Consider the following 56,071-nt stretch of genomic DNA (forward strand, 5'->3'; position numbering starts at 1 on the left):
GTCTGGACCTTCTCCGCCGCGGCCTGCACCACCGCACCCGGCAGCAGCGCATAGTCGACCTTCGCCGCCAGTCCTATCGCTTCGCCAAGGTCGTCCAGCTCCGAAACTTCCATACACGAAACATACCGAGAGGGTATGACACTCAACATCCGTACAAGGTCAACTCCACGTCGCTTCCGCCCGGCATCGAACCCGTCAGCTCACCAGGTCATCCATTGGCCGCCGTTGGCGTCGAGGCTGGTGCCGGTGCAGGCGGCGGAGAGGTCGGACGCGAAGAACACGACGGTGCCGCAGATCTGGGCGGAGTCGGGGATGAACCGGAGCGCGATCTGGTCGGCGATCAGGTCGTACTGCTCCTCGTAGGTGATGCCGGCGGTCTCGGCCATCCCGGTCAGATAGGCCCGCACCGAGGCGCCGAAGATGTAGCCGGGGCAGACGGCGTTGACCCGGATGCCGTCGGGGCCGACCTCGTTGGCGAGCGTGCGGGTGACCGACGTGAGGGCGGACTTGGCGGCCGCGTAGGCGCCGAAGTTCGGACGGTTGTTGCGGATGGACATGGTGGCGATGTTCACGATCGACCCGCCGCCCTGGGCTCGCATGGTGGGCAGCGCCGCCTTGCTGGTGCGCAGGGCGACGGTGCAGTTCATCTGGAGGCTCTCGTTCCAGGTGTCCATCGACGTCTGCTCGAGCGTCTCGAACGGTGGCTGCTTGAACGCGTTGTTGACGAGCACGTCCAGTCGGCCGTACTCGGCGACGGTCGCGGCGACCAGGGCATCGACGGCATCGTCGTCGGTTGCGTCGGTCGGCACGCACAGCGCCCGGCGACCGAGCGCCCGCACTTCCTGGGCGACGTCCTCGAGACGGTCCGCGGAACGGGCGGCCAACACGATGTCGGCGCCCTGTTCGGCCAGCCGCAGCGCAGCGTCTCGCCCCATTCCGGGGCCCACGCCCACCACCACACACGCCCGGTCCTGTAGCAGCATCGTCCCTGTCATCTCTGTCGCCCGCGTCGACGACCAGCAGACCGTGTGGTCCGGCGCCGGTCAATTCGGTGGGGTTTGGTCGATCGACGCGATGGGAATACCCCGCGACGACAAAGCGACCGGGAGGTCATCAATGAGTGAGCACGAGAAAGAACCCGATGTCGTCGAACGCGAGATCCACCACACCGAGACACGTCGGGCCGGCGGCGTCGTCGCCGGTTTCATTCTGGCGGTCGTGCTGATCGCCGCGGCCGCCGTCGCGTATCTCGTGATCTCCGACGACGACGCCGACGGCGAGATCGACGTCGACGTTCCGAGCGTCGACGTGGACATCGACGAATAGCAAGGTCTCGCGGCCGGGCCGACCGCCCCCCGGCCTGGCCGCGAATGTTCGCTCCGGGCACGGCATGAACCCAATGTCAAGTTCACTTTCCGGAAAGTGACCTTGACATAACGACAAGCGTCCTTTACCTTCGGGATCATGAGCGATTCCAACGAAACGACCCCTGAGCTCGAGATCCGGGGCCACCGGCTCAGCGCGGAGGACAAGCGCCAGCGCGACAGCTACCTCCGAGAGTTCATACCCGCGATCGCCGTGTTCGGCATCCTGCTGGCGGTGGTGAGCAACACCGTCGACGAGAACACCTCGGGCGCTCGCCTGTGGATACTCCTGCCGGTGGTCCCGATGATCGGCGTCGCCGTGGCCCTCTTCCGGGCCGTCCAGCGGGCCGACGAGTACGGACGCATCGTGATGCTCGAATGCATGGCCCTCGGTTTCGGGGTGGCGATGATCGCGGCATTCGCGCTCGGCTTCCTCGGCATGGTCGGGGTGGCCTGGACCTTCAGTGGTTGGGTCGTGTTCGGCGTAGGAATGACCACGTGGAGCGTGGCCCTCATCGCGCGCGGGATCGGTTGATGGAGAATCGACTGAAGGAACGCCGGGCGGCCGCCGGATGGAGTCAGGCCCACCTGGCCGACCTCCTCGGGGTGAGCCGACAGACGGTCAATGCCCTCGAGAAGGGGCGCTACGACCCCAGCCTGCCACTGGCCTTCCGGCTCGCCCGGGTCTTCTCCACCACGATCGAGGACCTGTTCAACCCGAGTGCCGAAGACCTCGGTACGGCGGCCGAGTCGTCGGCCGCCCCGGCTGAGCAGCGTCCTCGCCATGAGATCGACGGGGATGAAGGCAGCGCGTGAGCGGGTCCACGGCTGGCCCGACTCCGCGTCGTACCCGCTCGGGAGCTGCACACTCTCAGGTACGGCGGCGATCATCCCTGCAGCCTCGGCGGTGAGTAGGCAGCGGTTGACATGGTCGGCGTGGCCGAGCACCCCGGCCCGGCCGGCTTCCATGCCGGCGGCCGCGAGGAGCCGCAGCCCCTTGGCCAGCACCCCTTCGGTGCTGAGGTAGACGACGGAACCATCGGCGGCCGCATCGGGCTCGATCGAGATCACCCCGGGCACGTGCATGTCGGCGAGGACGTGCGCCACCTCCCATTGAGCGATGATCGGCACCGGTCGGTGGGCGACGAACGCAGCGGCGATGCGTGCGAGTTCCTCGTTGGTCGGGCCGGGCGCCAGAGATGCCATGGCGGGGATCTCGCCCTCCGCCGTCTCGACGCCTGACCGCAATCGGTAGCCGTAGGCGAGGATCCACAGCGACTCGACGATGTCGTCGGCGATCCGGGTCGGGCGATAGGAGAGAAGGGGAGCGGTGGCGACGCCCTCCCCCCGGATGAGCGACTCGACGATGTCGTCGGGGAGATCGGCGACCACCGCGCCAGCGAGCCGAGGGTCGCGGAGCTCCAGTGCGAGTCGTTCCTCGATCTCCACGATTCCCTTCCGTGGTCGGAGGCTAGGTCGGCGGTGCCACGCAGGGCGCACCACCGCAGACGTCGATGACTTCACCGGTGCGCAGGAAGTGGTCGATCTGCTCGATGGCGGGCAGGTGGCGGCGAGGGTCCTCGTGGGGGTCGTCGCCGTCGCGGGGCGGCGTGTTCGTGATCGGCGAAACCGGCGAACCGGTGTCCCAGAGCACCAGGGCCGAGCCGGCGAACGGATACGAGTCGATGCGGGGGATGTTCCAGAACGGTTCGACGTCGGTCGAGCGACCCGGGGCCACCGCAGGCCACACCACCGACGCGCCCATCGTGCGGGCCATCACGTCCATGGCGACGTTGGCGACCTGGTGGTCGCCGAGGGCACCGTGCAGGAGCGCCCGCTTCTCGTTCTGGCCGCGGAGCGGCTCCTCGAAGTAGGTGGCGTAGCCGTTGCCCTCGCTGCGGTCCCACAGCATCTGCATGAGGTCGAGCAGCAGCGCCTGGTCGGCCTTGTCGGGGTAGGCCGGGTTGAGCACCAGTTGGAACGCGTCGAAGTCGACGCTGCGGTTGAGCAGGGTGCTGTAGTTCATGCCCGGCACGCCGAAGACGCCGATGTCCCAGTCGGTCGAGACCGCGGTGGACACCGGGCCCATGATCCCGCCCTGGCTGATGCCGTAGTAACCGAGTTCGGAGGTGTCGAGACGCGGCGCGCCGTCGTCGTCCTGGAACGCAGGGTGCGACGCGAAGCCGTCGGCGTGGCGCATGAGACGGCCGAGGAAGAGGGTGTTGAGATGGCCCTGGAGCAGGCGGTCGGCCAGGGTCGGGAACAGGCTGGCATCGCCGAGCACCCTGACGGCGTGGGGGACGTCCTCCGCGGCCATGCCGATGAGGTCGGTGCCGCACACGACGTGGTTGTGGTTCTCGGCGAGCAGGCGCGGCCCGGTCGAGGTGGTCTGACTCCTCGTGCCGAGCAGACCATGGCCGTAGACCAGGCCTCGTCCCGGATCGGCCGCGGTGGCGATCTCGGGGATCATGCAGCGATACACGGACGAAAAGGTGCCGTTGACGGTCGGCCGTCCACGCCGGTCGAGGTTGAGGCCGTTGCCGGGTGAACCGTCGCCGGTGAGGTACAGCGGCACCTCGTAGGTGCCCTCGATCAGTCGGTACGTCGAGCCGTTCGGCACCTCGTCGCGATCGACCGTGAACGTCGGTGACGCCCGGCGGAGGGAGCGGAACGCGTCGTCGCGCATGCGCACCAGAGGGTCGGTGAGGTCCCTCGTGGAGATGACCGTGAACTCCCAGGCGAGCACGAGGTCGTCGCGTTCGACCCCGGCCCGTTCGAGCTCGCCGAACATGCGGTCCATGTCGCGGCGCCGGTCCTCGACCTCGGCAACGTCGCTCTCCAGATTGTCGCGGTAGGCCCGGAAGGCGTCGGTCGGCTCGATCGGGTTGCCGTCGTCGTCGACCAGATCGCGCAGGGCCACGATGATCCGGTGCCCGTTCTCGTAGTTCTCGGCCGGGCGGACGTAGAGGACCTGGCGATCGGGGTCGGTGGCGTTGGCGTCGAGTTCGGCCCAGTGCGGCCAGCGCTCGCCGGTGGTGGCGTCGAGGACCACGCTGCCGGAGTCCGCATCGAGCGAGCGGGCGATGTCGGTGATGGGCGCAAGGCCCGAACCGTCGGGATCGACGCCCGGGATGAGGGCGAGGGCGGCAGCACCGGGGCTGAACCCGTCGTTGGCATTGATCCGGGAGGCGTCGACCGAGGCCTCCGAACCGTTGACCGGGAGCGCGATGTCGGGGATCTCGACGTGGTGGATCCGGCCGGATGATCCCCGCTGGTCGGCGAAGTGGTTGCTCGGGAAGGGCAACGCACACCCGTTGCCGATGAACTCACACGCCGGATCCTGGTCCAGGGTGAGGTCGATCGTGCCGTCGAATCGTCCCTTCCCGTCGTGATCGTGGCGTCCGCCCCGGTGCGGATGGCAGGCCGCCGCCACCAGTCCCACGGCCATCAACAGCACCACGATCCGTCGCATGAGTCCCCCTCGTCCCCGTGCTTGTTGTAGTGCAGGCGGCGACGGGAGTAAATCGTTCGAAGCCGCTCAGGCGTTGGCGGCGATGACGCGACCGGGAAGGTCGCCGGTGAACTGCCCGTCGAGTTGGACCGGCACGCCGCCCACGATCGTGGCCCGGTAGCCACCGTCGGGGCGGCGCAGGCGGGCGCCGTCGTTGGGAAGGTCGTGGACGAATCCGTCGGCGTCGTAGTGGATCTCGTCGAGCGCGAACACGACGAGATCGGCGATCTTGCCCTCGGCGATCACGCCGCGGTCGGTGAAGCCGAACACCTCGGCCTGACGACCGGTCAGCTCGTGGACCGCCGCTTCGAGGGTGAAGTCGCCGCGCTCACGGACATGGCGGGTGAGCAACAAGGTGGTGTCGCCCGAGGCGCACAGCATCTGCATGTGGGCGCCGGCGTCGGACGAGCTGACGAGCACGGCCGGGTCGGTCAGGGTGCGGCTCATGCCCTCGACATCGGTGTTGGCCACGCCAGTGGCGACGATGCCCGGGCGGCAGTCGTTGGCGAGCACGAAGTCGGCCAGTACGTCGGACGGGTGGCCGCCCTTGGCGGCAACGAGTTCGGCCAGGTTGCTGCCGAGCCACTGCTGGTTCGCGTCGCCGACCACCTCGACGAAGCGGGCCTTCTCCGGCGCATTGACGGGGAACATGGAGCGGGTCGTGCGGTCCCACTCTGCCCTCGCGGCGTCTCGCCACTCGGGGTCGTGCAGGATCGCCGCCTTCTCGTCGGCCGGTGCGGCGATGACCTTGTGCCAGCCCTCGGGCATCGACATGAACATCATCGACGAGTCCCAGTTGAGGCGGAAGTCGACCGTGCGTGGAGAGAGCTGGGGATAGGTGTGGCAACCCTCGGCCGCCAGCATGCGGGTGACGTCGAGCCACTTCAGGGTGGTGTCCCCGGAGTGGACGAAGCCGGTCCACGTCATCGGGATGCCGCGAGCGCCGCAGCGGCGGGCGAGATCGATGAAGGCTGTCTCGGCGTCCTCGCCGAGCAGGTTGGGGATGAACTCGACGAGGCCGTGCCCGTGGCGCTCGATCACGTCGAGGAGGGCGTCGAGTTCGGCGCCGTCGGCGAAGCGGGATGGGACGGGGCGGCCCTGCGCATCGACGTCGAACTGCGAGGTGGACAGGCCCCACGCTCCGGCGGTCATGGCGTCGTCGAGGAGCGCGGCCATGGCGGCGATGTCGTCGTCGGTGGCCGGCTCCCACGCCCGGTCGCCCATTACGGCGAGGCGCAGCGGGCTGTGGCCGACGAGGGCGGCGAGGTTGATGCCGGTGCCGGTGGTGTTGACGGTGTCGCGATAGCCGGAGTAGTCCTCCCAGGTCCACGGCACGGCGTCGTCGAAGAGGTGACGGGGCACGTCCTCGATGTAGGCGAAGAGGTCGGAGATCTCCGCTCGGGAGCTCTCGGTGACGGGGTAGAGCGACAGGCTGCAGTTGCCCACGAGCATTGTCGTCACGCCGTGCAGGGGGTCCGGGTCGAGCCGCGGGTCCCAGAACACCTGCGGGTCGGTGTGGGCGTGCGAGTCGATGAACCCCGGGGCCACGATCGCGCCGGCAGCGTCGATCACGGTCTCGCCGGTCGGTTGAAGGTCGGGACCGACCTCGACGATGCGGCCGTCCTTCGTGCGAACATCGCCACGAACGGCCGGCGCGCCGGTGCCGTCGATGACCATCCCGCCGCGGATCAGAAGTCCCTTGTCGGTCATTGCGAGTCTCCAGCCGTCGAGGATCAGCTCGGGGGAGACGGTAGTGGTGGCCGACGGGCCGGTCCGCATCCTCGGTCGCGTGGACTGAATCAGAGCTCGACCGGTGTGCCGAGATCGAAGTGCCATTCCCAGAGCTTCCCCACCCGCATCAGCGCGACGGCGTCGGGTTCGGGTGCCTCAGCGGCATCCGGGTCGATGGTGATGTCGACGAGGACCCGGCCCCGTTCGGGGGTGGTGACCTCGACCCGGCTGCGACGATCGACGCCGAACGCGGTGCCGACGAAACCGGCTGGTTCGCCGGCCGCGCAGAGGCCGATCCATCCGGGGTGGCCGGGATCATCGAGGCCGGGGTGCTCGGACGTCAGCTCGACCCGGACCGTGTCGCCGTCGATGGTGATGTCGCGCCGGTAGCCGTGGGGGATGGCGCCGGTGACGGCGAGCACCGCGGCCATTGTTTCTGTAGGCCGTGGCTCGGTCGGGCGGGTCTCGGTCGGGTGGACGCCGGTCACGAGCGGGGCGAGCCGCTCGGCCGAGATGGCGGCGCTGGCCAACCACGACTGCACGATCATCGTGTGGGCCACGTCGGCGCCCCAGCGTTCGGCCATCGTGAGCTGTGCCGCGGCGGTGAGGAGTTGCGCCTGCACGATGAACTCGCGGGTGACTGCGGCAAGCGTCGACGAGTCGAGATCGGGGAGCTTGGCCGTGGGCACGAAGGCACCCGAGTAGTCCTCCATGCCGTCGCCGACCGGGGCGCGACGCTCGTTGGGCACCGTGCTGCCGGCCAACGCCTTCACCTCTTCGGTGATGGGGAACGTGGTGATCGGCTCGTTGGCCGGATCGATCTTCAGCGTCCAGTGGCAGTGGGGATGGCGGTCGACCGGAGTGCGCGGGGGCCGGTGGATGGGTCGGATGCGGGCCCGGGGGTTGGTGGCCAGCGCGGTGGCGTCGAACGTGGGGTCCTCGATGGTGTGACACATGCCGAAGACACGTTCGTCGCCGTGCTCCTCGGCGTCGATGAGCGCACCACAGTGGTTCAGCCAGAACTCGGCGTCGTGCTCGTCGTGCACGCGGTAGGCGACGTCCATGTACTGATGGACGAAGCCGTTGTCGAACTGCAGCGCCTTCATGATCGCGTCGACGCCGTCGCCCTCGATCCCGAGGAGTGACCGGAGCCGATGCGTGTAGACGGGGCTGGCCCCCATCCACAGGTCGATGGCGACCTCGTTCATCGAGTCGAACTCGCCGGTGTGCAGCACGACCTGGGGCAGCATCCCGCGGTTGGCGATCATGCCGAGGAGCATCAGCTCGTGGGCCACCGCCAGAAGCGTCTCCCGGTCGAGTTCGTCGAGCGTCGTCGAAGCGGTGGTCATGACGTCCCCCTTGTCGTCCGTCTCCAGTGGCGACGGCTGTGGTCGCGCGTTGTGTCGGACGACCACACGATGATCTGTCCCGAATGTTACGAGGCCGGGCCAGCGGACGCTATGGTGATCACCGCAACTTATCGCCGGTGTCGTCGTGACGCCGGCCGGCAAGTGTGGCGCCGACGTCGAACACCTCAGGGGGTGATCCGGAAGAAGCCACCGGCCGGCCGACGGAGACGCCCATGTGCCGCCAGGGGTTTCCGACTCCAGTTTCGCGCGGCCCTCGAACGAACCGGCGTTGCTCGACCTGAACCGCAACCCCGGACATCCACCGACATGCAGGCCACTGGACAACGCAGCAGCCCCACTGGACAACGCACGGATCGCAGCGATGGCACCCCACCGCTCACCATCCGACCGGCCACCGCCGACGACGGCGCCGCCATGTGGGATCTCGCCCAAGGCGCCGTGGATGACAACTCCCCGTACTCCTACCTTCTCATCGGCGAGTACTTCGGTGACACGTGCGTCATCGCCGAGCGCGAGGGCGACGTGCTGGGGTTCGTCACCGGATTCCGCCGCCCGGACGAACCCCGCACCCAGTTCGTGTGGCAGATCGTCGTCGGCGAGGCAGGACGCGGCGAGGGCCTGGGCTCCAAAATGCTCGAGGCCCTGGTCGACGGCCCCGGCCCCGGCACGCCGGCCGACTGCCTCGAGGCAACCGTGACGCCCGACAACGCGGCGTCGCAGGCGCTGTTCCGGTCCTTCGCCCGGCGCCGATCGGCCGAGTGCGTCGAGACGGTGCTGTTTCGGCGTGAACAGTTCCCCGTGGACGCCGGCGAACACGAACCAGAGGTGCTGTTCCGAATCGGGCCGTGGCCCGACCGCAGCGACTGACCGCAGCGAGGCTCTCGCCCGAACCGGTCCGGTCGCTCCCATCGGCGCGCCCCACCGGAGCAACGCACGACTTCCCCCACCCCCCCCATCCCTCGAACAATGAACTCACCCAAGGAGAACCCCATGGAATCGATCGAACAGCACGAGTCGCAGGTGCGGTCCTACTGCCGCGGCTGGCCCACGACCTTCGTCTCCGGCCGCGGCGCGACCCTGACCGCCGCCGACGGGCGCGAGTACGTCGACTTCTTCGCCGGCGCCGGCGCGCTGAACTACGGCCACAACGACCCGACCATGCGTGACGCGCTGATCGACTATCTGACCAGCGGTGGCGTGATCCACGGGTTGGACATGGCCACCGCGGCCAAGGAACGTTTTCTCGACACGTTCCACGATCTGATCCTGGCGCCCCGGAACCTCGACTATGTGGTGCAGTTCCCCGGCCCGACCGGCACCAACGCGGTCGAGGCGGCTCTGAAACTCGCCAGAAAGGTGAAGGGTCGTGACGGTATCGCGAGCTTCACCAACGGGTTCCACGGCATGACCCTCGGTGCACTGGCGGTGACCGGCAACGCGATGAAGCGCGAGGGTGCCGGCGTGCCGCTGACCAATACCGTCAACCTGCCGTTCGAGGGGTTCCACGGCAGCGACGTCGACACGATCGAGCTGATCGCCCGGGTCCTCGATCAGGACGGCAGCGGCGTCGATCTTCCGGCCGCCGTGATCGTGGAGACCGTGCAGGCGGAGGGCGGCATCCACGTGGCGTCGATGGAGTGGCTGCGGCGACTCCGCGAGGTCTGCGACGAACTCGACATGCTGCTCATCGTCGACGACATCCAGGCGGGTTGTGGGCGCACCGGCTCGTTCTTCTCGTTCGAAGAGGCGGGCATCGAGCCCGACATCGTGTGCCTGTCGAAGTCCATCAGCGGCTTCGGGCTGCCGATGGCGCTCACCCTGTTCCGCCGCGAGCACGACATCTGGATTCCCGGCGAGCACAACGGGACGTTCCGCGGCAACAACGCGGCCTTCGTCACGGGCACTGTCGCCCTCGAGAAGTACTGGGGTGACTCGGTGCTCTCCCGCGAGACTCAGCGCAAGTCCGCCGCCGTGCGCGAACGTCTCTCGATGCTGGCCGAGGCACACCCCGGCGTCTTCGGCGAGGTGCGAGGACGAGGACTCATCCAGGGAATCGACAGCCTCTCCGGAGAAACGGCCGACCTGGTGACCACTCGTGCATTCGAGCTCGGCCTGCTGCTCGAGACGGCAGGGCCGGACGGTGAGATCACCAAGCTTCTCCCGTCACTGACGATCGAGGACGACCTCCTCGACCGCGGTCTCACCCTGCTCGAACAGGCCGTTGAGGACGTGGTCGATCGCGAGGGCGCCCGTCTCCTCGAAGTCGCGGAGGCCAACTGATGAAGATCCGCCACCTCCACGAGATCGACGACACCGAGGCCGACGTCCGCGCCGACACCTGGCGCTCACGCCGGCTGTTGTTGGCCCGCGACGGCATGGGCTTCTCCGTGCACGACACGGTGCTCTACGCCGGCACCACCACCGAGATGCACTACGCCAACCACCTCGAAGCCGTGTACTGCATCGAAGGGCACGCGGAGATCGAGGACCTCGCCACCGGTGAGCGCCACGAGATTCGTCCCGGCACGCTCTACGCGCTCGACGACCACGATCGCCACGTGCTCCGGGCCATCGAGGACTTCCGGTGTGTGTGCGTGTTCAACCCGCCCGTCACCGGGCGCGAGGTCCACGACGAGAACGGCGTCTATCCGCTGCTCACCGACGGCCCGGCCGACGGGCACCGTGAGGTGCCCGCGTGAACACGTCACCGAGACGAACCGCGGACGACCGCTATCCATCCCGCATCGGCGGCTCCGCCGAAATCTCCGAACGCACGGCCCCACTCGTGTGGGGCGACGACGGACCGCTGTCGGGCCACGAGCTCCGCCGCTACGAGCGCGACGGCTTCCTCATGTTCTCCGGCCTCCTGCCGGAATCGACGGTCGCCGAGTGCCTGGAAGCGGTTTCGGAGCTCGAGCGCGGTGCCTACTCGAACTCGAGCGCCGAGGTGGCCGAACCCGGCGACGACGCGGCGCTCCGCTCGCTGTTCCAGCTGGACCGACACCCGGCCTTCGCCGCGCTCATGGCCCGCCCCGAGCTGGCCGACGTCGCTCGTCAGCTGCTGGGTTCCGACGTGACGATCCACCAGAGCCGCCTCAATCTCAAGCGGGCGTTCGAGGGTCGCGGCTTCCCGTGGCATTCGGATTTCGAGACCTGGCACGTCGAGGACGGCATGCCCGAACCCCGGGCCGTCAGCTGCTCGGTCGCCCTGACGCCGAACCACGCCCACAACGGCCCGTTGCACCTCATCGCCGGTTCGCATCGCTGGTTCGTGTCGTGCCCGGGCCGCACCCCGAGCGACCATCATCTCGAGTCGCTCCGCCGTCAGGAGTACGGCGTGCCCGACGAGAAGACGCTCACCGAGCTCGGTCGACGCGGGTCGCTCGACACGTTCACCGGCCCGGCCGGCAGTGTCGTTTTCTTCGAGTGCAACGTGATGCACGGCTCGGGCGACAACATCTCGCCCGAACCGCGCACCAACGCGTTCTTCGTCTACAACAGCGTCGAGAACGCCCTCGAGGCGCCGTACGGCGCCGAGAAGCCCCGGCCCGAACATCTGGCCGCACGGTCCGCCGAGCCGGTGGGTCGATCCGCAGGGAGCTGGCCGTCATGACGACAGGACTCAACGACACCATCGTCTGCAAGTTCGGCGGCAGTTCCGTGGCCGACGCCGATCAGATCGTGAAGGTGCGCGACATCGTGGCGGCCGACGAGCGCCGCCGCCACATCGTGGTGTCGGCGCCGGGGCGACGCCACGCCCACGAGGAGAAGGTGACCGATCATCTCCTCAACATCGCCACCCACGGCGCGCACTTCGCCGAGCGTCGTCCGCCGATCGCCGTCGAGGACAGCACGAAAGCCGTCAATACCCGGTTCGGCGAGATCCTCGTGGGCCTCGACCTGCCGTCGGAGCCGATGCTCCAGGAGTTGGACCGAGATCTCGCCACCGACCTCGAGGGTGCGGCGCGCGTGGCTTTCCTCGCGTCTCGCGGCGAGCACTACTCGGCTCGCATCGTGGCGGCGTTCCTCACCGCCAGCGAGATGCCCGCGTCGGCGCGCCTGCCCGAGGACTTCGGCCTGCTGGTCGACGGGCCGATGCTCCAGGCCCGCGTCCACCCCGACACGTCGGAACGGATCGCGGCGCTCGACGTCACCGACGAGCTCGCGGTGATCCCGGGCTACTACGGCGTGCAGGAGGACGGCACCGTCGCTGTGTTCTCCCGCGGCGGGTCCGATCTCACCGGGGGAGAGGTGGCCGCCGCGGTGAACGCCGGCAGCTACGAGAACTGGACCGATGTGAGCGGCGTCTTCGAAGCCGATCCCCGCGTCCTCCCCGAGGCACGGGCCATTCCCCGACTGACCTTCAAGGAGATCCGTCTCCTCGCTTCCAAGGGGTTCAACGTCTTCCACTTCGACGCGATGGTCAACTGTCGCCGGCGGGGGGTGCCGATCCACATCCGCAACACCAACGACCCCGAGGCGGCGGGTACCCGCATCCTCAACGAGCGGGTGCCCGAAGAGGGCGTGGTGGGGATCGCCCGCCTCGACGACGTGGGCTACATCTACCTCGAGAAGGACGATCTCAGCATGGAGGTGGGATTCACCGCCTCGCTGCTGCGCATCTTCCAGGACTTCGGCATCAACACCCACCACTATCCGACCGACCGCGACGACATCGCCGTGCTGGTCGACCAGACGGACCTGAAGGGCAGCATCAACGACCTACGTCGGGCCATCGACGAGACGCTGCAACCCGACGCGATGGAGGTGGTCTACAACCTCTCGATCCTCACGCCGGTGGGTCTGGGGCTGAAGCACAACTCGTCCCCCGTGGCCGACGCCCTCCAGTCGCTGTCGGAACGCAACATCGCCCTGGAGATGTTCCACCAGAGCCCGTCGCAGCTGTGCTTCCACCTCGGTGTCTCGGGAGCGGCAGCCGACGTCGCGTACCGCGCCCTCTACGAAGCGCTGATCGGCGGCGACTGAGCGAGGCACGAGGACTGGGGCGGAAAGCTCCAGCCTCTCAGGAGCGGCACAGCCGGTGATTGACGGTGAGTAGCTCAGCGAGTTCCGTCCAGTCCTGGTCCTGCTCGATCGTGAAGCCGACGATGCCCGGTCTCCACTGCGGAAGCTGGAACGGGTCTCCGACATCCGCGAGCACAAGGCGTTCATCGGACTCGACCTCGGTCGACCATCGCAGCGGGAGGTTGCGGCCGATCGGTCATGGGTCGCGATGCGCCGGCGCGATCGTGCTCATTCCACAACCGTTCCGGGCAGGCATCTGCCTGTCAAGGTTCTCAGTACGCACGACGGACTGCTCGATCGCGAGGTGGGCCTGGGTCGACGCATCCGAGTCCGTCGCTCGTTGTCACAGGGTCCGGGTAGCTTCTTGCTCGGACTGATCGGCGAGAAGGTAGTGCGATGACGGATGCGATCCGGGCGACGGGCCTGGTGAAACGATACGGCGACGTGACGGCGCTGGCGGGGCTCGATCTGGCCGTGCCGGAGGGGACCGTGCTGGCCCTGCTCGGGCCGAACGGCGCGGGCAAGACCACCGCAGTGTCGATCCTCTCCACACTGCTCATTCCCGACGAGGGACAGGCCACCATCGCCGGGGCCGACCTGATCTCGGCGCCGGTCACCGTGCGTCGGCGGATCGGTTTGTCGGGCCAGTACGCGGCGGTCGACGAGGTGCTGACCGGCTTCGAGAACCTCGACATGATCGGTCGTCTCTACCGCATGGGGAAGTCCGCCTCGAAGACCCGGGCCCGCGAGTTGCTCGAACGTTTCGATCTGGTCGAGGCCGGCGACCGTCCGGTGAAGACCTACTCCGGCGGCATGCGCCGTCGCCTCGATCTCGCCGGCGCGCTGGTCGCCGAGCCGCCGGTGCTGTTCCTCGACGAGCCCACAACCGGGCTCGATCCCCGGAGCCGCATCGAGCTGTGGGCGATCATCCGTGAACTGGTCGAACGGGGTTCCACGCTGCTGCTCACCACGCAATACATGGAGGAGGCCGATCAGCTCGCCGACGACATCGTGGTGATCGACCACGGGCGGGCGATCGCCCAGGGCACGAGTGACGAGCTCAAGACCCAGATCGGTGGCGAGCGCATCGAAGTGATCGTCGCCGATGCGGCCGATGTCGAAGCCGCTCGCGGCGTGTTGGCGGAGGTAGCGGTCGGCGACGTCGAGGTGACGGAGTCGGCCCGTCGACTTCTCGCACCGGTGACCGCCGGCGCGGCCTCGCTCACCCGCACGCTGCGCGGTCTCGACGACGCCGGGATCGCCGTCAGCGACATCGGGCTTCGTCGGCCCACGCTGGACGACGTGTTCCTCACGCTCACCGGCCACGCCGCCGGAGATGGGGCAGCCGAAGGAGAGGGGGAGTCATGAGCGCAATCCGCTGGATACTCGCCGACACCGCCGTCATCGCGAAGCGCAACGTCATCAAGATCGCCCGGGTGCCCGAGGTGATGGTGTTCGTCGTGCTCTCGCCGATCATGTTCGTGTTGCTGTTCGGCTACGTCTTCGGCAACTCGATCGTCATCGAGGGCACGAACTACCGCGAGTTTCTGATCGCCGGCATCTTCGCCCAGACGGTCATGTTCGGTGCCACGTTCACCGGCGCCGGGATCGCGGAGGACATGCAGAAGGGCATCATCGACCGGTTCCGGTCGCTGCCCATGTCGCGTTCCGCAGTGCTGGCCGGTCGCACGATCAGCGACGTGATCTACAACCTGGTGTCGCTCGTGATCATGGCCCTCACCGGGCTGCTGGTCGGCTGGCGCATCAGGGGGTCGATCCTCGACGCCGTCCTCGGCATCCTGCTTCTGCTGCTGTTCGCCTACGCGGTGTCGTGGATCATGGCCTACGTGGGGCTGGTGGTGCCCAGCGTCGAGGTGGTCAACAACGCCTCGTTCATGTTCATCTTCCCGCTCAGCTTCATCGCCAACACCTTCGTACCGTCCGACGACCTGCCGGGGCCGCTCAAGGCATTCGCCGAATGGAACCCGGTCTCGACCGTCACCCAGGCATCACGAGAACTGTTCGGCAACATCCCCGAGGGCGTACCCGAACCCGAGGCCTGGCCGCTCGAGAACCCGGTCGTCTACACGCTGATCTGGGTCGTGCTCATCATCGCAATCTTCGCGCCGCTGTCGGTCGGTCGCTACAAGAAGGCCAACCGGGGCTGACCACAGCCGGGCTATGAGACGATCGCGACGCCACCCAGCTTGTGGTTGGCGAAGCCTTCGACCCTTTCCACGAACTGCGGCGAGCGCCGCAGTCGGGAGGCGATCTCGGCAGTGTCCACGCCGTCGGCGCGGGCCTTCAGCACGTGGCGCTCGATGGGTCGGAGCGTCCCGTCGTCGGAGTCGAAGGACGACGCATCGCGGTCGATCTTCGTCAGGTCGATGATTCGCTGCACTGCGCCGGGGCTGCGGCGAAGTCGCCAGGCGATCTCGTCGGTCGTCATGCCCTGCCGGGTGCGCTTGAGGATCGTGCGTTCGAGGGGGCGGAGATCGTCGAGACTCACAGGTCGGGCCTTTCGGGAGCGGATATCCCGCGTGACCTACCCTGCGGCGCCGAGCGGCAAACACCGTCACATGCACTGCAGTCGCGGTCCGCGGCGTTTAGCGGCGCCCGCCGCCGGGTAGCCCTCCATCAGGAGCACGCAATCGACTCGAAAGGATGATTTCAGTGTTGTTCCGCTTTGACCCCTTCGATCAGCTCGACCGCTTCGGACGCCCCCAGTCGATGCTGGCGATGGACGCCACCCGCACCGACGACGAGGTGAACGTCTACTTCGATCTCCCCGGCGTGATGCCGGAAGACCTCGACATCACCGTCGAGAAGAACGCCGTCACCATCGAGGCGAGCCGCCGCTGGTTCGACGCAGACGCGAAGACCGTGGCGAGCGAACGCCCGCAGGGCACCTTCAAGCGTGAGCTGCAACTCGGCGAGCACCTCGACAGCGATGCCCTCAAGGCCAAGCTCGAGAACGGTGTGCTCACCCTGTCCGTGCCGATCAAGGAAGGCACCAAGCCCCGCTCGATCAGCGTGTCCACACGCGACGGCGAGGCGAAGGAACTCTCCACCAGTTCCGCCAGTTCGGGCTGATCGCCACCACTATCAGCCCCGCTTGGCCGGGCGGACCTCCGGGTCCGCCCGGTTCGGCGTTTTCGGGTCGGTGGCCGGCGTCCGGGTGAGATCGCCGACCAGTCGTTCGATCGACGCCGAGAGCGTCGAGAGGTCACCGGCCTGCCATTCCGACAGGGCGTCGGTGAGATAGCCCAACCGGTAGGCGACGACTGCGTCGTAGACGGCACGGCCGCGCGGCGTGATCGTGACGCTGACGGCCCTCCCGTCGTTTTCGTCGGCGCGCCGCACGACGAGTCCATCGGTTTCGAGTCGGTCGACCTGGCGACTGGCCGTGGCCGCGTCCATCGCACACGCCTCGGCCAACGCAGCCACACCCATCCCGTCGGACGAGGACAGACAGCGCAGCACGGCGTAGCCGGCCCGGGTGACCGCCGCGCCAACGGCCTCCTCCTGACGCGCGTCGAATCGGCGGTTTGCCCCGAGCCGGAACAGCTGCTCGAGAGCACGCTCGACGTCGGCCAGGAGATTAGATGACATAGTCAATAATTGTCAGGGTCATGTATACTCAAACCTAGGGGTTGCGCAACAGGCGTGACAAGAGGGGACACAGCATGGGTGAGGAACAGGGACGTCGGATCGAATACGCGGGGTCGGTGCACGACGAGCGCGAGATCGAGGCCGTCGTCGAGGTGCTGCGGGGTGGACCCACCGCGCTGCGCATCGGCAAGAACGTGCGGGCCATGGAGGCCCGCGTGGCCGAGCTGTTCGGCAAGCGCCGCGGTGTGATGTGCAACTCGGGGAGCTCGGCGCTCTATCTCGCCATCGAGGTGCTCGGCCTCGAGCCCGGCGACGAGATCGTCACGGCTGCGGTCACCTTCTCCACCGACATCGCGCCGATGATCCGCGCCGGCATCGTGCCGGCGTTCGTGGACGTCACCCGGGACACCTTCCAGATCGACGTCGATGGCATCGAGGAGATGATCGGCCCCCGCACCCGGGCGATCCTGGCGCCCAACCTCATCGGCAACGCGCCTGACTGGGACCGCATCCGTGAGATCGCCGATCGCCACGACCTCAAGGTGATCGAAGACTCGTGCGACGCCCTCGGGCTCACCCTGCGGGGCACGCCCACTGGCACCCGGGCCGACATCAGCCTCACGAGCTTCGCCCTGTCGCACATCATCACCGCGGCCGGCACCGGTGGCATGGTCTGCTTCGACGACGATGAGATGGCCGACCAGGCACTGCTGCTCCGCCGGTGGGGGAGGCGCTCCGAGGTGCAGCTCTTCGGCTCTCGCCGCGGGGAAGGCGACCGCTTCTTCAGCGCGATCGAGGACGACCTCGAATACGACAACCTGTTCATCTTCGACGAGGTCGGCTGGAACTTCGAGCCGTCGGAGCTGTCGGCCGCGTTCGGTCTCGTGCAGCTCGACAAGCTCGGCGACAACCTGGCCCGCCGCCAGCGCAGCTTCGAGCTGACCAGCGCCCAGTTCGCCAAGTGGCCCGACATGTTCGAGCTCCCTCGACTCACCGACGGCATCGAGACCGGGTGGCACATGTTCCCGCTGATCATCCGCGAGCACTCCGGTATCCGCCGTGGCGACTTCCAGAAGTGGATGGAACGCCACGGGGTCGACACCCGCATGGTGTGGACCGGCAACGCCGCCCGTCAGCCGGCCTTCCGCGACAAGCCGCTGCGCCAGCCGACCGCAGGGCTACCCAACGCCGACCGGGTCATGGAATGGGGAGTGGTGCTCCCCAATTCCCACTCGCTCGACGACGACGACTGCGCGTACATCGGCGAGTGCGCCGAAGGGTTTCTCGCGGCCGAAGGCCTGCTCGGCTGAGCTATTCGATGAACGGGGCGACAGTGGGTGCGAGCTCGGGCGTCGGGTCGTCGGCGCGCGCACCCGCAGTCCACAGCACGGCCGCGCTGAGCGCGCCGAATCCGACGACCATGGCGAACACAGGGGTGAACTCGCCGAGCGACGGCTGATTGCCGAGGAGGGTGATCGCGATCGCGATCGCGAATGCGTTTCCCGTGTTCTGCATCGTCTGGTTGATTCCCGAGGCGCTCGCGAACCCATGACCGTCGAGCTCCTCCATCGTCAGCGTCGGCGTGGCTCCCCAGAAGAGGCCGGAGCCGACGCCGCTGGTCACGACGACGATCAACCACATCGTCACGTCGGGTTCGTCGCTGATGAGCACGGCGAGTACGAGCATGGCAACCGTCCAGAGCCCGGCACCGAGTGTGGCCACGGGGCGGGGTCCGGCGCGGTCGACGGCCCGTCCGGCGATCGGGCCCATCAGTCCGGTGGTCAGGAAGAAGGGCGCGGCGAGCAGGCCGGCCCGACCGATCTCGTAGCCCCAGACCTCGGTGAGGAAGAAGATCGCCGCGAACTGCATCGTGAAGAAGCTGGCGGCGAACGTCGCCAGGCCGCCGTTGCCGGCGCGGAAGGTGCGCAGCCGGTAGAGCCCGAGATCGATGATGGGCGCCGGGTGACGCATCGACCGACGGAGCAGCGCAGTGATGAGCACGAGGCCGGTCACCGCTGCGGCGATCGTGCGGGAGTCGGCCCACCCCCACTCGTCGGTCTGCACGAGCGCGAGGATCAGTGACCCGACACCGAACATGAGCATCAGGGAGCCCAACGGGTCGGGCAGTCGTTCACGACGCGTACCGAAGCTCTCGGTGAACACGACCGCTCCGAGCACCACCGAGACGAGGCCGACGGGCACGACCGCCAGGAACGCCCAGCGCCACCCGAGGTGTTCGACGATCACGCCGCCGAGCGACGGGCCGAGTGCGGCGGCGAGTCCGCCACCCATGGTGAACACGCCGATGGCGATCCCCCGCTTCTCGAACGGAAACGCCTCGAGCACGAGCGCGATCGACGACGGACCGGCGAGGGCTGCGCCGAGGGCCTGGATGCTCCGTCCGAGGATCAGGATTCCCACGCCGGGCGCCGTGCCGGCGACGATGGATCCGACCGCGAAGATCAGCGTGCCCGTCAGGGTCGTGCGCTTTCTTCCCCATTGGTCGCCGATCGCGGCCCCCAGTACGACGGTCGACGCGCTCACGATCGTGAACGCGTTGATGGCCCACGAGAGCTCGGAGTTCGTTGCGTCGGGGAAGTAGTCGCCGAGGTCGACGAACACCACGAACACCGCCGACAGCGTCATCGTGGTCTGGAAGGCCGCGAGGATCACCACGGCGACCGTTGTCCACGCATGGCGCATCGAAGGCACGCTAACGATGGTCTCGTGTGAGAGGAAATCGGCGCCTACGACGAGCCTGGGCTAGCCGCGCACGTCGTAGCGGATGCGCATCTCCTTGATGCCGTTGATCAGATTCGAATGGAGGCGTCGAGGCGGCGCCTCGAGTTCGACGTTCTCGATCGCTCCGAGGAGCTCGGTGTAGAGCAGTCGCAGCGACATCCGGGCCAGGTTGGCGCCGAGGCAGAAGTGTTCGCCGATGCCGAACGACTGCTGGCGGTTCGGCGTGCGATCGATGTCGAAGGTGTGGGGATTCTCGAACACCGAGGGATCACGGTTGGAACCGGCGTACCACATGATGACCTTGTCGCCCGCGGCGATGGGCTGGTCGCCGATCACCGTGTCGGCCGTGGCGGTGCGGCGGAAGTGATGAATCGGCGGCTCCCAGCGCAGGATCTCCTCCACCGCGCCCGGAATCAGGCTCGGGTCGGCCTGGAGGCGCGCCATTGCCTCCGGGTGCTCGATCAGCGCGAGGAGACCGTGGGAACTCGCCGTGCGCGTGGTTTCGTTGCCCGCCACGATCAGGAACATGAAGAACAGCGTGTATTCGAGGTCGGTCAGCTTGCGGCCATCGACCTCGGCCTCGAGCAGGGTGCTGGTGAGACTGCCCGTCGGGTTGGCGCGCTCGCGGGCCGCCATCTCGTTGGCGTAGGCGAAGATCTCGATGGACTGCTCCGCCGTGACATCCGGGCTCGGCGCCACCTCGGGATCCTGGTCGTCGATCAGGGCGTGGCTGAGTTCGTAGAGGCGGTGGCGGTCGGCCTCGGGCACACCCATGAGTTCGCTGATCGACCACATCGGGATCAACGCGGCGACCTCGCTGACGAAGTCAGCAGTGTTCCTCTTGCGGAGATTGCCCACCACGCGGGCCGTCTCTGCCCGCAGGGACGACTCGAGCCGAGCCATCATCTTGGGCGTGAAGGCCTTCGACACGATGCTGCGGAATGCCTGGTGCTCGGGCGGGTCCATGCCGATGATGATCATGCGCACCTGATCGAGGCCGCCCTCGGGCGGATCGAGTCGCAGCGGGCCGCCGAGGTAGCTCGAGAAGAGTCCGGGCGAGGTGGAGATGTGGCGGACGTCCTCGTGACGTGTGATCGCCCAGAATCCCTTGCCGTCGGATTCCTCGTGCCAGTGGACGGGCGACTCGCTGCGCAGACGGTCGAGCCACTCGTGCGGCGCAGCCTGCTCCCAGACCGACGCGTCGGTGAGGTCGATGTCGCTGAGGTCGGGGGCGCGGAGATCGCTCACTTGGCCGCTCCGGCCGTGGTGAAGTCCGCCTCGACGAGTTTGCCGAACTTCTTCAGCATGCGCCTCACCATGAAGCCCATCATCTTGTCGCCGACCTTGGCCTTGGCTCCGGACTTCTCGGTGGCCTCGTCGCCCCCGGGCTTCCCCGTTTTCGGCTTCAGCGCCATCGTCCACTCGACGCGGCACCGGCCGCCACCGAGATCGGTCACCTGGTAGTCCTCGGCGAACGCGGCGAGCGAGTCCTTCGACATTTCGTTGAAGCGGAACGCCATGCGCACACCGTGCTCGTAGGCGATGAACTCCTCGTAGCCGATGAGGTCGCCGCGCATGTGCACGTTGCGGGTGGATCCGACTTCGAGCGGGAAGCCGGAGGTCCAGTCGACGCGGGTGATGGGCATGGCCCACTTCGTCCACGCTTCGGCATCCAGAAACGCGTCGAAGATCTGATCGGGTGTGGCCGCGACCTCCACGTTCGCTCGGTGGATCGTCGGGGCGGTCTCGAAGAACTCGAGCCCCACTTTCTCGCAACTGAACGTCATTTCTTGCTCCCTCGTGGATCGAGATCGAATTGGGTGGTGAGAACCGGGACGACATACGTGTCGATCATCCTGCGCTCGGCCTCGGGGCTGGGTCCGGGCATCACGAGGAGCGAGATGATCGTGCGCAGCAGCCACTCGCCACGTCGTTCGATCTCGGCTCGCTGCGTCCCGTTCGTCTCGAGCTGGCCGACGAGTCCGACCGACATCGCTCGGAGCAGCTCGGAGTTCTGGCTCACTGCGATGGGCACGGCCATGTTCTCCGGTTCGAACCACACGGCGAGCAGCGGGTCGGTTCGCACCGCCTCGATGCCGCTGAGGATTCGGTCGGTGAGGGACTCGGCGCCATTGTCCTGACGCGCCGAGTCGAGTCGACTGGCGATCCGCAGCGTTGCCCGGTGAACGAAGCTGACCTGTAGCGCTTCCTGATTCGGGAAATAGCGGTAGAGGGTCGCCCGCGAACAGCCCGCCTCGCGGGCCACGTCGACCATCGTCGCCCTGGACACCCCGTGCTCGGCAAACGCCTGGCCGGCGGCATCGAGAATGCGGTCGACGGCGACGTCGCCGTCTGCATGTCGGGGCCAGCGCTTGTGAGACATATAGGTTAGTATGCCTTACATATGACCACCTCGCGCAACGACCTCGTCCTGATCGACAAGCCCCGGCCCCACACCACGGTGATCACGCTGAACCGCCCCGAGCGAATGAACTCGATGGCCTTTCACCTGATGGTCCCGCTGCACGAGGCGTTCGAGGAAGTCGCAGCCGACAATGACACGTGGACGGTCGTGCTCACCGGCGAGGGGCGTGGCTTCTGCTCGGGCGCCGACACCTCCGACGACGGCGGCCCCCCGCCGAACATCGACGGCATGACCCTCACCCGCATCGCCAGCAAGGCGATGTCGGTGCTGGCCGATCTCGTGCCCGCGATGCAGCGCATGCCCCAGCCGGTGATCTGCGCGATCAACGGCGCGGCCATCGGCGGCGGCATGTGTCTCACCCTCGGGGCCGACATCCGTCTGGCCGGCGAATCGGCCTATTTCCGCGCCGCAGGGATCAACAACGGCCTCACCGCCACCGAGCTCGGCCTCAGCTTCCTGCTGCCGCGGGCCATCGGTTCGTCGCGAGCGATGGAGATCATGCTGTCGGGTCGCGACGTCGACGCCCACGAGGCCGCGAACATCGGTCTCGTCTCCCGGGTCGTGCCCGACGAGGACCTGCTCACCGAGGCCCTCGACCTCGCCGACCAGATCAACGGCTGGAGCACCCACGGCACCCAGCTCACCAAGCGGACGATGTGGGCCGGCCTCGAGATGGGCAGTCTGCGGGCGGCGATCGAGATGGAGACCCACACCCAGTTGTACATTCGCCTGACCACGAAGAACTTCGAGGAGGGTGTGCGGGCTCGCAAGGAAGGCCGCGCGCCGGACTTCCAGGACTGAGAGACCCGATGAGCGACGGCAGGAACACCACCGGACCCATGGAGGGTGTGAAGGTGCTCGACATCTCGATCGCCCTCACCGGGCCCTACGCGGCGGCGTTGCTCGCCGATCAAGGGGCCGAGGTCATCAAGGTCGAGCGGCCGGGCATCGGCGACATCGCCCGCTACGTCGGTGTGTCGGTCAACGGAATGAGTTCCCTCTACCTGGTCTGCAATCGGGGCAAGCGGTCGATCGCGGTCGACATGCAGACGCCCGAGGGGGCCGAGATCGTCCGTCGTCTCGCGGCCGACGTCGATGTGGTGATCCAGAACTTCCGGCCCGGGGTGATGGACCGCCTCGGCCTCGGCTACGACGACGTCAGGAAGGACAATCCCGACGTGGTCTACGTCTCGCTCTCCGGCTTCGGCTCCGAGGGTCCCTATCGGGACCGGAGTGCGTACGACACCGTGATTCAGTCCTACGCCGGGCTCGCCGCGAACCAGGCCGACCCCGACGACGGCGTGCCCACGTTCCTCCGTCAGACGGCGGCCGACAAGGTGACCGCGCTCTACGCGACGCAGGCGGTCACCGCGGCGCTGTTCGCCCGCGCCACCGGTCGAGGTGGCCAGCACGTCGAGCTGTCGATGACCGACGCGGTGGTGTCGTTCCTCTGGGCCGACGCGGCGGCCAACGAAGTGCTGCTCGACGCCGACCATTCCCAGCACTCGAGCTTCGTCGCCGGGTTTCGTCCCATGCGGTTCCTCGACGGATGGGGCATCGTCACCCCCACGTCGGATCACGACTTCGCGGGCATGTGCAAGGCGCTCGACGTCGAAGGCTGGGACGATCCCCGCATCGCCACGATCCACGAGCGGACCAAGAACCGGGACGTGCTCGAGCCGGTCATGGACATGGTCTACGCGATGGCCGCCAACCGCACGATGGCGGAAGCCACCGAGCGGTTCGAGGCCGAGCGGGTGCCGTTCTCGATGATCCTGACCCCCGAGGACATCACGAAGGATCCCCACGCCGTCGCGATCGGCCTGTTCGAGGAGGCCGACCATCATGTCGTCGGCCGCACCCGCCTCCCGCGGCACCCCGGCCAGTTCAGCGAGACGCCGGCGCAGGTCACCGGCGACTCGCCGGCGCTCGGCCAACACACCGATGAGATCCTCGCTGAACTCGGCATGGCCGACGAGATCACCGGGCTGCGGGAACGGTCCGTCATCAGCTGACCTTCGTCGATGGCCTAGCTTCGGAGGCGACGCCGACCCGAGGAAGAGCCAGCCGCTGCCATGTTCGCCGAATCCGATCTCACCCCGACGCTTGCTGATGATCTGACGGCGTGGGATTGGGGCCAGGCAGCCATCGTCCTGGTGGCGGCAGTGGTGCTGGCCCGGGTGCTGCGGATCGTCATACGACGGGCCTTCGCCCGCAGCCCGGCCGATGACTTCCTCGGCGATCTGATCGGGCGGATCGCGGCCTACGTGACGGTGGCGGTCGGCATCGTCTACTCCCTCGAAGGACTCGGGGTCGCCATCGCGCCGATCCTCGGCGCCCTGGGCATCGCCGGCATCGCCATTGCGTTCGCGCTCCAGGACATTCTCGAGAACTTCGTGGCCGGCATCATCCTCCAGCTCCGTCGGCCGTTCACCGCGGGCGACGAGATCGAGTCATGTGATCACGAAGGAACCGTGGCCTCGGTCGACGCCCGCACCGTCACCGTACGAACGCCCGACGGCGAGCTGGTGCGACTGCCGAGTGCCGAGGTGATCAAGAATCCGATCATCAATCACACCGCCCTCGGTCGTCGGCGCACGACGGTCGACGTCGGCGTCGCCTACGGCACCGATCTCGACATGGCTGCGCGGGTTGCGGCAGAAGCGGCGGCTGGTGCCGAGGGGGTCCGGTCGTGGCCCGAACCGGATGCGCTCGTCCACACCTTCGGCGAATCGAGCATCGACATCGCCGTGCGGTTCTGGCACGAGCCGACGATCCTCGCCCGTTGGCAGACACGAGACAGTGTGGTCCGCGCGATCGCGCGAGCGTTCGACGACAACCAGATCACGATCCCGTTCCCGCAGCGGGTCCTCCACCCTGCGCCGACCGAGTCGCCGTCGGGCGGCGACTGACCTGCAGGTCAGGACGCGACCTCGTAGGCGATCACCTGTGGGGGACCGGCTTGTCCCACGGGCACGAAGATCCGGTCCCCGACGACCGACATCCACCCGTTGATGCCACCCGGCGTGGCGAGCTCGTACATGATCTCGCCGGTGTCACGTGCCAACGCCAGGATCCGTCCGTCGAGCAGCGCGGTGAGCACGAGATCGTTGACCACCGTGACCCCACCGAGCGGATCACCGGGCACCGAGGTGGCCCAGAGCACGCCGCCGGTGGCGGCGTCGATGGCGACGACCTCGCCCGGACCGGTGCCCAGTTCGCTGCCGAAGTAGGCGGTTGCGTCGGGCACGAGTCGGGTCGGGGCGTTGAGCGTGGCGACGTAGACGATGCCGTCCTGCGACGCCGGCGGGGTGAGCACGCCGCCGTAGGTGCCCGGATACACGGTCGTTTCGCCGGTGAGCTCGTCGAGGTCGTCGTTCTCGTGGCGACCAACCGGGGTCTCCCACAACGGCTCGCCGGTCGGGTCGATGCCGACGACGGTGCCGCCCTTGCCGGTGGCGATCACGATCTCTTTCGCTGCCGAATCCGAGCCCGTGTCGAGGTCGACGAGCATGATGTGCACGAGGTCACGGTCGAAGATGTCGTGCGGGATGACCTGGTGGTACCACTGCAACTCGCCGGTGGCGATGTCGAGCGCGACGGCCGAGTTCGTGTAGAGGTTGGGCCCCGGCCGGCTGGACCCATTGGGGAATTCGGCGGTGCCCGGGAAGGGGGCCGGATTGGCCACGCCCCAGTAGATGAGGCCGCGGGCCACATCGATGGCCGGCGGGTACCAGGCGCCGCCGCCGGAGTTGACGTCGGGATTGCCCCAGAGGTCCTCGCTGTCGACGGTATCGAACGTCCAGACGACCTCGCCGGTGACGGCATCGAGCGCATGGAGCACGCCGCGATCGCCGCCCACGTAGATCCCTCCGATGCTGACGGGGACGGTGCTCACCATCACGAGTCCGTCGTAGACGACCGGCTGGATGTCGATGCCGGTGGTCGGGGTCGCGATGATCTCGCGCACCCAGAGTTCCTCGCCGGTCTCGGCGTCGAGGGCGACGACGCCGCTCGATCCGTAGACCGCGAACACCCGGCCGTCGGCGATCGCCGCGCCGAAGGGGCCGATGTTGAACCCGGTGGCGGTGCTGGTCCAGATGGCCTCACCGGTCTCGGCGTCGACGGCATGGACCGAGCCGCTGCCGGACTGGGTGTAGACGACGCCGTCGGCCACGATGGGCACCGTCGAGAGCGTCCCGCCGAATTCGGCCGACCAGACCATCGAGAGGGTGTCGATGTTGGCGCTGGTGATGGAGGACCCGACGGCGGCCCGGGAGTTGCCGTAGTCGGCGCCGGGCAGCGCCCAGTCCTGCGGTTCGACCTCGACCGGCGTGCCGGTGGTGGACGGCGACGTGGATTCGGCCGCCGGGAGTGTCGTGGAGGCCGGGGCAGTGGTGGCCGTCGACGCAAGATCGGGGAGCGGATCGTCGCCGGCACAACCCGCCGCGAGCAGGACGGCGACGGCCGCCACGAGGGCGTGTCTCACTGATCCGCCGTTCGGTCGCCGGTCCGCAGGGCGTGGAGGTGTTCGGCGACCTTGCCGAGGCCGACCGCCAACGCGGCGACGTCGTCGGTGTCGAGGTGGTCGAAGACCAGTCGGCGGACCGAGTCGAGATGGTTCGGCGCCACCTCGACCAGCAGGTCGTAGCCGGCCTCGGTGAGCACCACGTTGATCGCCCGCCGGTCCTCGGGACAACGCTCGCGGGCCACGAGGCCGCGTTCGCTGAGCCGGTCGAGGCGCTGGGAGAGTCGGGTCCGGCTGGCCAGCATCTCGTTGGCGAGGCTGCCAACACGGAGTCGGCGCGTTTCCTGGTCGGAGAGGAGGTGGAGGACCTCGTAGTCCTCCAGCGTGAGGTCGGCGATGCCGCGGAGGTCACTCGACAGTGCGTCGAAGAGCCCCGATCCGACTTCGATCAGGGCCAACCACGCGGCCTTCTCGGCGTCATCGAGCCAGTGCACGTCGGTGCGGGTGGCGGTTCGTTCCATCGGGCGAATGTAGTTCGTGCCCTGCGCCGGGACCGCCCGGAGGGAGGTGGCGGCCCCGGCGCGCGGCGGTCACGGACGCACGAACTGGGCCTCGATGCTGAGGGCGACCTTGTCGCCGATGGCGACCTTGTCGGCGCCCATGGGCACGTCGAACTCGATGCCGAACACCTTGCGGGACAGCGTGCCGGTGGCCGAGAAACCGGCCCGGTACGACCCGTCCATCGGGTTGTCATCGGTGCCGTTGAACTCGACGTCGAGCGTGACGGGGGCGGTCACCCCGTTGAGCGTGAGGTCGCCGACGACCGTGTAGGTGCCGTCGCCCCCGTCGGTGATGGCGGTGGACGCGTAGGTCATCCGGGGATGGGTGTCGGTGTCGAAGAAGTCGGTGCTGCGCAGGTGGGCGTCGCGGTCGGCGTTGCCGGTGTCGACGCTGGCGAGCTCGATCGTGGCCCGCAGCGAGCTGGTGTCGAGCGAGTCGGCGACCTCGAGGCCGGCGTCGAAGGCGTTGAAGCGGCCCCGCACCTTGCTGAGCCCGAGGTGGCGGACGGTGAACTCGACCGTGCTGTGCACGGCGTCGACCGGCCAGCTGCCGGCGGTGAGGGGGAGGGTGGTGGTCGTGGTCATGTTCGGTTGCTTTCCTGATGTGGTGGCAGGTGTGCCAATTTTGACGTATCTGAGGGCACCAACTCATGTCAAGATTGACATATTCCCGCGACCCGAGAATTCTTGCGCGAGATTCGCGGCGGTAGCGTGCGGCGATGGACGAGCCACAGGGCAAATCGAAGGCGGAGCGCAAGAAGGCCCGCCGTCGCGCTCGCAAGGCCGCCGAGGTCGCCGAGTCGAAGCGCCTCGAGACCCTGGCCACCGAAGGTGTCGATGCGGCGCTCCGCCTTGCGCCCGAGGTCGCCGCGGCGGCCCATGACTCGGCCGACCGGGCCCTGCCCGTTGCGGTCACGACGGTCGATGCCGCGCGCTTCGTCCGCAAACGGATCAACGAAGCGCTTGCCTACGAGGAATGGCACACCGAGGTCGAAGCGTGGGTCTGGGATGCCGACACCTCGGTGCGCGAGGCGCTGACCGAGCACGGTGCCGAGGTCGGCGTGGAGTTGCGGCTCGAACAGGTGCGCACGGTCCGCGACTGATCGCAGTGGCCGTCTCGCCGTGCTTGCCGTCGCCACCACCGCCGATCGCATCGATGCTCTGATCCGACGCCTATGTGATTTCGGGCTGCTCGCGGCCGAACACCGGGCCCCGGGGGAGGCCCGACGGGTCGTCGTCGCAAGACTCGACGACGAGTCCACGTCCGAGAGCGCCGCGGTCGCGCTGCGGGCGGAAGGATGGATGGCGGTCACCCGGCCGGCCGAGGGGCCGGCGCTGGCGGCGTGGCACTCCGCGACCCGGCCGGTGGTGATCGCCGACCGGTTCGGGATCTGTCTCGCGTGGTCCGAGCACGACCGCGCCGGGCTGCCGGCGATGATCGAGCTGGGCCCGGGCGGCTTCGGCAGCGGCCACCATCCGACCACCCGCATGCTCGCCGAGGAGATCGCCGCCCGGACCAGACCCGGTGACCGGGTCCTCGACGTCGGCTGTGGCAGCGGTGTGCTCGCCTTCTGCGCGATCCGGGCCGGCGCCGCGCACGCCGTCGCCCTGGACCTGAAGCCGGAGGCGATCGCAGCCACGCGGGCCAACGCTGCGCTCAACGGCATGGCCGACACGGTCCGGGCCACATCGACGCCGCTCGAGCAGATCGACGACTCGTTCGACCTCGTCGTGGCCAACATCGCCCGGGCCGGCATCGTGGCGTCGGCCCGCGGGCTGGTGTCGTCCGTTTCCTCCGGCGGTGTGCTGATGGTGAGCGGCATCAGCCCGGCACAACGCTCCCTGGTCGCGGGTCACCTCCAGCCGCTCGTGGCGATCGACGACCGCATCGACGGCGACTGGTCCACCCTCACCCTCGCCCACCCCACCCCGGCAACTTGAGGCGAGTTCACTACCTCCGCGGTGGTCAACTCGCCTCAATTTCGTGGGGGTGGGGTGGTGTCGACGACGACCCAGATGAGTTCGTTCTTGTCGTCGGCTCCCGCGATGACACCGGGCGCAAACTCGATGATGCGACCGGTCCAGCGCCGCACCTCTCGCTGGTCGGCGTCCGGATCGATGAGGACGATCACGCCGGTGCCCCGATCGTCATCGCCCAGGCTGCGGACGAGCACGGTCATGCGGCGGGTGCCGTCGCGACCGGTCATCGCCACCAGGGCGGGCGAGCCATCGACCCTTCGCCGCACCGTGGCCGTGCCGAGATCCTCGGCGATCGAACCGATGTAGCCGGTCCGAAGGAACCCGACGGCGTCGGTGGGGAACGGCGGCTCCGGTCCGTCGCAGTCGGGGTCGGCGGCGTCGAACAGGCCGTCGAGATCGTCGTCGCGTTCGTCGCCACAACGGTCGCCGCCGGTCAGGACGACATCGACCGGATCCGATCGGTGGCCGTCCCGGTCGGTCACGGTGAGCCGAACCCGGAAGGTGCCCGGCGCGTCGACGAGCAGACTCGGGGTCCAACCGTCGGCACCGCCGAGCTGCCAGGCCGATCCCCGGGGGGCGGACACCAGCTGCCATTGCGGCGTGAGGCGACCACCATCAGGGTCGCACGACGCCCGACCATCGAGTCGGACCTCGGTGCCGAGGTCGACGCGGGTGGCGGGCGCGTTCGCAACGGCGCCCGGGCGGCCATCGACGGGTGACGGTGACCAGAGAACGCGGTCGGCGCCGCTCGGGTCGATCCGAACGCGGTCGCCCGAGACCTCGGCGGCGCACCCGTGATCGAGGTGACCGGCCCCGAGACCGTCGAGGAAGAGGGAGTGGGCCGGATCGGTGGCGACGATCTCCCAACCGCCGGAGACGCCGGTGGCCAGGGCGACGGCCGAGGCACCGGGTGCCCGCAGCGTCACGTCGCCCGTCTCGACGGTGTCGCCGGTGGCGTAGGCGATGACATCAGGCCCCTCGACGGCGCGGTCGTCGAGCGTGAGGCCGGCGTCGCCCAGCGAGATCTCGACCGCTCGACCGGCCGCGGGGTCGTCGATCGAGACGGTGATGGTACCGTCCGGGCCGGTCTCGGTCTCGATGGTCGGCGCGGTATCGGCCAGGGCCGACGGCACGAGCACCTGGAGCGCCCGCACCGTTCCCGCGGCCGACACGGTGGCGTACTGCGCCTCGTGGGTGGCCTCGGCCCGTCGCTCATCGGGCACCTCGTGCTCCTCGACGCGGCTGGTGATGGTCGGCGCTCCCACCGAGGTGGCCACCGCGCTCGTGAGCCGGGCGTCGTCGTGGGTCCACGTGCCGCCGTTGGCCTCGGCGACGTAGGTACCGCCGCTCGTGGCGCCGCCGTTGCCGTGGAGCACCCAGTCGAGCGTCACCGATTCGTCGCCGTCGGGCACGATCTCGTCGGTGATCAGCAGGTAGCGGTCGTCGACGAACAGGAAGTCGCGGTCCAACTGGATGTCGGTACCCGACGCCGCCGCGCCGTAGCGGGTCGTGACCGAGGCGCCGTCGATGCGGTCGGTGTCGAGCGTGTTGTGCAGTGTCGCGAAGCCGTCCTGCGGTGGTGGACCGGTCGGGTCGTTGCGCCAGTTGATCGAGTTGAGCAGCATCGCCTCCGGTCCGGCGCCGTTGACCAGCACCATGTTGTGATCGCGCGCCTCGAGGACCTGGCCGTGGGTGCCGAACGTGAAGTAGCCCGGATCGAGCACCAGGGTCGAGCCGTGGGCATAGAGCAGGAAGGAACCCGGCTCCATGTGTTCGTGGCTCTGCGGGGCGCGGCCGATGCCGTTGGAATCGCGGCCGAACAGGGATGCGGTGATGCCCTCGGCCTGGGCGATGACCATGGTGGCATCGGTCGACCAGTCCGAGCGGAAGACCGCGTTGCCGCCCTCGTACCAGAACGACGTCGGCGAGCCGGCCGGCGGCTCGGCGACGACCGTGTCGTCGAAGGCCATGAGACTGTCGACGGCGAGGTCGGTCGTGGCCTCCCACACGTGGGCCGGTTCGGCGTTGGCCCAACGCCAGGCGTAACTGCCCTGGTTGGGCAGCGTGGGCAGCGCGCCGAAGTAGTGGGCTTCGTGCGTGTTCGCGTCGTCGATCGGGGCGAGGGTGCCGTCGGGGAGCGTGAGCGCCAGCATCCAGTCCTGCGTGAACCCGAACTGGGCGGTCCGGTGGATCGCCGGAACCACCCGACCGTCGCCGGTCGTCCACGAAGCATCGCCCAGCAGACGGTCCCACATGCCGAAGAACGGTGCCATCGTCTCGGTGGTGAAACGCTCGTAATGGGGACCCTCGGCGTAGGCGCCGTCGCCGGTCACCAGGATGTAGCGCAACGCCTCGTCGACCAGGGTGATGCCGTAGTCCCACCACGCGAGCGGATTGCGACTGCCGTCGGGATCGTCGGCCGGGTCGGGCCCGAACTCGGCGAGCACGACGGCCGCGGTGGCCATTGCTGCGCCGCTCTTCGATCGATGGTTGTTCTGGTGCAGTTCGGCGACGCCCCCGGCGGTCTCCGGCCGGGTGTAGTTCCGGTAGAGCTCACTCGTGACGTCGGTCAGGCGCTCCGCGATGATCTCGTCGTTGCCCTCGAAATCGAACCCGGCGCCGAGCAGGGTGTCGAACGCGCCCGCCCACTGCAGGATCTCGGCTGCGGTGTCGATGTCTCGATCCCAACCCCCGATCGGGGCCGGGACGGCGAAGCGGCTCCGCTGGTAGAGGCCGAGCAGCAGCTCTTCCACGATCTCGCCGGCCGCGAGGCGAGCCTCCGGCGTGGGGAACGGCACGATCTCGCCGTCGACGACGGTGCGGTCGATGGCGTAGGCGAACGCGAGGAACCGCGCCGCCCGGGTCATGTCCTTCTGGGCCTCGCGGCTCGGGTCGCCAGGCGTTCGGGAGAGCCGACGGGCCTCGTGGAGCGCGTGGGCATCCAGGAAGATCGAACGGTAGGGCTCTCGATCGAGTCGGGCCGCGAGCTCGGCCTCCGTCCCAGGGGTGTAGACCGCGCGGGGGCGTTCGGTGTCGAACCCGGGGACGGTTCGCTCTGTCTGCGCTGCGGCCGGTCGGATACGCGACGGGGTGAACCCGATGACCGCGGCCGCACAGGCGGCCGCGAGGAGAACCGTGCACCATCGTCGCCCCATGACGACCACGCTGCCACACGGTCGTGACGAGCGTCGAGAAACCCTTCAGGCAGTGCCGCCCTCAGACAGTGCCGGCGAGGCGGGCGACCACGGGTTCGAGGGCCATCGCCGTTTCGATCCCCTGGACGATGAAGTAGCTGAAGCCCCAGCGTTCCCGTCGTTCCTCGAGCTGGCGGACGATCTGGTCGACCGAGCCGATCAGCAGCAACGGGCTGGCGGCGGCGTCGGCGGGGTCGAGGCCGAACATCGCCGCAGTGGCCTCGATGGCTGCCTGCTGGTCGTCGACGATCTGCGTGGTCATCACGAGCGAGTTGAGCTCTATCCGATCCATGCGATCGCCGGCCGCGTCGGCGACCCAGGCGAGCTTCTCGTCGAATCGCGCCGGCGTGATGTCGGCCACGGCATCGGGGCCGACCGCGCCGGCCCGCAGGTTGGCCGTGATGCCGACGATGTCGGCCTGCTGCGCGGCGATGGTCAGCATGCGCTTGCCGCCACCGCCGATCAGCAGCGGGGGCGGGGACTGGATCGGCTTGGGTCGACCGTCGAGACCGGTGATCGAGTAGTGCTCGCCCTGGAAGTCCACTGGCCCGTCGCCGAACAGTCCGCGGATGATCTCGATCGACTCGAGCATGCGCTCGATCCGTTCGCCCGGGCGGTCATAGGACATGCCGGCGGCGTCGTAGTCGGTGCGCATCCAGCCGGCGCCGATGCCGAACTCCATCCGTCCGCCGCTGAGCACGTCGAGCGTGGCCATGTCCTTGGCCAGCACGACCGGGTGGCGGTAGTCGTTGCCGAACACCAGTGCGCCCACCCGCAGGGTGGTCGTGGCTTCGGCGGCCACAGCCAGGGCGGGACCCACGGCGAGTTGATCCTCGAAGTGGTCGGGCATCACCAGGGTGGAGAAGCCGAGCGACTCGATCCGACGCGCGGTGTCGCTCCAGCTCGTGCCGTCGGTGGCGGTGTTCATCTGAACGCCGAAGCGGAACGGATGGGTCATGGGTTCGCTCCTGATTCCGGGCGGGTGCCGCGTGTGATTCGGGTGCCGGCCATCTCGCCCTCGTCGCGCCATCGTTCCAGATAACCGGCGTAGTGCATCAGACTCCCGGGGTAGACGAGGTTGCGGGCGCCCTCGGCGGTGAAGCTCCCCTCGCTGTTGTAGTAGCCGGGGGTGCAGGTCAGCGAGTACTCGGCGAGGCCCATGGCCACGCCGTAGAGGACGTCGAGCCATTCGTCCTCGGCCTCCGGGGTCGCCTCGATCGAGGTGATGCCCTCCTCCTCGCATGTGGCCACGATCCAGGCCACGTGCTTCGCCGACTCCGAGAGGAAGTGGACGAAGTTGGTACCGAAGCCGGCCTGCACCGTGCTGATGACCAGCAGATTCGGGAAATCGGCCGAAAGCACGCCGTGGAGGGTGTGCGCCCCGTCCGACCATCGCTCGCCCAGGGTGATGCCGTTGCGGCCGACGGGGTCGAAGCCGAGGCGGCGAACGAGGCCGGTGGTCACCTCGAAGCCCGAGGCGAAGATCAGCAGGTCGAGGTCGTAGTCGACGCCGTCGACCACCGGGCCGCCCGGCCCGATCTCGCGGACGCCCAGCCCGTCGGTGTCGACGAGATGGACGTTGGGCTCGTTGAACGCCGCGAGGTAGTCGTCGTGGAAGCACACCCGCTTGCAGTGCTTCCCGTACCAGGGCTTGAGTTTCTCGGCCGTCGCCGGGTCGTCGACGGTCTCGTCGACTCGACGCCGGAGTTGTTCCATCACCTCGAAGTCCGCCTCGTCGAGTTCGCGGCGCTGTTCGGGGCTCTCGGCCTGGATGTTGGTGTTCTCCCAGAGCACCTCGGTCCAACCGTCGCCCACGAGGTCGCGCTCGGGCTTCTCGCCGGTGACGGCGGCGGTGAAGTTGCGCATTCGTTCCGCCTGCCAACCCGGTTCGAGGCCGGCGAACCACTCGGCGTCGGTCGGGCCGTTGTTGCGCACGCCGACCGCCGATGGCGTGCGCTGGAACACGAACACGTCCTTGGCCGTGCGGGCGAGCTGCGGGACCACCTGCACCGCCGTGGCACCCGTACCGATGATGCCCACCGTTTTTTCCTCGAGGTTGTCCATCGGCGTCGTGGCACTACCGCCGGTGTAGTCGTAGTCCCAACGGGCGGTGTGGAACGACCGGCCGGCGAACGTCTCGATGCCCTCGATGCCCGGGAGCTTCGCCTTGTGCAGGATGCCGCCGGCGGTGATGAGGAACTCGGCCGCGATCCGGTCGCCGCGGGTGGTGGTGATCTGCCACCGTGCTGCCTCGTCGTCCCACTCGGCGGTGGCGATCTCGGTCTGGAAGAGCGCGTGGTCGTAGAGCTCGAACTGGCGACCGATGCGCTGGCAGTGTTCGAAGATCTCGGTGGCGCTCGCGTACTTCTCGGTGGGCATGTAGCCCGTCTCCTCGAGGAGGGGCATGTAGGTGTACGACTCGACGTCGCACATGCAGCCCGGGTAGCGGTTCCAGTACCAGGTGCCGCCGAAGTCGCCGGCCTTCTCGATGATGCGGAAATCGCGGATGCCGAGCTTCGTCAATTCGACCGCGGTGAGCATGCCGCCGAACCCGGCGCCGACGATCACCGCCTGGCGTTCCTCGACCACCGACTCGCGGGTGAACCCGGGTTCGACCCACGGGTCGCGGTCGAAATCCTCGAGCTCGCCGGTGAACTCCCTGTACTGCGCGATGCCATCGGTACGGAGCCGTTTCTCGCGTTCTCGTTGGTAGCGGTCTCGGGCGGCAGCGATCTTGTCGGGGTTCATCGCCCGAGAGTCTCGCATTTCGTCAGGCCGGGAACATCAGCGCGCCGCCGCGGGTTGTTCGGTTCCATGGCCTACAACGACGCACCTGAAGGCTGGTGGCGGGAGTTCGTCGGCGCCACTCCGGCCCGCACCGCCAAACTCGCCGTGGTCCGCAAGGACGGCTCACCGCACGTTGCGCCGGTGTGGGTCGACCTCGACGGCGATGACATCGTCTTCATGACCAGCGCCGACACGATCAAGGGCAAGGCGGTGCTGCGGGACCCGCGGGTGGCGTTGTGTTTCGACGACGAAGACCCGCCGTTCTCGTTCGTCACCATCGCCGGCACCGTGTCGCTGTCGACCGATCCCGACGAGCTGCTCCACTGGGGCACCCGCATCGGCGGGCGCTACATGGGCGCCGAGCAGGCCGAGGCCTACGGCAGACGCAACGCGGTGCCGCCGGAGATGGTCGTGCGGGTCCACGTCGACAAGGTGGTGGCGAAGGTCGACGTCGCCGGCTGACGGACCGAGGGGCCCGGAGGTGTGTCACTTCGCTGATCGGGCCCCCAACCATTCGCGCCACGCCAACTCGTCGTGCTCGATCGCGGCCGCACCCGGCTCGCCGTAGAGGTAGCGCCACACGGACACTTCGATCCCGTCACCGCGCCCTTCCGCGGCGATGAACGCGGTGCCGGGCGCCGGAGAGTCGACGACGAGCGAAACGCGGTGCGGTGTCACCTCGACGACCTCGCCGGCCAGTCCGGCGGTGCCCGCGGCCCTTGCCTCGATGCGCTCGCCCACCGCGGGATGGGCGGGGACACCCAGCTCGCTCGTCAGCCGGGCCCACGCCTGGTCGCGGGGTCCGGCCCATGTCGCCATGGGAAGGCTGGCCGTGGCCGACCGCCCGGCGAAGCGCTCGAGATGGAGACGGAGATTGGCCAGGAAGATGGCCCACCCCTCGGTCATCCCGTCGTAGTGGTCGTCCCATTCGCCGCCGACCATGAAGCCCGAGTTCACGAGGCGGACGATGCACGTGCCGCCGTCCCGGGCCTCGATGAGCCACTCGAACGCGAGACCCTCGTCCTGGTCGCCACCGTCGAAGACGACTCGGCGCGGCGGTTCCCAGGCGGCCACCCGACCGGGCGCCTGCATCTCGGGCTCGGGGCCGAACGACGCGACCGCGGCACCGCCCTCGCGCTCCTCCACGACGTGGGGTACGTACCAGGAGGAGATGCCGGGGCCGGTGGCGATCGCTCGCCACACCTCCTCGGGCGTGCCTGGCACCTCGATCTCGATCTCTATCGATCGGCGCTCCTCGGGATCGGTCTCGGTCATCGCGTGGGCTCCTTCTCGGGGGCGGGACGGGGATGGGCGGCGATCACGAGTCGATGCCAGCGGCCGTTGCGGCTCGTCTCGTCGTGGTGTCGGGCACAGACGGCGGCCACCGCTTCGGTGAGTTCCCGCGTGAACGCGGCGCGGTCATCGGCGGTCGCGAAACGAACGTCGGACTCGATCGTCAGTGTCGCGAGGGGCTTGTTCGCCGCATCGGCCGAACGGGCCAGTGCCGCGACGTCGCGGATCAGGCGGCCCGCCACGGCCACGAGGTAGCGGCTCGAGAGCTTGTCGACCCGAGCGGGAGTGGCGGCGTTGTCGCCGAGCACGTCGGGGGACAGTGCGTAGGCAGCCGCGCTCGCGACCATGATCCGTTCGGAGAGGCCCCGGCGGGGACGGGTTTCGATCAGCCGCACGAGTCCGTGGTCCTCGAGCGTCCGCAGGTGGTAGTTGATCTTCTGGCGGGTCTCGCCGAGGGTCGCGGCGACGGTGGACGCCGAGCCCGGCTCGGCCAGCACGGCGAGGATTCGGGCTCGGAGCGGGTCGAGCGCGGCGATGGCCGCGGCCGGCTGGTCGATGACGTCGAGGTCAGGCACGAGGCACAGTGTCGTATTGACAAGAAAGATTGTCAATAAGCCGGGAAGTATCTTGCCGGAAAAAGCGCGAGGGTCGGGGTCGTGAGGATGACCCGAGTGGGCGAGATCGACATGGACGCCGTCGCCGCGGTGATTCAGGAGGCCGATGCGGCCGAGATCGCGCCCCGGTTTCGCACCCTGCACGCTGGTGACATCGAGGAGAAGGCGCCCGGCGAGATCGTGACGGTGGCCGATCGAGCCTGCGAGGCACGGCTCACGGCGCACCTCCGCGAGATCGCCGACCTGCCGGTGGTGGGCGAGGAGGCCGCGTCGGCCGATCCCTCGCTCGCCGCGGTACTCGCCACCGCCGACGCGGCCTGGCTCGTCGACCCCCTCGACGGCACCACGAACTTCGCCGACGGTTCCTTCGACTACGCGGTCATGGTCGCCCTCGTCGAGCAGGGCCGAGCGACGGCGAGCTGGATGTGGCACCCGACCGGCGGGTCCATGTCGATGGCGGCCCGCGGTGCAGGGGCGACACGCAACGGCGTCACGGTCGCGATGTCGATGCCGAGATCCGGCGACGCCATGCGTGGGGTGGTGAAGGGGCGGTTCCTGCCGCCGGCCGTCGCCCAGCGCGTCGCTCACAACCGTGAACGCTTCGCGGGATACGACGCCGGCCCGAACTGCGCCGGTGTCGAATACCCGTCGCTGGTGGCCGGAGAGGTGGACTTCCTTCTCTACTGGCGCACCCTGCCGTGGGATCACGCGCCCGGCGCACTCTTCGTCGAGGAGGCCGGCGGCACCGTGTGCCGTCCCGACGGTGAGGCCTACCGATGCGGGTCAGGTGGCGAGGGTCTGCTCGCCGCCCACGCCGATGTCATCGACGACGTGCGGCGACGGCTCCTGACCTGACCGCGCGGCGGGCGTCACCCGGGTCGGCTCGCGGGCGGGTCGACGGCCGCTTCGACGACGGCGAGCATGTCGCGACCGTGTGACATCGCGCCCTCGGTGCCGAACTGCACGGCGGCGAGCAGCATGGTGATGAAGATGCCGACGATGCCGTGGCCGATGGTCTCGGCGTCGATCTCGGCCCGTACCAGGCCGGCCTCCTGGTCGGCCCGCAGGCGGGCGGCCACCGCGCCGCGGAGGTGCTCCATCGCCGGGAGTTCGATGATGCGATCGGCCACCTCGGGTTCGAGGCCCGCCAGCATGCGCCGGGCCAGAGGACGACGATCGAGCGCCTCGATGAGGGTGAGGACGAGCGAGTCACGCCAGGTCTGATCGCCGGGGGTCTCGAGCACCGAACTGACGCCTTCCTCGATGAGGGCGGCGATGTCGGCGTCGAGTGCAGCCAGAAAGAGGGCCCGCTTGTTGTCGAAGTAGGCGTAGGCGAGTGTGCCGCTGACATCGGCGTCGCGGGCGATGTCGGCGACCGAGGTGGCGCGGAACCCATCGCGACCGAAGCGCTGGATGGCCACCTCGAGAATCTCGCGTCGGGTCTGCTCGCCCTTTGTCGTGATCGCGGTCGTGGGTGCAGTCGTGCTCGAATCGGTGACGGACATGTGACAAGCATAACAGATTGAGGGATTGAGTAAATCACTCAATTTCGCTACGATGACGTCATGAACGACCTCATGAACCCCGAAGCCGAACGTTCCGTACGCCAGGTCCCGACCCGCCGGGTGTCGTTCGAGGCGTCGCTGCGAGACCTGCCGAAGCACTTCGCCGGCGAGGGCGACCTGATCGCCAGTCACCTCGTCGCCGTGCTCTCGGCCGTGTTTCCCGACGGCGAGGACTTCTTCGTGCGCTCGGTCCGGAACTACCGCGACCAGATCGACGACCCGGTCCTCAAGCGCGACGTGGCCGGGTTCATCGGGCAGGAGGCCATCCACGGGCGTGAGCACCGAGTGCTCAACGACCGTCTCGCCGAACTCGGTTATCCCACCAAGCGACTCGAGCGCAACGTCCGGTTCGGGCTGAAGATGCGTGAGCGGATCGCCTCTCCCATCGCCAATCTCGCGGCCACCGCGGCGCTGGAGCACTACACGGCCACCCTGGCCGAAGTACTGCTCAGCAGTGAGGAAGCCCGTGCCCAGCTCGGCGACGCCGCGTTGCGCGACGTGTTCCTGTGGCATGCGATGGAGGAGTCCGAGCACAAGGCCGTGGCCTTCGACGTCTTCAAGGCCGTCGGCGGTACGGAGCGGACCCGCACCCTGCAGATGAACCTCATCACGCTCACCTTCATCGGCGGCATCTCGTTCAACGTGTTCCTGTCGTTATTGCGAGATCGGGAGACCTACCGTCGTGGCGTGTTGAAGGAGAGTTTCCGCCGGGCCCGCAAGAGTCCGATCTTCTCCCGTGACACGTGGCGCCGCCTGCGCGACTACAACCGGCCGGACTTCCACCCCGACGATCACGAAACCGACGAGCTCCTCGAGCGCTGGCGCGACGAGCTGTTCGGTGATCACGGACGTCTCAACCACATGCTGGCGGGCGCTGCGTGACACAGCCGGCCGGCTCGGCGGGTGAGTGGGCCGACGTCGAGCATCTCGACGTCCTGGTGATCGGCGCCGGCTTGTCGGGCATTGACGCCGGCTATCACCTCCAGACCACCTCTCCCGCGTCCTCGTACGCGATCTTCGAGGCCCGCGAGGCCATCGGCGGAACGTGGGACCTGTTCCGCTACCCGGGCGTGCGATCCGACAGCGACATGTACACGCTGGGCTACCCCTGGCGACCCTGGACGGGCGAGAAGGCCATCGCCGACGGTGACGACATCCGTGACTACATCGTCGACGCGGCCGCCGAACACGGCATCGACGAGAAGATCCGCCACGGTCACCGCGTGGTCGCCGCCGACTGGTCGAGCGACGACGCCCACTGGCGGGTGACCGCCGAGCGTGTCGACAGCGGCGAGCCGGTCCTGCTCACCTGCGGTTTCCTGTTCGCGTGCTCCGGCTACTACCGCTACGACCGCGGTCACACCCCCGACTTCGACGGACTCGACGGGTTCACCGGTGAGCGCATCCATCCCCAGTTCTGGCCGGCCGACTTCGACGGCACCGGAAAGCGGATCGTCGTCATCGGCAGCGGCGCGACCGCCGTCACGCTGGTACCCGCGCTGGTCGACCGAGCGGTCCACGTCACGATGCTCCAGCGGTCGCCCAGCTACATTGCCGCCGTGCCATCCAAGAGTCCGATCGTTCGGGCGATGGAGAAACGGTTGCCGGCACGCTGGTCCGGCCCGGCCGTGCGCTGGCTCGCCGCCCTCGGCTCCCAGGGATTCTTCCGGTTCTCACGGCGATTTCCCGGCGCCGTCCGCAACCTACTGCTCAAGGGGGTGGCACGCGAACTGCCCGAGGGCTACGACATCGACACCCATTTCACACCCCGCTACGACCCCTGGGACCAGCGCCTGTGCGCCGATCCCGAAGGACGACTGTTCAAGGCCATCAGCGATGGCGACGTGACCGTCGTGACCGACGAGATCGACACGTTCACTGCGAGTGGCATCCGTCTGCGCAGCGGCGTCGAGATCGAGGCCGACGTGGTCGTGACCGCCACCGGTCTCGAGCTGCTCTTCCTCGGCGGCATGGCGATCTCCGTCGACGGAGAGCCGGTCGACCTGGCCACCCGACTCACCTACAAGGGAATGATGCTCGAGGGTGTGCCCAACCTGGCGATGGCCGTCGGCTACACCAACGCGTCGTGGACCCTCAAGTGCGATCTCACCTGCGACTATGTGGCGCGGCTGCTCGAAGAGATGCGGCTGCGGGGCGCCGTGCAGGCGACCCCCCGCAATCGCGACGCGGCGATCTCGCCGGAGCCCATGCTCGGATTGACGGCCGGCTACGTCCAGCGCTCCGCGCATCTGTTCCCGCGCCAGGGCAGCAGTGCGCCGTGGCGCGTGCATCAGAGCTATCTGAAGGATTATCGGGCGATGCGACTGGGTGACGTGGTCGACGATGCCCTCGAGCTCGTCTGATCCGCGTATCCTGCGACCCATGAGCGACGACGAGACGACACAACAGACCCTGGTGGGCATCTCGTTCGAGGATGTCTTCCGAGCGCAGGAGTTCATGAGTGCGGCAGCAGGCATGGCGTCTCGCGGCGACCTCGTGCTCGACGACCGGGTGCTGATCGTCAAGGACGACGACGGCAACACCCGAGTCGTCGAGACCACCGATCTCCAGGGCGGCCGGGCTGCGTTCTCGGGCGCCGTGTGGGCCGGTCTCGTCGGCGTGATCCTCGGTGGCCCCGTGGGTTGGGCGGCCGGCATCGCCGCCGGTGCGGGGGCGGGCGCGCTCGCCGCGAAGGTCATCGACGTCGGCATCTCCGACGAGTGGGTCGAGTGGTTCCGCGAGGCGGTCGTGCCGGGCTCGGCCACGGTGGCGATGCTCGTCACCGATCTCAAGGAAGACGCGCTGTTGGCCGAGGCCGGGCGCTTCGCCGGCTCGCACCTGGTCTACGCCAACCTCGAGGACGGCATGGTCGACCGGCTGGCCGACGCCCTCGGCGATGCCGACGGACCCGATGCCCGGGTGGCGCCGGCGGAAACCGCCGACTAGCGGCGTCCGCGTTCGGGCTTCCAGTAGCCGCGAATCGTCGCCTGGAATCGGGCGAGTTCGCGTTCGTCGAACAGGTGCTTACGGATGGCCTGCATCGACGCGGCCTCGCCGGCGGCCCACACGTGTGTGGCCGGATCGATCTCGGGCAGGGCCGTTGCTGCTGCGACCAGACGGGCACCGGGTGGGGCGGTCGGGTCACGGAGCAACCACTCGACAGTGACGTCGGGGTGGTCGGGCAGCGGGCGAATCGCGTGCTGGGCCTCGACCTCGGCATGGACGGTGATCGCTGCGGCGCGGGGAAGGACGGTCAGGAGCTGGCCGATCGCGGGGACTGCCGTCTCGTCGCCGAGAAGGTGGAACGTGGTGGTTTCGTCGGGCCACTCGAAGCCCCGGCCGGGCCCGGAGAGCGCGGCCGGTGCCCCCACGGCGACGTGCTCGGCCCACTCGGACACCACGCCGCCAACGTGGCGAACGATCCCCAGATCCAGTCGGTCGGGTCGGTCGGCCGCCAGGGGAGTGAAGGTGCGCAATGCAGGCCGTTCGCCGCCGGGCAACAGGAACTCGTTGCCGTCCCAGGTGGGCATCACGAGCTCGGTCGAGCCGGGCGACGGCACGAGCAGGCGGACACTCGCGGCCGGATCGGCGTGCATCTCGTGGATGCCGTCACCCTCGAGCGTCAGTCGCAGCAGCCGGGGCGTCACCTCGTCGCGGGCGATGACCTCCACCGGCACGAGCGGCGGGGGCTCGCGGCGGCGAAGCCGTGAGAGTCGATCTTCGGCGGTGTTGTCACCCATGCCCACCATCATCGCGGTTGGCGAGGCGTCGCCAGTCACCGGCGGCCAGACGCTGCCAGAGTGCGACCTCCCACCGCACCGGGAGTGTGAGGTCCAGTTCCGTCGCGGCGGCCGCGGCGGCGATGTCGTCGGTGCCGTAGGCGATGCTCAGGTGCAACCAGTCCTTCGGACGCAGCGGGTCGTCGCCGGGGCCGATGCGGTGACAGCCGATGAACCGTTGCGTCGCCTCGATGAGCCAGGGCGACGACAACTCGAGGCCGACCCAGTCGGCGCTGCGGCGCAGGGCGATGATGTCGACCGCGTCGGCCGGCATGGGTCCGCTCTCGCGCACTGCTCGGTCGACCTCGGCGAGGATCCTCGGGATCTCGGCCTCGCGGCGGTGGAAGAAGCCGGTGAGCGTGCAGTGGGGTGGATAGGTCTGGGCGGTGGTCGGGCCGAGCGCCGAGATGCGGTGGAACTGCTCGTCGAGCGCGTCGGCCAGCGGCCCGGTGGGCGTGGCGTAGAGGATCAGTTCGGCTCGCGTCACGGCGTCACCGTCTGGGGATGTCACGGGCTTCAGGGTGTGAGGGCGGCGAGGCGGCCGCCGACCACGACGGCGCGCCACGCGTCGCCGAGCGAAGCGCCGAGGGAACGGAGGGCGAACGGTGCGTTGAGCAGGGATTGGTAGTGGTAGTCGGAACAGATCAGGTCCGCCACGCCCGCGTCCCAGGCATCGCGTACGGAGAGGTTGCCGAGGTGCGACCGGCCCCGCACCAGGTTCGGGGCGCCGAGCAGGATGGCGATGCCGTGCTCGCGATAGCCGTGGGCGAGGTCGATCGAGAGCGGGAACTCGGCGACCGCAACCCCGAGTTCGAGGTCGCGGTGGGGGTCCTCCGCGGTCGAGGCGTCGTGGCTGGCGGTGACGACACCGGCAGCCGCCGCTGCGGCGGCCAGCCGTGGTTCCTGGGCCTCACCGTCGGCCCGTCGCCCCACGGCGGTGGCCTGGCATCGTTCGAGTTCGTCACGAGCCACGCCCGAACGCTGGGTCTGGAGCTCGCTGAGTCCGCTCACGCCGACGATCCCGCCCGGCGTGTGGTCGCTGTACGACAGCATCTGCACCGCACCACAGGCGATCCACTCGACGAGCTCATCGAGGTCCTCGGTGTTGGTCCGCTCGTGACGGACGTGCAACGCGAGCCAGGGAAGCGGTCGGCGGCCTCGGCCGCGCCGAGAGCGCCGACGAGATGGCGGAGCGTTTCGCGGCTGCGCAGACCGGGCTCCCAGCCGTCGGTGACCGACACGAAGCCGGTGGTGATGCCGGCGGCGAGCAGCTGCGCTCGGGTCTCGGCCAGCGCCGCGTCGACGTCGACGAACACACCCGGTCGCGGCATGAGGGTCCGCTCGAACCCGTCGCCGTGGATGTCGACCAGACCGGGGAGGACCAGCGCGTCGTGGGCATCGATCTCGATGGCGGCCTCGGCCCGCGAACCGATCGAACTGATCGAATCGATCACCGTCCCTGCACAGACGACGTCGGCTTGCGTCTGCGAACTGTCGGGCAGAAGAACGGTCCCTCCTCGTATCGCCAATGGTGCGGGGAGGGGGGTCACGGGGGATCAATCTACGCCGGGCGCGTCAGCCGATGTCGAGACATTCGAGCCCGTCCCGTGCCACCATCTGTCCATGAGCAGGAGGGTTCGATCGTTCGTCGCCCGCCGTCGGTCCGTCACTGGCTGTCTCGTCGCAATCGTGTGCCTCGGGCTCGCCGGTGGCGACGCCGCCGTGGTGGAACCGGCGCGAACCCCGGTGCCGAGTGTCGGGCCGGTCAGCGAGAACCCCCATCCGCCGGCGCCGACGACCGCTCCCGATCGGTCGACTCCCACCCTCACCCTGCGATCGAACCCGGTGGTGGTCGAGCCCGACCCTGATCCGAACGGGCCGTGCGACGGACCGTCGGATGGCGACGAGCCGTGGATCCCCGCCGTGGTGCCGCCGGCCGTCGGGGAGAACCGAGGCGAGTCACACGATCTCTTCCTACGCGACGACCAGGAGATCTGCATCGTCCTCCTGGCCGCGCGGCTTCGTTGAGCCGCGATCCTCAGTGAGTCGCCCTCTTCAGTGAACCCCACGGGTGTTCGGGCCGTTCGGCTCGACCACCTCGTCGACGTCGATCATCCGCTCGAGCAGGAACTCGAACGGCAGATACGACACCTTGTGCTGTTCGCCTTCCCGGGGCGGGAGCAGTTGCGACATCTGGAGCAGGCGCCAACCGTCGCGTAGCGCATCCAGCCCGGTGACGTAGGGCGGCGAGCCGTCGCGGTCGGGGATGTCCGGCCCGTTGCCGTCGGTGCCGTCGTGGAACGCCCAGGCGACCACATGGCTGCCGAGCGACGAGTTCGTCGTGTAGAGCTGCAGCACCTGCTGACGTTGCGTCGTCACCCGACGACTCCGTCGCGGTCGATCAGCGCCGAACGACCCTCGATGCGGGTGCGGTACCAGTCGACGTCGAAGTGCTCGTCGCCGCTGAGGTAGCGCCACAGGCGCACCCGTTCCATCGTCTCGAGCCGGTACTCACCGTCGAACGACCAGGCCTGCATCTTGCGCAGATGGTTGGCCACGGTGTCGCCCTCGGCGGTGGTGGCGAACATGTGGTCCCACGACCCACTCACGGCATCGTCGTAGTCCGAGGTGTCCCACAAACGAACCTGGGGCTCGGTGGGGTTGAGCCGCAGTTTGAACATCCACCGGTGGTCGTCGGACGGGTTGGGCTGGCCGGCGTGCCACACACCCTGATGGAAGATCAGGACGGTGCCGGCCGGGCCGGTGAAGTACTGCTCGCCGGCGATGTGCTGGTAGCGGGCGACGCTGTTCTCGTGGATGTTGCGGATGTGGCTGCCGGGCACGAATCGGGTGCCGCCTGCGCCCTCGGCAACGTCGTGGGGGAAGTAGAAGAGCTGGATGTCGAACGGTGGATCGCCGCTGTCGATCGCCGCATCGCAGTGGAGGTCCTGGATGTAGTCCGAGCCTCGGGGCAGGAAGTGGATCGCGTGGTGGTCGAACAGGGGATTCGATCCGACCAGCGACAGGATCGCCCCCGCGATCTCGGGTACTTCGTAGACCCGACGGATCGCGCTGTCGGCCGGGTAGCAGTCGCGCAGCGGCGTGCCCGAGCGGGGTTGGAACGGCGACGGCTCGTGCGACGGCTTCCCCAACCGCTCGCGGAGCTCGGCCATCACGCCCTGGTTGATCTCGTCCGGGACCACGGCGTCGAGGCGCAGATAGCCGTCGGCCACGAATCGGGCCATGTCGAGCGTGCTCAGCAGCTTCGGTTCGGTCACGTCCGGCCCCCAGGATCATCGCCAGTGTCGTCGCGTCGGTGACGCGTTCGCGATCGCCATTCGTAGCAGCCGGACTACGGTCGGCGCCATGACTCGACCCAATGTGAACCCGCAGATGGAATACCGACGGCTCGGCCACACCGGGCTGAAGGTGAGCGTGCTCTCCTTCGGGAGCTGGGTCACGTTCGACACCCAGCTCGACGACTCCCTGGCGATCGACTGCATGGCTGCGGCCGGGGAGGCGGGCTGCAACTTCTTCGACAATGCCGAGGCCTACGCCCGCGGTGAGAGCGAGGCGATCATGGGTCGTGCGCTCCAGGAACTGGGTTGGCCCCGGTGGTCCTACGTGCTCACCACCAAGGTCTTCATGGGCATCCACGGCGATGTGCCGAACATGCGCATGACGCTCAACCGCAAGTACCTGATGCAGGCGATCGACGCGTCGCTCGAGCGGCTCCAGACCGATTTCGTCGACGTGCTGTACTGCCATCGGGCCGATCCCGACACGCCGATCGAGGAGACGGTGTGGGCCATGAGCGACATCATCTCGGCCGGCAAGGCCCACTACTGGGGCACGAGCGAGTGGCGGGCCGACGAGATCATCGCGGCCATCGAGATCGCCGAGCGCCACCACCTGCACAAGCCGGTCACCGAGCAGAGCCAGTACAACCTGCTCGAACGCAAGAACGTCGAGAAGAACTACGCCCGCCTGGTGAACGACCACGGCTACGGCAACACGATCTGGAGTCCACTGGCCTCGGGTCTGCTCACCGGCAAGTACCGCGACGGCATCCCCGACGACTCCCGCGCCGCCCTCGAGGGCTACGAATGGCTCGCCGGCCGGCTCACGGCGGCCGAGGGAATCGAGCGGGTCGAGAGGTTGCGACCCATCGCCGAGCGGCTCGACTGCTCGATGGCCCAGTTGGCGCTGGCGTGGTGCACGAAGAACCCGGCCGTGTCGACCGTCATCACCGGTGCCTCGAAGGTCGAGCAGGTCGTCCAGAACTTCGGTGCGCTCGACGTGATTCCCCGGCTCACCGACGAGGTGAAGGCCGAGATCGAGGCGGCCGTCGCCTGATGGAACTGGGCGTCGTCGACCTGTCGGCGCCGATGCCCGATCAGGTGCGAGCCATGCGGAGGGCCTGCGAGAGCCTCGGCTTCATCCGCCTGCCGGTGAATGTGATCGATCGCGACGTCGCCGCCGAGGCGTGGGCCACCACCGCAGAATTCTTCGCACTGCCCGAACCCGTGAAGCGCGAGATCGAGTTCCCCGAACCCGGATACCCCTACGGCTACTCGCCCTATCGATACGAGACGCTCGCGCGCTCGCTCGATGACGCGACCTCCCGGCCCGACATGAAGGAGTCGCTGTCGGTCGGTCCGGATTGCGGATCCGCGCCGGCGTCGGCAACTGATGAGGAGTGGATCCGCTCGCCCAGCCTCTGGCCGTCGGCGCTGCCCGGACTCCGGCCGGCGTGGACGGCCTACTACCGGGCGCTGGCCGACGTGGCGGCCTCGCTCATGTCGCTGATGGCACAGGCGCTCGATCTCCCACCCGATCACTTCGACGCAATGATCGACCGTCCCATCAGCTCGATGCGCGGCATTCACTATCCGGCGGCCGAGGCGACCGACGGTGCGCTGCGGGCGGGCGCCCATGCCGACTACGGCACGTTGACGATCCTGCGGACCGACGACGTCCCGGGCCTTCAGATTCGCGCCGTCGACGGGACGTGGCTCGACGTCGCCCCCGACCCCGACATGTTCGTGGTCAACCTCGGCGACTCGATCTCGCAGTGGACGAACGGCCGCTGGCCGTCGACGGTGCATCGTGTGGTTCCGAGCACGATGCCCAGGCAGTCGATGGCCTTCTTCCACATGGCCAACTGGGACGCGACGATCGAGGCCCTGCCCGGCTGCGTCGAGGCCGGCGAGGCGCCCCGCCACCCGCCGGTCCAGGCCGGTCCATGGTTGATGAAGAAGTTCCGGTCGACGGTGGTGGGCGACGGCGCTGCGTGACGTGTGTCACACTATGAGCCCTGGGAAGATCGGAGACGAGCGAACGTGTTGATCAGCGAGGTCCTGCAACGGAAAGGCAACGCGGTTGCCACGATCGCGCCAGGGGCGTCGATCACCGAGGTCGTCACGGCTCTCGCCGAGTACGGCGTCGGTGCGCTGGTGGTGTCGGCCGACGGAAACGCCGTCGACGGCATCATCTCCGAACGCGATGTGGTGCGCGGTCTCGCCACCCACGGTGGCGACACCATGGATCGCACCGCCGCCGACCTGATGACCCGCGAGGTCGTCACCTGCAGTCAGCAGGCGACCATCGAGCAGCTGATGACCGAGATGACGGAACGTCGATTTCGTCATGTCCCGGTGACCGAGGACGGTCGCCTGGTCGGCATCGTGAGCATCGGCGACGTGGTCAACGCGCGGGTCCGCAATCTCGAGACCGAGACGCGTCAGCTCACGAACTACATCTCCGGCTACTGATCAGTTCCGTCCACTGACCGGTTCGATCCTCGGATCAGCGCCGCCGTCGGCGGGCATGTGACGCCATGTGCGGCTCCGGCCGGTTCGTGTCGACGACGTCGATGTCGAGACCCGGTGGCAACAACTCGTCGAGGGCGTCGAGAACCGATTCGTCGAGCCGGACCGACGCCGAGGCGAGTGCGTCGTCGAGTTGGGCGGGGGTGCGTGGTCCGATGATCACGCTGGAAACGGCCGGGTGTTCGGCCACCCACGCATGGGCCATGTGGCTGAGCGGGAGACCCGCGTCCTCGGCGATCGAGAGGAGCTCTTCCACGAGGTCGAGCTTCGCCCGTGTCTGCGTTCGACTGCGGTCCCAGCGCGCCGCGTTGTGTGCCATACGAACAGCCCGGGCATCGTCGGGCACGTCGACATCGTGGCGGTACTTGCCGGTCAACCAGCCGCCGTTGAGCGGGGAGTAGGTCATCACGCCGACGCCGAGTCGCTCGCAGGTGGGAAGCACGGCCCGCTCGACGTCGCGGTTGAACAGGCTGTAGAGGCACTGCTCGGAGCGCACGCGAACGTGGCCGCGTCGGTCGCTGATGTGGCGGGCCTCGACGATCCACTCGGCCGGGGTGGCCGACATGCCGGCATAGAGGATCTTGCCCTGCCGCACGAGGTCGTCGAGGGTGCCGAGCGACTCGTCGAGGTCGAGCCTCGTGTCGCGTCGGTGGAGCTGGAAGAGATCGATGTGGTCGGTGTCGAGCCGGCGCAGGCTGTCCTCCACCGCCCGGACGAGCCAGCGCCGCGACCCGCCCTGGTGATTCGGGTCCTTGCTCATCGGGATGAAGGCCTTGGTCGCCAACACGACCTCGTCTCGGCGGCCCTTCAGCGCCCGGCCCACGATCTCCTCGCTCTCGCCCATGCTGTAGGCATCGGCGGTGTCGATGAAGTTGATCCCGCCGTCGAGCGCGGTGTGGACCATCGCCACGCACTCGTCGTGGTCGGTGTTCCCCATCGCACCGAACATCATGGCGCCGAGGCAGTACTTCGAGACCGAGACGCCGGTGGCGCCGAAGGTTCGCTGATCCATGTTCACGTCTTCAGCGGCCGCGGGATGCCATGTACTTCGCCATCCCGTCGGCCCAGTCGCGCAGCTCCGGGTCGGCGGCGAAAAGTGGCTCGAACTTCTCTCGGGCCTTCCGTCGCTTCTCCGGGTAGTACTCGGTCGGCCAGTAACCCTCGTGAGGGGCGTAGCCCTTGAGCACGTTGCGGGCCACGGTGGCCTTGTGCACCTCGTCGACACCGTCGGCGATGCCCATCGTCGGCGCCGCGGCGTACATCGCCTGGATCGGCGTGAGGTTGGTGGTGCCCAAGGATCCGAGGATGTGCAGGGCGTTGAACGACACCTCGCGCAGCACCTTGGCCATCGAGAACTTCACGGCCGCGATGTCGGTCCGGGTCTCCTGGGTGCTCGAGTTGTCGATCTTCCAGGCCGTCTCGAGCACGAACAGTCGCAACATGGCGATCTGGGCGTAGGAGTCGGCGATCTTCTCCTGGACCATCTGGTGGTCGCCGATGATCTTGCCGTGCGACTCCCGGCTCAGGGCCCGCTCGCACATCATGTCGAAGGCCAGCTTGCAGTTGGAGATCGTTCGCATGGCGTGGTGGATGCGTCCGCCGCCGAGCCGACGCTGGGCGAGCACCTTCGCGCCGTCCTCGGGCCCGAGGAGATGATCGGCGGGAATGCGCACGTCGTTGTAGATGATGTGGTTGTGGGTACGGGGCTCGGGCTGGATCTCGACACCCGGCGTGTCGGTGGGCACCACGAACATGCCGTTGGTGCACATGACGAACAGGATGTCGGCGGCCCGGCCGGCGCTGGTGAACCACTTCTCGCCGTTGATGACCCACTCGTCGCCGTCGCGCACGGCGTGGGTCCTGAACAGGTTGGGGTCCGATCCGCCCTGGGGCTCGGTCATGGAGTACGCCGACCACATCTCCTGGTTCAGCATCGGCGTCAGCCAGCGCTCCTTCTGCTCGTCGGTGCCGTAGGCCGCGAGCAGTTCCATGTTGCCGGTGTCGGGCGCGGCCGACCCGAAGATCTGCGGGGCCGAGCCGTAGCGACCGAGGATCTCGTTGAGCAGGCCGAGCTTGAGCTGGCCGAGGCCGGGGCCGCCCAGTTCCTCGTCGAGGAACAGCGCCCAGAGTCCCTGTTCCTTCACCTGGTCCTGGAGGGGCTTGACGAGCGCCTTGATCTTCGGATCCTTCGACCGCACGGCATACGGGAAGATCATGTCGAGCGGTTCGATCTCCTCCCGGCAGAACTTGTCGACCCAGTCGAGCTTCTCCTGAAACTCGGGTTCAGTGGAAAAATCCCAGGCCATCGTCAGTCCTCGTTCTCGTCGTCGCGAGAAATGTAGGTCAGACGCGACACCGCACGCCTCTTGCACCAGGATTGACCGGTGGACGCCCCCGAATTCGACGAGGACGACGAACCGGACCCGGAGCGCCTTCGCGAGTGCGAGTACTGGCGCTGTGGTGAGCTCTTCGAGGCGCGGTCGGCCACGCACCGTTTCTGCCGCAAGGCCTGCCGCAGCCGCCACCACAAGTGGCACCGGGCCGAAGCCCGCCGGGTCCGCCGGGCGGCGCGCCGAGCAGGTCGTTGACGGTTCGTGGCCGCCGAGCGACGGCCACTACGCTCCGCCGGCATGGCTACTCCGTCGATCTCCATTGGCATTCCTCCGCGACCGGGAGCGACCGATCTGGCGGTGCTCGCGGAGGAACTCGGCTTCGAACGGGTGTGGCTCTACGACTCGGCATCCATCTACGAGGACATCTGGATCCACCTGGCGCTGATCGCCGAGCACACCAGCCGCATCGGGCTCGGCACCGCGGTGCTGGTCCCCAACCTCCGACACGTGATGACGACGGCGTCCGCGGTCGCCACGGTGGCCCGCATGGCGCCGGGGAGGCTCGCGGTTGCGATCGGCACCGGCTTCACCGCCCGGCTGGTCATGAACAAGGGGGCTCTGTCATGGGCCACCACCGAGACGTATGTCCGCCAGCTCAAGGGCCTGCTCGCCGGTGAGGTCGTCGAGATCGCCGGTGAGAAGTGCCAGATGATCCACCACCCCGACATGGCTGCACCGCGTCCGATCGACGTGCCGGTTCTCCTGTCGGCGATGGGTCCGAAGGGGCAGGGCATCGCGGCCGAGATCGCCGATGGGCTCATGCACGTGGCGCCGCCCGACGGCGGCGACTGGGACTGGTACGTCGAGATGCTCAACGGCACCGTCCTCGACGAGGGCGAGTCGGCGACCGATGCCCGTGTCGTCGAAGCGGCCGGCCCGTGGGAGGTGCTCGCCTATCACGGGGCGTGGCATCTCGGCGGTGAGGAGATCGTGCCGATGCTGCCGTCGGGCGAGGAGTGGTTGGCCCGCGTGGTGGCCGATCGGCCCGCCGACGAGCGTCACCTCTCGGTCCACGAGTGGCACTGCAGCCACGTGAACGACCGGGACCGGCCGCTGCTCGACGGCAAGGGCACGACCGAGTCGCCGTGGTCGGGTTGGGTCGGCGACGACGCGTACTTCGCGGGACGGATCGCGGCGAGTGGCGCGGCCGGTACCACCGAGGTGCTCTACACGCCGGCCGGGCCCGACCTCGAGCGCGAGATGCGGGCCTTCGCCCGCGCCGCCGGGCTCTAAGTGAGCGCGGCGTAGACCACGTTGCGCAGTTCCCGGCGCAGCGGATAGGTGCTCGAGGGCATCTGCTGGGTCATGAACACCACGGCGAGATCCTCGGCGGGGTCGACCCAGAAACCGGTGCTGGCCGCGCCACCCCAGGCGAACTCGCCCTCGCTGGCGATCAGCCGATTGGCGACGGCGTCGGTGAGAACCGAGAAACCGAGGCCGAAGCCCATCCCCGTCATCTGCGCCTCGGCGAAGGTCTCGGCCAGCCACATCTCTGCCACCGTCTTCCCGCCGGGAAGGTGGTTGCGGGTCGCGATGTCCAGCGTCTTGCGGCCGATCACCCGAGCCCCGCCGAGTTCGCCGCCGTCGAGCAGGCACTGGCAGAAGCGCAGGTAGTCGTCGAGGGTGCCGACCATGCCGCCGCCCCCGCCCTCGAAAGCGGGCGCCTCGCGGACCGATGAGGTGGCGGGGTCGTCGATCAGGAAGAGCTTCTCGTCGGAGGTGGCGAAGTAGTTGGCGGCCAGCCGATCGTGCTGATGCGGTCGGGCCCAGAACGCCGTCTCGTCCATGCCCAGCGGGCCGGTCACCTGCTCGGCCAGGTACTCACCGAGCGTCGTGTCGGCGACGACCTCGATCACCCGGCCGCACACGTCGGTCGCCATCGAGTAACCCCAGTGGTCGCCCGGCGAGTAGGCGAGCGGAAGCTTCGCCAGCGCGCGGGTGACGTCCGCGAGGGACCGTTCCTCCCGGGCGAACGTGCCGATGCCGGCGGCGGAGTAGATGGCGTCGACCGGGTGGGCGTCGAGGAACGCATAGCTCAGTCCCGAAGTGTGGCGGAGCAGATCGACGATCTCCATGGGCCGATCCGGCGGACGGGTTTCGTAGCCGTCGAGGTCACCGCTGACGTAGACCTCGGTGTTCGCGAACTCGGGGAGGTAGGACGCCACCGGGTCCTCGAGCCGGACGAGCCCCCGTTCGACGAGTTGGAGCAACCCGATCGACGTGATCGGTTTCGTCATCGAGAACAGTCGGAACACGGTGTCGTCGGCCACCGGTGTGCCTCGCTCGACGTCGGCCAGACCGTAGGCGTCCCGGTACACCTCCTCGCCGTGCCGGATCACCGCGACGAGCGCGCACGGCATCTTGCCCTCGTCGACATAGCGGTGGGTGAGGTCGGCGATGCGCGGGAGGCGTTTCGGGTCGACGCCGAGTTGCTCGGGTGTCATCGCGGCAGCGTAGGTCGGTGCCGCAGCGCAGGTCGGTGGATGCAGGACAGGGGCGGTGAAATAGGGTGGCGGCCGTGACGCAGAACCGAGCGCCGGCCGACCGACCGTGGATCATGCGGACCTACTCGGGGCACTCCTCGGCTGCCGCCAGCAACGAGCTCTACCGGACCAATCTGTCCAAGGGGCAGACCGGGCTGTCGATCGCCTTCGATCTCCCCACCCAGACCGGCTACGACCCCGATCACCCGCTGGCCCGCGGCGAGGTGGGAAAGGTCGGGGTGCCGGTGGCGCACCTCGGCGACATGGCCAGGCTGCTCGACGGGATCCCGGTCGACTCGATGAACACGTCGATGACGATCAATGCGCCGGCCGCGTGGCTGCTGGCGCTCTACGTCGCCCATGCCGAGACACGGGGTGTCGCCCGCGCGCGGCTGCGTGGCACGACCCAGAACGACATCGTCAAGGAGTACCTCAGCCGGGGGACCTACATCTTCCCGCCGGAGCCGTCGCGCCGGTTGACCGTCGACACGATGGCCTTCTGTGCGGCCCACGTGCCGAAGTGGAACCCGATCAACATCTGCTCGTATCACCTCCAGGAAGCGGGAGCGACGCCGGTGCAGGAGGTCGCCATCGCCCTCGCCACGGCGATCGACGTCCTCGACGCGGTGCGGACGTCCGGGCAGGTCGACATCGACCGGTTCGCGGCGGTCGTGGGTTCGGTTTCGTTCTTCGTGAACAGCGGCATCCGCTTCGTGGAGGAGACCTGCAAGATGCGGGCCTTCACCGAGATGTGGGACCGCATCACCGCTGAGCGCTACGGCATCACCGATCCCAAGGCTCGCCGTTTCCGCTACGGCGTGCAGGTCAACTCGCTGGGTCTGACGGCCGAGCAACCCGAGAACAACATGCACCGCATCGGGCTCGAACTGCTCGGCGTCACGCTGTCGAAGGACGCCCGGGCCCGCTCGATCCAACTGCCGGCGTGGAACGAGGCGTTGGGTCTGCCCCGACCGTGGGATCAGCAGTGGTCATTGCGGATGCAGCAGATCCTCGCCCACGAGTCCGACCTGCTGGAATACGACGACATCTTCGCCGGGTCGCGCGTGATCGAGGCGAAGACGGCCGAGATCATCGAGGGCGCCGATGCCGAGCTCGAGGAGATCCTGTCGCTCGGCGGCGCGTTCGCCTCGATCGAGGAACTCAAGACCCGGCTCGTTCGATCGCACGCGGCACGGCGGGCCCGGATCGAACGAGGCGACCTCACCGTGGTCGGCGTCAACGACTTCGTCGAGACCGAACCGTCGCCGCTCGGCGGTGGCGCGAGCGTGCTCACGGCCGACCCGGCCATCGAGCAGGAACTCGTCGACGCGCTGGCCGGCTGGCGCGCCGCCCGTGACGGCGACGCGGTCGAGGCCGCGTGTCAACGCCTCGCCGCCGCAGCCGCCAGTGGCGAGAACGTCATGGACGCCTCGATCGCGCTGGCCCATGCCGGTGGCACCACCGGCGAGTGGGCCGACGTGCTGCGGGCCGAGTTCGGCGAGTACCGCGGCCCGACCGGGGTGTCCGGCGCCGGACCCCGTCCTGCGTCGTCGTCGCTGCGGGCCGTGGCCGTTCGGCTGCAGGCACTCGACGCGGGACCGCCCCGCATCCTCATCGCGAAGCCGGGGCTCGACGGCCACTCGAACGGGGCCGAGCAGCTCGCCATCGCGGCCCGCGACGCGGGGATGGAAGTGATCTACCACGGCATTCGCTCGACGCCGGAACAGATCGCCCATGCCGCCCGTGACGAAGACGTCGACCTCATCGGACTCTCGGTGTTGTCCGGCAGTCATCTCTCGCTCGTGGCCGACACACTCGACCGGCTGCGCGCCGTCGCCGTCGACGCACCGGTCGTGGTGGGCGGCATCATCCCCGACACCGACCACGCCGTCCTTCGGACTCTCGGGGTCGCGCGGATCTACACCCCGGTCGACTTCGACCTGGCATCGATCGTGGACGACCTGGCCGATCTCGCGCTCGCCCACCGCGCATGAGGATGCGGGTCGCCACCTACAACATCCGCAACGGTCGGGCGATCGACCTGTCGTCGTTCTGGTGGATGCGGCGGCGAGCGGTTCGTGCGGTCATCGCCCGGATCGATGCCGACATCTGGGGCCTGCAGGAGGCCTACGGGTTCCAGCGCCGCCACCTCGAACGCACGGTGTTGCCCGACGAGCAGTGGGGGAGCGCAGGCGACGGTCGCCACGGAGGTGGCCGGGGCGAGCAGGTGCCGATCCTCTATCGCCGCGCCGCGTTCGCCGAGGCGTCGGCATCGACCCGTTGGTTCGGGCCGACCCCGGAAGTGGCCGGTTCGGTGGTCGACGGTGCCGCGTTCCCCCGGATCGCGACCGTGGCGGACCTGACAATGCAGGCCGGCGGTGTCGTCCGGGTGGTCAACGTCCATCTCGACAGCGACTCCTCGGACCGGCGCGAAGCCGCGCTGCGCCAGCTGGTCGACTGGCTCGACGAACTGACCGAGGCGCCCACGATCGTGATGGGCGACTTCAACGGCACGTTGCACGACCCCGGCTACGACGCGTTCGCGGGGGCCCGTCTGCGGACGGCGTTGCCGGCCGACACGGGACCCACATCGAACGGGTTCGGCCGGTATCTCGGCGCCCAACGACAGATCGACCATGTCCTCGTCTCCGAGGAGTTCACGGTGCGATCGGCGCGGATCGACGTCGAGTCGGGGCACGCGTCCGACCACTATCCGGTGGTGGTCGATCTCGAGCTCTGACCGGTCAGGCGGATGCGGGGCTCTCGATGAACTCGAGGCAGGTGCCGTCCGGGTCCCGGAAGAAGGCCGCCCACAAGCCGGCGATGGGAATGGTCGGGCCCATGTCGAGCAGGACCGGATCGGGGCACTCCGCCTCGTTCCGGCGTGCTTCGGCCACCGCAGCGGTTGCGTCGTCGACGAGGAACGCCATGCGGAAGATGCCGAGGTCGTTGGCGTTCGCGTAGGCAGGACGGTCGGGCGCGCCGGGACGGAGCCGGATGACGAAGTCGTCGCCGGGCACCGACAACTCACCGGTGGGTCCGGTGAGCCCGAGCACCCGGCGGTACCACGCATCGCTCGCGTCGACATCGCGCACGTTGACGACCACCCCGAGGAACCGGACGGCGTCGCCGGGCTCGAGGACCAGCCGGGTGCCATCGGGGTCGATCACCTCGGTCGTGTCGTTTAGGGTCGGGCTGGCGAGGCGTAGAGCGATCATGCCGAGAGCGTCGGGCGACGAGTGGGGTGGCCGCCCCGGCGCCGGGACCTTCCACTCCAGCAGGTCGATCACCGGGTTCGCCCGTCCGTCGGACATCATCCACGCGTCCCACTGGGCGGGCCCGTC

Annotated in this window: 58 protein-coding genes and 1 pseudogene (1 of these 59 cut by a window edge); 31 read left to right on the plus strand and 28 right to left on the minus strand. The window is 68.5% G+C overall.

Annotated features, from left to right (window positions below):
* Positions 1-200 precede the first annotated feature (200 nt).
* The gene (locus RIB98_01045) at positions 201-983 is read right to left on the minus strand and encodes an SDR family oxidoreductase (GenBank protein ID MEQ8839539.1); all 783 of its coding nucleotides are present in this window, start codon (positions 981-983) and stop codon (positions 201-203) included.
* Positions 984-1,116: 133 nt separating this feature from the next.
* On the opposite strand from RIB98_01045, the gene RIB98_01050 reads away from it, so the two are divergent.
* From RIB98_01050 to RIB98_01065, 4 genes and pseudogenes are all read left to right on the plus strand, one after another.
* Entirely contained in the window at positions 1,117-1,326 is a 210-nt protein-coding gene (locus tag RIB98_01050; GenBank protein ID MEQ8839540.1) for a hypothetical protein, read from the plus strand.
* A gap of 138 nt (positions 1,327-1,464) precedes the next feature.
* A complete protein-coding gene (locus RIB98_01055) occupies positions 1,465-1,899 on the plus strand; it encodes a hypothetical protein (protein MEQ8839541.1) in 435 nt (144 codons plus the stop codon).
* Positions 1,899-2,078: pseudogene (locus tag RIB98_01060) on the plus strand (helix-turn-helix transcriptional regulator). Before RIB98_01055 ends, RIB98_01060 begins: the two are co-directional and overlap by 1 nt.
* A gap of 222 nt (positions 2,079-2,300) precedes the next feature.
* Entirely contained in the window at positions 2,301-2,606 is a 306-nt protein-coding gene (locus RIB98_01065; protein MEQ8839542.1) for a hypothetical protein, read from the plus strand.
* A gap of 229 nt (positions 2,607-2,835) precedes the next feature.
* On the opposite strand, the gene RIB98_01070 is transcribed toward RIB98_01065, so the two are convergent.
* The 3 genes from RIB98_01070 to RIB98_01080 all read right to left on the minus strand — a co-directional run bounded on the left by RIB98_01070 (position 2,836) and on the right by RIB98_01080 (position 7,955).
* Entirely contained in the window at positions 2,836-4,836 is a 2,001-nt protein-coding gene (locus RIB98_01070; GenBank protein MEQ8839543.1) for a hypothetical protein, read from the minus strand.
* A 66-nt stretch (positions 4,837-4,902) separates the two neighbouring features.
* Complete coding sequence (locus RIB98_01075; GenBank protein MEQ8839544.1) at positions 4,903-6,654, minus strand: amidohydrolase family protein; 1,752 nt, start codon at positions 6,652-6,654, stop codon at positions 4,903-4,905.
* Between the two features lie 20 nt (positions 6,655-6,674).
* Positions 6,675-7,955: a hypothetical protein gene (locus tag RIB98_01080; protein ID MEQ8839545.1), complete on the minus strand. Its 1,281-nt coding sequence runs from the start codon at positions 7,953-7,955 to the stop codon at positions 6,675-6,677.
* Positions 7,956-8,282: 327 nt separating this feature from the next.
* On the opposite strand from RIB98_01080, the gene ectA reads away from it, so the two are divergent.
* From ectA to RIB98_01115, 7 genes are all read left to right on the plus strand, one after another.
* Entirely contained in the window at positions 8,283-8,843 is a 561-nt protein-coding gene (gene ectA, locus RIB98_01085) for a diaminobutyrate acetyltransferase (protein ID MEQ8839546.1), read from the plus strand.
* A gap of 123 nt (positions 8,844-8,966) precedes the next feature.
* Positions 8,967-10,256, plus strand: coding sequence for a diaminobutyrate--2-oxoglutarate transaminase (gene ectB, locus RIB98_01090; protein MEQ8839547.1), 1,290 nt, complete (start codon positions 8,967-8,969; stop codon positions 10,254-10,256).
* Positions 10,256-10,675, plus strand: coding sequence for an ectoine synthase (locus RIB98_01095; GenBank protein ID MEQ8839548.1), 420 nt, complete (start codon positions 10,256-10,258; stop codon positions 10,673-10,675). Before ectB ends, RIB98_01095 begins: the two co-directional genes overlap by 1 nt.
* On the plus strand, positions 10,672-11,589 hold the full coding sequence (locus tag RIB98_01100; protein MEQ8839549.1) for a phytanoyl-CoA dioxygenase family protein: 918 nt from the start codon (positions 10,672-10,674) through the stop codon (positions 11,587-11,589). The genes RIB98_01095 and RIB98_01100 overlap by 4 nt, the downstream gene beginning before the upstream one ends.
* Positions 11,586-12,962 carry an aspartate kinase gene (locus RIB98_01105; GenBank protein MEQ8839550.1) on the plus strand — a complete coding sequence of 459 codons (1,377 nt, stop codon included), beginning with the start codon at positions 11,586-11,588 and terminating at the stop codon, positions 12,960-12,962. The genes RIB98_01100 and RIB98_01105 overlap by 4 nt, the downstream gene beginning before the upstream one ends.
* Before the next feature lie 435 nt (positions 12,963-13,397).
* Positions 13,398-14,369 carry an ATP-binding cassette domain-containing protein gene (locus RIB98_01110; GenBank protein MEQ8839551.1) on the plus strand — a complete coding sequence of 324 codons (972 nt, stop codon included), beginning with the start codon at positions 13,398-13,400 and terminating at the stop codon, positions 14,367-14,369.
* Positions 14,366-15,169 (plus strand): ABC transporter permease, encoded by an 804-nt coding sequence (locus RIB98_01115; protein ID MEQ8839552.1) that lies wholly within the window; start codon positions 14,366-14,368, stop codon positions 15,167-15,169. The genes RIB98_01110 and RIB98_01115 overlap by 4 nt, the downstream gene beginning before the upstream one ends.
* A gap of 11 nt (positions 15,170-15,180) precedes the next feature.
* Here the strand turns inward: RIB98_01115 and RIB98_01120 are convergent, their stop codons facing one another.
* Complete coding sequence (locus tag RIB98_01120; GenBank protein ID MEQ8839553.1) at positions 15,181-15,510, minus strand: hypothetical protein; 330 nt, start codon at positions 15,508-15,510, stop codon at positions 15,181-15,183.
* Between the two features lie 164 nt (positions 15,511-15,674).
* Between RIB98_01120 and RIB98_01125 the strand changes: the two genes are divergently transcribed.
* Positions 15,675-16,094: an Hsp20 family protein gene (locus RIB98_01125; protein MEQ8839554.1), complete on the plus strand. Its 420-nt coding sequence runs from the start codon at positions 15,675-15,677 to the stop codon at positions 16,092-16,094.
* Between the two features lie 12 nt (positions 16,095-16,106).
* Here the strand turns inward: RIB98_01125 and RIB98_01130 are convergent, their stop codons facing one another.
* Entirely contained in the window at positions 16,107-16,613 is a 507-nt protein-coding gene (locus tag RIB98_01130) for a MarR family transcriptional regulator (GenBank protein ID MEQ8839555.1), read from the minus strand.
* Positions 16,614-16,687: 74 nt separating this feature from the next.
* Here RIB98_01130 and RIB98_01135 point away from each other — a divergent pair, with 74 nt between their 5' ends.
* A complete protein-coding gene (locus tag RIB98_01135; protein ID MEQ8839556.1) occupies positions 16,688-17,923 on the plus strand; it encodes a DegT/DnrJ/EryC1/StrS family aminotransferase in 1,236 nt (411 codons plus the stop codon).
* Between the two features lies 1 nt (position 17,924).
* Here RIB98_01135 and RIB98_01140 read toward each other — a convergent pair whose 3' ends face one another.
* Genes RIB98_01140 through RIB98_01155 form a run of 4 tightly spaced genes read right to left on the minus strand, consistent with a single transcriptional unit; the run spans position 17,925 to position 21,738 of the window.
* Positions 17,925-19,316 carry an MFS transporter gene (locus tag RIB98_01140; GenBank protein ID MEQ8839557.1) on the minus strand — a complete coding sequence of 464 codons (1,392 nt, stop codon included), beginning with the start codon at positions 19,314-19,316 and terminating at the stop codon, positions 17,925-17,927.
* A gap of 60 nt (positions 19,317-19,376) precedes the next feature.
* A complete protein-coding gene (locus tag RIB98_01145; GenBank protein ID MEQ8839558.1) occupies positions 19,377-20,603 on the minus strand; it encodes a cytochrome P450 in 1,227 nt (408 codons plus the stop codon).
* Positions 20,600-21,142 (minus strand): SRPBCC family protein, encoded by a 543-nt coding sequence (locus RIB98_01150; protein ID MEQ8839559.1) that lies wholly within the window; start codon positions 21,140-21,142, stop codon positions 20,600-20,602. The genes RIB98_01145 and RIB98_01150 overlap by 4 nt, the downstream gene beginning before the upstream one ends.
* Positions 21,139-21,738 carry a helix-turn-helix domain-containing protein gene (locus tag RIB98_01155; protein ID MEQ8839560.1) on the minus strand — a complete coding sequence of 200 codons (600 nt, stop codon included), beginning with the start codon at positions 21,736-21,738 and terminating at the stop codon, positions 21,139-21,141. Before RIB98_01155 ends, RIB98_01150 begins: the two co-directional genes overlap by 4 nt.
* A 21-nt stretch (positions 21,739-21,759) precedes the next feature.
* Here RIB98_01155 and RIB98_01160 point away from each other — a divergent pair, with 21 nt between their 5' ends.
* From RIB98_01160 to RIB98_01170, 3 genes are read left to right on the plus strand one after another with little or no spacing between them, the layout of a single operon-like run.
* A complete protein-coding gene (locus RIB98_01160) occupies positions 21,760-22,581 on the plus strand; it encodes an enoyl-CoA hydratase (protein ID MEQ8839561.1) in 822 nt (273 codons plus the stop codon).
* Positions 22,582-22,589: 8 nt separating this feature from the next.
* Positions 22,590-23,795, plus strand: a complete 1,206-nt coding sequence (locus tag RIB98_01165) for a CoA transferase (GenBank protein ID MEQ8839562.1) — start codon at positions 22,590-22,592, stop codon at positions 23,793-23,795.
* Positions 23,796-23,855: 60 nt separating this feature from the next.
* Complete coding sequence (locus RIB98_01170; protein MEQ8839563.1) at positions 23,856-24,692, plus strand: mechanosensitive ion channel family protein; 837 nt, start codon at positions 23,856-23,858, stop codon at positions 24,690-24,692.
* A gap of 8 nt (positions 24,693-24,700) precedes the next feature.
* Here the strand turns inward: RIB98_01170 and RIB98_01175 are convergent, their stop codons facing one another.
* The 3 genes from RIB98_01175 to RIB98_01185 all read right to left on the minus strand — a co-directional run bounded on the left by RIB98_01175 (position 24,701) and on the right by RIB98_01185 (position 27,393).
* Positions 24,701-26,269, minus strand: a complete 1,569-nt coding sequence (locus RIB98_01175) for a PQQ-binding-like beta-propeller repeat protein (protein ID MEQ8839564.1) — start codon at positions 26,267-26,269, stop codon at positions 24,701-24,703.
* Positions 26,266-26,769, minus strand: a complete 504-nt coding sequence (locus RIB98_01180; GenBank protein MEQ8839565.1) for a MarR family transcriptional regulator — start codon at positions 26,767-26,769, stop codon at positions 26,266-26,268. The genes RIB98_01175 and RIB98_01180 overlap by 4 nt, the downstream gene beginning before the upstream one ends.
* A 69-nt stretch (positions 26,770-26,838) precedes the next feature.
* On the minus strand, positions 26,839-27,393 hold the full coding sequence (locus RIB98_01185) for a YceI family protein (GenBank protein ID MEQ8839566.1): 555 nt from the start codon (positions 27,391-27,393) through the stop codon (positions 26,839-26,841).
* A gap of 134 nt (positions 27,394-27,527) precedes the next feature.
* Here RIB98_01185 and RIB98_01190 point away from each other — a divergent pair, with 134 nt between their 5' ends.
* Complete coding sequence (locus RIB98_01190; GenBank protein ID MEQ8839567.1) at positions 27,528-27,911, plus strand: hypothetical protein; 384 nt, start codon at positions 27,528-27,530, stop codon at positions 27,909-27,911.
* Positions 27,912-27,930: 19 nt separating this feature from the next.
* Complete coding sequence (locus tag RIB98_01195; GenBank protein ID MEQ8839568.1) at positions 27,931-28,749, plus strand: 50S ribosomal protein L11 methyltransferase; 819 nt, start codon at positions 27,931-27,933, stop codon at positions 28,747-28,749.
* Positions 28,750-28,784: 35 nt separating this feature from the next.
* On the opposite strand, the gene RIB98_01200 is transcribed toward RIB98_01195, so the two are convergent.
* The 3 genes from RIB98_01200 to RIB98_01210 form a co-directional block, all read right to left on the minus strand.
* Positions 28,785-31,943, minus strand: coding sequence for a heparinase II/III family protein (locus RIB98_01200; GenBank protein ID MEQ8839569.1), 3,159 nt, complete (start codon positions 31,941-31,943; stop codon positions 28,785-28,787).
* A gap of 61 nt (positions 31,944-32,004) precedes the next feature.
* Entirely contained in the window at positions 32,005-32,940 is a 936-nt protein-coding gene (locus RIB98_01205) for a TIGR03621 family F420-dependent LLM class oxidoreductase (GenBank protein ID MEQ8839570.1), read from the minus strand.
* Complete coding sequence (locus tag RIB98_01210; protein ID MEQ8839571.1) at positions 32,937-34,730, minus strand: NAD(P)/FAD-dependent oxidoreductase; 1,794 nt, start codon at positions 34,728-34,730, stop codon at positions 32,937-32,939. The genes RIB98_01205 and RIB98_01210 overlap by 4 nt, the downstream gene beginning before the upstream one ends.
* A gap of 66 nt (positions 34,731-34,796) precedes the next feature.
* Here RIB98_01210 and RIB98_01215 point away from each other — a divergent pair, with 66 nt between their 5' ends.
* Positions 34,797-35,231 carry a PPOX class F420-dependent oxidoreductase gene (locus RIB98_01215; protein ID MEQ8839572.1) on the plus strand — a complete coding sequence of 145 codons (435 nt, stop codon included), beginning with the start codon at positions 34,797-34,799 and terminating at the stop codon, positions 35,229-35,231.
* 24 nt (positions 35,232-35,255) lie between these two features.
* Here RIB98_01215 and RIB98_01220 read toward each other — a convergent pair whose 3' ends face one another.
* Both RIB98_01220 and RIB98_01225 read right to left on the minus strand, forming a co-directional pair.
* Entirely contained in the window at positions 35,256-36,044 is a 789-nt protein-coding gene (locus RIB98_01220) for an SRPBCC domain-containing protein (GenBank protein ID MEQ8839573.1), read from the minus strand.
* On the minus strand, positions 36,041-36,637 hold the full coding sequence (locus RIB98_01225) for a helix-turn-helix domain-containing protein (protein ID MEQ8839574.1): 597 nt from the start codon (positions 36,635-36,637) through the stop codon (positions 36,041-36,043). Before RIB98_01225 ends, RIB98_01220 begins: the two co-directional genes overlap by 4 nt.
* A gap of 87 nt (positions 36,638-36,724) precedes the next feature.
* On the opposite strand from RIB98_01225, the gene RIB98_01230 reads away from it, so the two are divergent.
* Positions 36,725-37,531 carry an inositol monophosphatase family protein gene (locus RIB98_01230; protein ID MEQ8839575.1) on the plus strand — a complete coding sequence of 269 codons (807 nt, stop codon included), beginning with the start codon at positions 36,725-36,727 and terminating at the stop codon, positions 37,529-37,531.
* A 14-nt stretch (positions 37,532-37,545) separates the two neighbouring features.
* Here RIB98_01230 and RIB98_01235 read toward each other — a convergent pair whose 3' ends face one another.
* Complete coding sequence (locus RIB98_01235; GenBank protein ID MEQ8839576.1) at positions 37,546-38,181, minus strand: helix-turn-helix domain-containing protein; 636 nt, start codon at positions 38,179-38,181, stop codon at positions 37,546-37,548.
* Positions 38,182-38,241: 60 nt separating this feature from the next.
* Between RIB98_01235 and RIB98_01240 the strand changes: the two genes are divergently transcribed.
* Genes RIB98_01240 through RIB98_01250 form a run of 3 tightly spaced genes read left to right on the plus strand, consistent with a single transcriptional unit; the run spans position 38,242 to position 41,187 of the window.
* Positions 38,242-39,123: a metal-dependent hydrolase gene (locus tag RIB98_01240; protein ID MEQ8839577.1), complete on the plus strand. Its 882-nt coding sequence runs from the start codon at positions 38,242-38,244 to the stop codon at positions 39,121-39,123.
* Positions 39,120-40,604: an NAD(P)/FAD-dependent oxidoreductase gene (locus RIB98_01245; GenBank protein MEQ8839578.1), complete on the plus strand. Its 1,485-nt coding sequence runs from the start codon at positions 39,120-39,122 to the stop codon at positions 40,602-40,604. Before RIB98_01240 ends, RIB98_01245 begins: the two co-directional genes overlap by 4 nt.
* A gap of 19 nt (positions 40,605-40,623) precedes the next feature.
* Positions 40,624-41,187, plus strand: coding sequence for a DUF1269 domain-containing protein (locus RIB98_01250; protein ID MEQ8839579.1), 564 nt, complete (start codon positions 40,624-40,626; stop codon positions 41,185-41,187).
* Here the strand turns inward: RIB98_01250 and RIB98_01255 are convergent.
* The 3 genes from RIB98_01255 to RIB98_01265 are packed head-to-tail and all read right to left on the minus strand — an operon-like array spanning position 41,184 to position 43,151.
* A complete protein-coding gene (locus tag RIB98_01255; GenBank protein MEQ8839580.1) occupies positions 41,184-41,981 on the minus strand; it encodes a siderophore-interacting protein in 798 nt (265 codons plus the stop codon). The genes RIB98_01250 and RIB98_01255 overlap by 4 nt on opposite strands.
* Complete coding sequence (locus RIB98_01260; GenBank protein ID MEQ8839581.1) at positions 41,974-42,531, minus strand: hypothetical protein; 558 nt, start codon at positions 42,529-42,531, stop codon at positions 41,974-41,976. The genes RIB98_01255 and RIB98_01260 overlap by 8 nt, the downstream gene beginning before the upstream one ends.
* 5 nt (positions 42,532-42,536) lie before the next feature.
* Positions 42,537-43,151, minus strand: a complete 615-nt coding sequence (locus tag RIB98_01265) for a hypothetical protein (GenBank protein MEQ8839582.1) — start codon at positions 43,149-43,151, stop codon at positions 42,537-42,539.
* A 492-nt stretch (positions 43,152-43,643) separates the two neighbouring features.
* Here RIB98_01265 and RIB98_01270 point away from each other — a divergent pair, with 492 nt between their 5' ends.
* Positions 43,644-44,048 carry a hypothetical protein gene (locus RIB98_01270; GenBank protein MEQ8839583.1) on the plus strand — a complete coding sequence of 135 codons (405 nt, stop codon included), beginning with the start codon at positions 43,644-43,646 and terminating at the stop codon, positions 44,046-44,048.
* A gap of 27 nt (positions 44,049-44,075) precedes the next feature.
* On the opposite strand, the gene RIB98_01275 is transcribed toward RIB98_01270, so the two are convergent.
* Positions 44,076-44,399 (minus strand): hypothetical protein, encoded by a 324-nt coding sequence (locus RIB98_01275; GenBank protein ID MEQ8839584.1) that lies wholly within the window; start codon positions 44,397-44,399, stop codon positions 44,076-44,078.
* A complete protein-coding gene (locus RIB98_01280; protein MEQ8839585.1) occupies positions 44,396-45,298 on the minus strand; it encodes a phytanoyl-CoA dioxygenase family protein in 903 nt (300 codons plus the stop codon). Before RIB98_01280 ends, RIB98_01275 begins: the two co-directional genes overlap by 4 nt.
* 88 nt (positions 45,299-45,386) lie before the next feature.
* Between RIB98_01280 and RIB98_01285 the strand changes: the two genes are divergently transcribed.
* From RIB98_01285 to RIB98_01295, 3 genes are read left to right on the plus strand one after another with little or no spacing between them, the layout of a single operon-like run.
* Complete coding sequence (locus RIB98_01285) at positions 45,387-46,376, plus strand: aldo/keto reductase (protein MEQ8839586.1); 990 nt, start codon at positions 45,387-45,389, stop codon at positions 46,374-46,376.
* A complete protein-coding gene (locus RIB98_01290) occupies positions 46,376-47,317 on the plus strand; it encodes a 2OG-Fe(II) oxygenase family protein (GenBank protein ID MEQ8839587.1) in 942 nt (313 codons plus the stop codon). The genes RIB98_01285 and RIB98_01290 overlap by 1 nt, the downstream gene beginning before the upstream one ends.
* Before the next feature lie 45 nt (positions 47,318-47,362).
* Entirely contained in the window at positions 47,363-47,794 is a 432-nt protein-coding gene (locus tag RIB98_01295; protein ID MEQ8839588.1) for a CBS domain-containing protein, read from the plus strand.
* A 34-nt stretch (positions 47,795-47,828) separates the two neighbouring features.
* Here the strand turns inward: RIB98_01295 and RIB98_01300 are convergent, their stop codons facing one another.
* A complete protein-coding gene (locus RIB98_01300; protein MEQ8839589.1) occupies positions 47,829-48,863 on the minus strand; it encodes an aldo/keto reductase in 1,035 nt (344 codons plus the stop codon).
* Positions 48,864-48,873: 10 nt separating this feature from the next.
* Positions 48,874-50,157: an acyl-CoA dehydrogenase family protein gene (locus tag RIB98_01305; protein MEQ8839590.1), complete on the minus strand. Its 1,284-nt coding sequence runs from the start codon at positions 50,155-50,157 to the stop codon at positions 48,874-48,876.
* A gap of 78 nt (positions 50,158-50,235) precedes the next feature.
* On the opposite strand from RIB98_01305, the gene RIB98_01310 reads away from it, so the two are divergent.
* Entirely contained in the window at positions 50,236-50,439 is a 204-nt protein-coding gene (locus tag RIB98_01310) for a hypothetical protein (GenBank protein ID MEQ8839591.1), read from the plus strand.
* 42 nt (positions 50,440-50,481) lie between these two features.
* The gene (locus RIB98_01315) at positions 50,482-51,477 is read left to right on the plus strand and encodes an LLM class flavin-dependent oxidoreductase (GenBank protein MEQ8839592.1); all 996 of its coding nucleotides are present in this window, start codon (positions 50,482-50,484) and stop codon (positions 51,475-51,477) included.
* Here RIB98_01315 and RIB98_01320 read toward each other — a convergent pair.
* The gene (locus tag RIB98_01320) at positions 51,474-52,688 is read right to left on the minus strand and encodes a serine hydrolase domain-containing protein (protein MEQ8839593.1); all 1,215 of its coding nucleotides are present in this window, start codon (positions 52,686-52,688) and stop codon (positions 51,474-51,476) included. The two genes, RIB98_01315 and RIB98_01320, sit on opposite strands and share 4 nt — an antisense overlap.
* Before the next feature lie 74 nt (positions 52,689-52,762).
* Here RIB98_01320 and RIB98_01325 point away from each other — a divergent pair, with 74 nt between their 5' ends.
* Both RIB98_01325 and RIB98_01330 read left to right on the plus strand, forming a co-directional pair.
* Positions 52,763-54,721, plus strand: coding sequence for a methylmalonyl-CoA mutase family protein (locus RIB98_01325; protein ID MEQ8839594.1), 1,959 nt, complete (start codon positions 52,763-52,765; stop codon positions 54,719-54,721).
* Positions 54,718-55,467: an endonuclease/exonuclease/phosphatase family protein gene (locus RIB98_01330; protein ID MEQ8839595.1), complete on the plus strand. Its 750-nt coding sequence runs from the start codon at positions 54,718-54,720 to the stop codon at positions 55,465-55,467. The genes RIB98_01325 and RIB98_01330 overlap by 4 nt, the downstream gene beginning before the upstream one ends.
* Positions 55,468-55,471: 4 nt before the next feature.
* Here RIB98_01330 and RIB98_01335 read toward each other — a convergent pair whose 3' ends face one another.
* Positions 55,472-56,071: the 3' portion of a VOC family protein gene (locus RIB98_01335; protein MEQ8839596.1), read on the minus strand. It continues 138 nt past the right edge of the window; the window shows 600 of its 738 coding nt (coding positions 139-738); its start codon lies beyond the right edge, outside the window; its stop codon occupies positions 55,472-55,474.

Source organism: Acidimicrobiales bacterium (assembly GCA_040219515.1).
In the GTDB taxonomy this organism is placed as follows: Bacteria; Actinomycetota; Acidimicrobiia; order Acidimicrobiales; family Aldehydirespiratoraceae; genus JAJRXC01.

Bases quoted from the DNA above. Each gene is read 5' to 3' on its own strand.
- RIB98_01230 (MEQ8839575.1), top strand. From the start codon at position 36,725: ATGACCCGAGTGGGCGAGATCGACATGGACGCCGTCGCCGCGGTGATT.
- RIB98_01255 (MEQ8839580.1), bottom strand. From the start codon at position 41,981: ATGGGTGACAACACCGCCGAAGATCGACTCTCACGGCTTCGCCGCCGC.
- RIB98_01115 (MEQ8839552.1), top strand. From the start codon at position 14,366: ATGAGCGCAATCCGCTGGATACTCGCCGACACCGCCGTCATCGCGAAG.
- RIB98_01285 (MEQ8839586.1), top strand. From the start codon at position 45,387: ATGACTCGACCCAATGTGAACCCGCAGATGGAATACCGACGGCTCGGC.
- RIB98_01045 (MEQ8839539.1), bottom strand. From the start codon at position 983: ATGCTGCTACAGGACCGGGCGTGTGTGGTGGTGGGCGTGGGCCCCGGA.
- RIB98_01130 (MEQ8839555.1), bottom strand. From the start codon at position 16,613: ATGTCATCTAATCTCCTGGCCGACGTCGAGCGTGCTCTCGAGCAGCTG.
- ectB (MEQ8839547.1), top strand. From the start codon at position 8,967: ATGGAATCGATCGAACAGCACGAGTCGCAGGTGCGGTCCTACTGCCGC.
- RIB98_01190 (MEQ8839567.1), top strand. From the start codon at position 27,528: ATGGACGAGCCACAGGGCAAATCGAAGGCGGAGCGCAAGAAGGCCCGC.
- RIB98_01235 (MEQ8839576.1), bottom strand. From the start codon at position 38,181: ATGTCCGTCACCGATTCGAGCACGACTGCACCCACGACCGCGATCACG.
- RIB98_01180 (MEQ8839565.1), bottom strand. From the start codon at position 26,769: ATGGAACGAACCGCCACCCGCACCGACGTGCACTGGCTCGATGACGCC.
- RIB98_01305 (MEQ8839590.1), bottom strand. From the start codon at position 50,157: ATGGCCTGGGATTTTTCCACTGAACCCGAGTTTCAGGAGAAGCTCGAC.
- RIB98_01170 (MEQ8839563.1), top strand. From the start codon at position 23,856: ATGTTCGCCGAATCCGATCTCACCCCGACGCTTGCTGATGATCTGACG.
- RIB98_01140 (MEQ8839557.1), bottom strand. From the start codon at position 19,316: ATGCGCCATGCGTGGACAACGGTCGCCGTGGTGATCCTCGCGGCCTTC.
- RIB98_01270 (MEQ8839583.1), top strand. From the start codon at position 43,644: ATGAGCAGGAGGGTTCGATCGTTCGTCGCCCGCCGTCGGTCCGTCACT.
- RIB98_01095 (MEQ8839548.1), top strand. From the start codon at position 10,256: ATGAAGATCCGCCACCTCCACGAGATCGACGACACCGAGGCCGACGTC.
- RIB98_01155 (MEQ8839560.1), bottom strand. From the start codon at position 21,738: ATGTCTCACAAGCGCTGGCCCCGACATGCAGACGGCGACGTCGCCGTC.
- ectA (MEQ8839546.1), top strand. From the start codon at position 8,283: ATGCAGGCCACTGGACAACGCAGCAGCCCCACTGGACAACGCACGGAT.
- RIB98_01165 (MEQ8839562.1), top strand. From the start codon at position 22,590: ATGAGCGACGGCAGGAACACCACCGGACCCATGGAGGGTGTGAAGGTG.
- RIB98_01080 (MEQ8839545.1), bottom strand. From the start codon at position 7,955: ATGACCACCGCTTCGACGACGCTCGACGAACTCGACCGGGAGACGCTT.
- RIB98_01135 (MEQ8839556.1), top strand. From the start codon at position 16,688: ATGGGTGAGGAACAGGGACGTCGGATCGAATACGCGGGGTCGGTGCAC.
- RIB98_01200 (MEQ8839569.1), bottom strand. From the start codon at position 31,943: ATGGGGCGACGATGGTGCACGGTTCTCCTCGCGGCCGCCTGTGCGGCC.
- RIB98_01205 (MEQ8839570.1), bottom strand. From the start codon at position 32,940: ATGACCCATCCGTTCCGCTTCGGCGTTCAGATGAACACCGCCACCGAC.
- RIB98_01240 (MEQ8839577.1), top strand. From the start codon at position 38,242: ATGAACGACCTCATGAACCCCGAAGCCGAACGTTCCGTACGCCAGGTC.
- RIB98_01300 (MEQ8839589.1), bottom strand. From the start codon at position 48,863: ATGGATCAGCGAACCTTCGGCGCCACCGGCGTCTCGGTCTCGAAGTAC.
- RIB98_01315 (MEQ8839592.1), top strand. From the start codon at position 50,482: ATGGCTACTCCGTCGATCTCCATTGGCATTCCTCCGCGACCGGGAGCG.
- RIB98_01210 (MEQ8839571.1), bottom strand. From the start codon at position 34,730: ATGAACCCCGACAAGATCGCTGCCGCCCGAGACCGCTACCAACGAGAA.
- RIB98_01290 (MEQ8839587.1), top strand. From the start codon at position 46,376: ATGGAACTGGGCGTCGTCGACCTGTCGGCGCCGATGCCCGATCAGGTG.
- RIB98_01250 (MEQ8839579.1), top strand. From the start codon at position 40,624: ATGAGCGACGACGAGACGACACAACAGACCCTGGTGGGCATCTCGTTC.
- RIB98_01055 (MEQ8839541.1), top strand. From the start codon at position 1,465: ATGAGCGATTCCAACGAAACGACCCCTGAGCTCGAGATCCGGGGCCAC.
- RIB98_01075 (MEQ8839544.1), bottom strand. From the start codon at position 6,654: ATGCGGACCGGCCCGTCGGCCACCACTACCGTCTCCCCCGAGCTGATC.
- RIB98_01105 (MEQ8839550.1), top strand. From the start codon at position 11,586: ATGACGACAGGACTCAACGACACCATCGTCTGCAAGTTCGGCGGCAGT.
- RIB98_01220 (MEQ8839573.1), bottom strand. From the start codon at position 36,044: ATGACCGAGACCGATCCCGAGGAGCGCCGATCGATAGAGATCGAGATC.
- RIB98_01320 (MEQ8839593.1), bottom strand. From the start codon at position 52,688: ATGACACCCGAGCAACTCGGCGTCGACCCGAAACGCCTCCCGCGCATC.
- RIB98_01050 (MEQ8839540.1), top strand. From the start codon at position 1,117: ATGAGTGAGCACGAGAAAGAACCCGATGTCGTCGAACGCGAGATCCAC.
- RIB98_01150 (MEQ8839559.1), bottom strand. From the start codon at position 21,142: ATGACGTTCAGTTGCGAGAAAGTGGGGCTCGAGTTCTTCGAGACCGCC.
- RIB98_01070 (MEQ8839543.1), bottom strand. From the start codon at position 4,836: ATGCGACGGATCGTGGTGCTGTTGATGGCCGTGGGACTGGTGGCGGCG.
- RIB98_01330 (MEQ8839595.1), top strand. From the start codon at position 54,718: ATGAGGATGCGGGTCGCCACCTACAACATCCGCAACGGTCGGGCGATC.
- RIB98_01160 (MEQ8839561.1), top strand. From the start codon at position 21,760: ATGACCACCTCGCGCAACGACCTCGTCCTGATCGACAAGCCCCGGCCC.
- RIB98_01110 (MEQ8839551.1), top strand. From the start codon at position 13,398: ATGACGGATGCGATCCGGGCGACGGGCCTGGTGAAACGATACGGCGAC.
- RIB98_01185 (MEQ8839566.1), bottom strand. From the start codon at position 27,393: ATGACCACGACCACCACCCTCCCCCTCACCGCCGGCAGCTGGCCGGTC.
- RIB98_01215 (MEQ8839572.1), top strand. From the start codon at position 34,797: ATGGCCTACAACGACGCACCTGAAGGCTGGTGGCGGGAGTTCGTCGGC.